At 49.4% G+C, this 57671-nt stretch carries 56 protein-coding genes and 1 riboswitch (2 of these 57 running past the window's edge); of the genes, 19 read left to right on the top strand and 37 right to left on the bottom strand.

Annotated elements, in window-relative coordinates; translation table 11 throughout:
- The 4 genes from pheA to trhO all read left to right on the top strand — a co-directional run.
- A protein-coding gene (gene pheA, locus CWE06_RS06480; protein ID WP_126792353.1) for a prephenate dehydratase crosses the window boundary here: on the top strand, window positions 1-762 show its 3' portion. Its footprint begins 408 nt before the window's first position; only the last 762 of its 1170 coding nucleotides appear in the window; its start codon lies beyond the left edge, outside the window; the stop codon is at window positions 760-762.
- Between the two features lie 110 nt (window positions 763-872).
- Complete coding sequence (locus tag CWE06_RS06475; protein ID WP_157981148.1) at window positions 873-2576, top strand: ExeM/NucH family extracellular endonuclease; 1704 nt, start codon at window positions 873-875, stop codon at window positions 2574-2576.
- 105 nt (window positions 2577-2681) lie between these two features.
- On the top strand, window positions 2682-3155 hold the full coding sequence (locus CWE06_RS06470) for a Dps family protein (RefSeq protein WP_126792349.1): 474 nt from the start codon (window positions 2682-2684) through the stop codon (window positions 3153-3155).
- Window positions 3156-3297: 142 nt separating this feature from the next.
- Entirely contained in the window at window positions 3298-4218 is a 921-nt protein-coding gene (gene trhO, locus CWE06_RS06465; protein WP_126792347.1) for an oxygen-dependent tRNA uridine(34) hydroxylase TrhO, read from the top strand.
- Here the strand turns inward: trhO and CWE06_RS06460 are convergent.
- From CWE06_RS06460 to trxA, 9 genes are all read right to left on the bottom strand, one after another.
- Window positions 4215-5561 carry an MFS transporter permease gene (locus tag CWE06_RS06460; protein ID WP_126792345.1) on the bottom strand — a complete coding sequence of 449 codons (1347 nt, stop codon included), beginning with the start codon at window positions 5559-5561 and terminating at the stop codon, window positions 4215-4217. The two genes, trhO and CWE06_RS06460, sit on opposite strands and share 4 nt — an antisense overlap.
- 35 nt (window positions 5562-5596) lie before the next feature.
- On the bottom strand, window positions 5597-6439 hold the full coding sequence (locus CWE06_RS06455) for a phosphotransferase (protein WP_126792343.1): 843 nt from the start codon (window positions 6437-6439) through the stop codon (window positions 5597-5599).
- A 57-nt stretch (window positions 6440-6496) separates the two neighbouring features.
- Entirely contained in the window at window positions 6497-7141 is a 645-nt protein-coding gene (gene pnuC, locus CWE06_RS06450; protein ID WP_126792341.1) for a nicotinamide riboside transporter PnuC, read from the bottom strand.
- Complete coding sequence (locus CWE06_RS06445) at window positions 7134-7388, bottom strand: hypothetical protein (protein ID WP_126792339.1); 255 nt, start codon at window positions 7386-7388, stop codon at window positions 7134-7136. Before CWE06_RS06445 ends, pnuC begins: the two co-directional genes overlap by 8 nt.
- Before the next feature lie 67 nt (window positions 7389-7455).
- Entirely contained in the window at window positions 7456-9567 is a 2112-nt protein-coding gene (locus CWE06_RS06440; protein ID WP_126792337.1) for a TonB-dependent receptor, read from the bottom strand.
- Window positions 9568-9664: 97 nt separating this feature from the next.
- A riboswitch (TPP riboswitch) is annotated at window positions 9665-9782 on the bottom strand.
- Between the two features lie 74 nt (window positions 9783-9856).
- On the bottom strand, window positions 9857-10558 hold the full coding sequence (fre, locus tag CWE06_RS06435; protein WP_126792335.1) for an NAD(P)H-flavin reductase: 702 nt from the start codon (window positions 10556-10558) through the stop codon (window positions 9857-9859).
- 3 nt (window positions 10559-10561) lie between these two features.
- Window positions 10562-12034 carry a 4-hydroxy-3-polyprenylbenzoate decarboxylase gene (ubiD, locus tag CWE06_RS06430; RefSeq protein ID WP_126792333.1) on the bottom strand — a complete coding sequence of 491 codons (1473 nt, stop codon included), beginning with the start codon at window positions 12032-12034 and terminating at the stop codon, window positions 10562-10564.
- A gap of 151 nt (window positions 12035-12185) precedes the next feature.
- A complete protein-coding gene (gene rho / locus CWE06_RS06425) occupies window positions 12186-13448 on the bottom strand; it encodes a transcription termination factor Rho (RefSeq protein ID WP_126792331.1) in 1263 nt (420 codons plus the stop codon).
- Window positions 13449-13899: 451 nt separating this feature from the next.
- Window positions 13900-14226 (bottom strand): thioredoxin TrxA, encoded by a 327-nt coding sequence (gene trxA / locus CWE06_RS06420; protein WP_126792329.1) that lies wholly within the window; start codon window positions 14224-14226, stop codon window positions 13900-13902.
- A 100-nt stretch (window positions 14227-14326) separates the two neighbouring features.
- Here trxA and rhlB point away from each other — a divergent pair, with 100 nt between their 5' ends.
- Together rhlB and CWE06_RS06410 are read left to right on the top strand one after the other, a co-directional pair.
- The gene (gene rhlB, locus CWE06_RS06415; protein ID WP_126792327.1) at window positions 14327-15595 is read left to right on the top strand and encodes an ATP-dependent RNA helicase RhlB; all 1269 of its coding nucleotides are present in this window, start codon (window positions 14327-14329) and stop codon (window positions 15593-15595) included.
- A gap of 25 nt (window positions 15596-15620) precedes the next feature.
- The gene (locus tag CWE06_RS06410) at window positions 15621-17126 is read left to right on the top strand and encodes a Ppx/GppA phosphatase family protein (protein ID WP_126792325.1); all 1506 of its coding nucleotides are present in this window, start codon (window positions 15621-15623) and stop codon (window positions 17124-17126) included.
- Between the two features lie 79 nt (window positions 17127-17205).
- Here the strand turns inward: CWE06_RS06410 and hemB are convergent, their stop codons facing one another.
- The 12 genes from hemB to CWE06_RS06350 all read right to left on the bottom strand — a co-directional run bounded on the left by hemB (window position 17206) and on the right by CWE06_RS06350 (window position 29727).
- Window positions 17206-18210, bottom strand: a complete 1005-nt coding sequence (hemB, locus tag CWE06_RS06405) for a porphobilinogen synthase (protein WP_198679058.1) — start codon at window positions 18208-18210, stop codon at window positions 17206-17208.
- A 13-nt stretch (window positions 18211-18223) separates the two neighbouring features.
- Window positions 18224-20059 (bottom strand): sensor domain-containing diguanylate cyclase, encoded by a 1836-nt coding sequence (locus tag CWE06_RS06400; protein WP_198679057.1) that lies wholly within the window; start codon window positions 20057-20059, stop codon window positions 18224-18226.
- On the bottom strand, window positions 20049-20861 hold the full coding sequence (locus CWE06_RS06395; protein ID WP_126792319.1) for a TatD family hydrolase: 813 nt from the start codon (window positions 20859-20861) through the stop codon (window positions 20049-20051). Before CWE06_RS06395 ends, CWE06_RS06400 begins: the two co-directional genes overlap by 11 nt.
- An 8-nt stretch (window positions 20862-20869) precedes the next feature.
- Window positions 20870-21598 carry a hypothetical protein gene (locus CWE06_RS06390; RefSeq protein WP_126792317.1) on the bottom strand — a complete coding sequence of 243 codons (729 nt, stop codon included), beginning with the start codon at window positions 21596-21598 and terminating at the stop codon, window positions 20870-20872.
- Window positions 21595-22332, bottom strand: coding sequence for a twin-arginine translocase subunit TatC (gene tatC / locus CWE06_RS06385; RefSeq protein WP_126792315.1), 738 nt, complete (start codon window positions 22330-22332; stop codon window positions 21595-21597). The genes CWE06_RS06390 and tatC overlap by 4 nt, the downstream gene beginning before the upstream one ends.
- Entirely contained in the window at window positions 22329-22676 is a 348-nt protein-coding gene (tatB, locus tag CWE06_RS06380; RefSeq protein ID WP_126792313.1) for a Sec-independent protein translocase protein TatB, read from the bottom strand. Before tatB ends, tatC begins: the two co-directional genes overlap by 4 nt.
- A gap of 8 nt (window positions 22677-22684) precedes the next feature.
- Window positions 22685-22912 carry a twin-arginine translocase TatA/TatE family subunit gene (tatA, locus tag CWE06_RS06375; RefSeq protein ID WP_126792311.1) on the bottom strand — a complete coding sequence of 76 codons (228 nt, stop codon included), beginning with the start codon at window positions 22910-22912 and terminating at the stop codon, window positions 22685-22687.
- Window positions 22913-22936: 24 nt separating this feature from the next.
- Complete coding sequence (gene ubiB / locus CWE06_RS06370) at window positions 22937-24568, bottom strand: ubiquinone biosynthesis regulatory protein kinase UbiB (protein ID WP_126792309.1); 1632 nt, start codon at window positions 24566-24568, stop codon at window positions 22937-22939.
- Between the two features lie 14 nt (window positions 24569-24582).
- On the bottom strand, window positions 24583-25185 hold the full coding sequence (locus tag CWE06_RS06365; RefSeq protein WP_126792307.1) for a ubiquinone biosynthesis accessory factor UbiJ: 603 nt from the start codon (window positions 25183-25185) through the stop codon (window positions 24583-24585).
- Window positions 25185-25940 (bottom strand): bifunctional demethylmenaquinone methyltransferase/2-methoxy-6-polyprenyl-1,4-benzoquinol methylase UbiE, encoded by a 756-nt coding sequence (gene ubiE, locus CWE06_RS06360; protein WP_126792305.1) that lies wholly within the window; start codon window positions 25938-25940, stop codon window positions 25185-25187. The genes CWE06_RS06365 and ubiE overlap by 1 nt, the downstream gene beginning before the upstream one ends.
- Before the next feature lie 145 nt (window positions 25941-26085).
- On the bottom strand, window positions 26086-28188 hold the full coding sequence (recG, locus tag CWE06_RS06355) for an ATP-dependent DNA helicase RecG (protein WP_126792303.1): 2103 nt from the start codon (window positions 28186-28188) through the stop codon (window positions 26086-26088).
- Window positions 28189-28197: 9 nt separating this feature from the next.
- Complete coding sequence (locus CWE06_RS06350; RefSeq protein WP_126792301.1) at window positions 28198-29727, bottom strand: carbon-nitrogen hydrolase family protein; 1530 nt, start codon at window positions 29725-29727, stop codon at window positions 28198-28200.
- A gap of 144 nt (window positions 29728-29871) precedes the next feature.
- Between CWE06_RS06350 and CWE06_RS06345 the strand changes: the two genes are divergently transcribed.
- Complete coding sequence (locus tag CWE06_RS06345) at window positions 29872-31218, top strand: Na+/H+ antiporter NhaC family protein (RefSeq protein ID WP_198679056.1); 1347 nt, start codon at window positions 29872-29874, stop codon at window positions 31216-31218.
- Between the two features lie 92 nt (window positions 31219-31310).
- Here CWE06_RS06345 and CWE06_RS06340 read toward each other — a convergent pair whose 3' ends face one another.
- The 4 genes from CWE06_RS06340 to gmk form a co-directional block, all read right to left on the bottom strand.
- Complete coding sequence (locus CWE06_RS06340; RefSeq protein WP_126792299.1) at window positions 31311-31703, bottom strand: RidA family protein; 393 nt, start codon at window positions 31701-31703, stop codon at window positions 31311-31313.
- 1 nt (window position 31704) lies between these two features.
- Window positions 31705-33819 (bottom strand): bifunctional GTP diphosphokinase/guanosine-3',5'-bis pyrophosphate 3'-pyrophosphohydrolase, encoded by a 2115-nt coding sequence (spoT, locus tag CWE06_RS06335; RefSeq protein WP_126792298.1) that lies wholly within the window; start codon window positions 33817-33819, stop codon window positions 31705-31707.
- 183 nt (window positions 33820-34002) lie between these two features.
- The gene (gene rpoZ, locus CWE06_RS06330; protein WP_126792296.1) at window positions 34003-34281 is read right to left on the bottom strand and encodes a DNA-directed RNA polymerase subunit omega; all 279 of its coding nucleotides are present in this window, start codon (window positions 34279-34281) and stop codon (window positions 34003-34005) included.
- A gap of 127 nt (window positions 34282-34408) precedes the next feature.
- The gene (gene gmk, locus CWE06_RS06325; RefSeq protein WP_126792294.1) at window positions 34409-35041 is read right to left on the bottom strand and encodes a guanylate kinase; all 633 of its coding nucleotides are present in this window, start codon (window positions 35039-35041) and stop codon (window positions 34409-34411) included.
- A 151-nt stretch (window positions 35042-35192) separates the two neighbouring features.
- Here gmk and CWE06_RS06320 point away from each other — a divergent pair, with 151 nt between their 5' ends.
- Window positions 35193-35789: a LemA family protein gene (locus CWE06_RS06320; protein ID WP_126792292.1), complete on the top strand. Its 597-nt coding sequence runs from the start codon at window positions 35193-35195 to the stop codon at window positions 35787-35789.
- Between the two features lie 10 nt (window positions 35790-35799).
- Complete coding sequence (locus CWE06_RS06315; RefSeq protein ID WP_126792290.1) at window positions 35800-37671, top strand: M48 family metallopeptidase; 1872 nt, start codon at window positions 35800-35802, stop codon at window positions 37669-37671.
- Here the strand turns inward: CWE06_RS06315 and CWE06_RS06310 are convergent.
- Window positions 37660-38559: an alpha/beta fold hydrolase gene (locus CWE06_RS06310; protein ID WP_157981147.1), complete on the bottom strand. Its 900-nt coding sequence runs from the start codon at window positions 38557-38559 to the stop codon at window positions 37660-37662. The two genes, CWE06_RS06315 and CWE06_RS06310, sit on opposite strands and share 12 nt — an antisense overlap.
- 91 nt (window positions 38560-38650) lie before the next feature.
- Between CWE06_RS06310 and CWE06_RS06305 the strand changes: the two genes are divergently transcribed.
- The gene (locus CWE06_RS06305) at window positions 38651-39394 is read left to right on the top strand and encodes a ferredoxin--NADP reductase (RefSeq protein ID WP_126792286.1); all 744 of its coding nucleotides are present in this window, start codon (window positions 38651-38653) and stop codon (window positions 39392-39394) included.
- A gap of 15 nt (window positions 39395-39409) precedes the next feature.
- Here the strand turns inward: CWE06_RS06305 and CWE06_RS06300 are convergent, their stop codons facing one another.
- Together CWE06_RS06300 and CWE06_RS06295 are read right to left on the bottom strand one after the other, a co-directional pair.
- Window positions 39410-40846 carry a PH domain-containing protein gene (locus CWE06_RS06300; protein WP_126792284.1) on the bottom strand — a complete coding sequence of 479 codons (1437 nt, stop codon included), beginning with the start codon at window positions 40844-40846 and terminating at the stop codon, window positions 39410-39412.
- Window positions 40839-41393: a PH domain-containing protein gene (locus CWE06_RS06295; protein ID WP_126792282.1), complete on the bottom strand. Its 555-nt coding sequence runs from the start codon at window positions 41391-41393 to the stop codon at window positions 40839-40841. Before CWE06_RS06295 ends, CWE06_RS06300 begins: the two co-directional genes overlap by 8 nt.
- 196 nt (window positions 41394-41589) lie before the next feature.
- Between CWE06_RS06295 and CWE06_RS06290 the strand changes: the two genes are divergently transcribed.
- Together CWE06_RS06290 and CWE06_RS06285 are read left to right on the top strand one after the other, a co-directional pair.
- A complete protein-coding gene (locus CWE06_RS06290) occupies window positions 41590-42507 on the top strand; it encodes an ABC transporter substrate-binding protein (protein WP_126792280.1) in 918 nt (305 codons plus the stop codon).
- Between the two features lie 68 nt (window positions 42508-42575).
- Window positions 42576-43052 (top strand): peroxiredoxin, encoded by a 477-nt coding sequence (locus tag CWE06_RS06285; protein WP_126792278.1) that lies wholly within the window; start codon window positions 42576-42578, stop codon window positions 43050-43052.
- Window positions 43053-43095: 43 nt separating this feature from the next.
- Here the strand turns inward: CWE06_RS06285 and CWE06_RS06280 are convergent, their stop codons facing one another.
- Window positions 43096-44028, bottom strand: a complete 933-nt coding sequence (locus tag CWE06_RS06280; RefSeq protein ID WP_126792276.1) for a LysR substrate-binding domain-containing protein — start codon at window positions 44026-44028, stop codon at window positions 43096-43098.
- 139 nt (window positions 44029-44167) lie between these two features.
- On the opposite strand from CWE06_RS06280, the gene CWE06_RS06275 reads away from it, so the two are divergent.
- From CWE06_RS06275 to CWE06_RS06265, 3 genes are all read left to right on the top strand, one after another.
- Window positions 44168-44776, top strand: a complete 609-nt coding sequence (locus CWE06_RS06275) for an FMN-dependent NADH-azoreductase (protein ID WP_126792274.1) — start codon at window positions 44168-44170, stop codon at window positions 44774-44776.
- Between the two features lie 155 nt (window positions 44777-44931).
- A complete protein-coding gene (locus CWE06_RS06270) occupies window positions 44932-46284 on the top strand; it encodes a sensor domain-containing diguanylate cyclase (protein WP_126792272.1) in 1353 nt (450 codons plus the stop codon).
- A gap of 84 nt (window positions 46285-46368) precedes the next feature.
- Complete coding sequence (locus CWE06_RS06265; RefSeq protein WP_126792270.1) at window positions 46369-46983, top strand: outer membrane beta-barrel protein; 615 nt, start codon at window positions 46369-46371, stop codon at window positions 46981-46983.
- A gap of 125 nt (window positions 46984-47108) precedes the next feature.
- Here the strand turns inward: CWE06_RS06265 and rimO are convergent, their stop codons facing one another.
- The gene (gene rimO / locus CWE06_RS06260; RefSeq protein ID WP_126792268.1) at window positions 47109-48530 is read right to left on the bottom strand and encodes a 30S ribosomal protein S12 methylthiotransferase RimO; all 1422 of its coding nucleotides are present in this window, start codon (window positions 48528-48530) and stop codon (window positions 47109-47111) included.
- A 143-nt stretch (window positions 48531-48673) separates the two neighbouring features.
- On the opposite strand from rimO, the gene CWE06_RS06255 reads away from it, so the two are divergent.
- The 3 genes from CWE06_RS06255 to deoD all read left to right on the top strand — a co-directional run bounded on the left by CWE06_RS06255 (window position 48674) and on the right by deoD (window position 51769).
- Window positions 48674-50245, top strand: coding sequence for a putative bifunctional diguanylate cyclase/phosphodiesterase (locus tag CWE06_RS06255; protein WP_126792266.1), 1572 nt, complete (start codon window positions 48674-48676; stop codon window positions 50243-50245).
- A gap of 20 nt (window positions 50246-50265) precedes the next feature.
- Window positions 50266-50922 (top strand): hypothetical protein, encoded by a 657-nt coding sequence (locus CWE06_RS06250; RefSeq protein WP_126792264.1) that lies wholly within the window; start codon window positions 50266-50268, stop codon window positions 50920-50922.
- 142 nt (window positions 50923-51064) lie between these two features.
- Window positions 51065-51769 (top strand): purine-nucleoside phosphorylase, encoded by a 705-nt coding sequence (deoD, locus tag CWE06_RS06245; protein WP_126792262.1) that lies wholly within the window; start codon window positions 51065-51067, stop codon window positions 51767-51769.
- A gap of 3 nt (window positions 51770-51772) precedes the next feature.
- Here the strand turns inward: deoD and CWE06_RS06240 are convergent, their stop codons facing one another.
- From CWE06_RS06240 to CWE06_RS06210, 7 genes are all read right to left on the bottom strand, one after another.
- Window positions 51773-52507, bottom strand: a complete 735-nt coding sequence (locus CWE06_RS06240; protein ID WP_126792260.1) for an META domain-containing protein — start codon at window positions 52505-52507, stop codon at window positions 51773-51775.
- A gap of 122 nt (window positions 52508-52629) precedes the next feature.
- Window positions 52630-53010 carry a DUF6746 family protein gene (locus CWE06_RS06235; RefSeq protein ID WP_126792258.1) on the bottom strand — a complete coding sequence of 127 codons (381 nt, stop codon included), beginning with the start codon at window positions 53008-53010 and terminating at the stop codon, window positions 52630-52632.
- 66 nt (window positions 53011-53076) lie between these two features.
- On the bottom strand, window positions 53077-53556 hold the full coding sequence (locus CWE06_RS06230) for a DUF4199 domain-containing protein (protein WP_126792256.1): 480 nt from the start codon (window positions 53554-53556) through the stop codon (window positions 53077-53079).
- A gap of 96 nt (window positions 53557-53652) precedes the next feature.
- Entirely contained in the window at window positions 53653-53985 is a 333-nt protein-coding gene (locus tag CWE06_RS06225) for a YbjQ family protein (protein ID WP_420808521.1), read from the bottom strand.
- Window positions 53982-54443: an anti-sigma factor family protein gene (locus tag CWE06_RS06220; RefSeq protein WP_126792254.1), complete on the bottom strand. Its 462-nt coding sequence runs from the start codon at window positions 54441-54443 to the stop codon at window positions 53982-53984. Before CWE06_RS06220 ends, CWE06_RS06225 begins: the two co-directional genes overlap by 4 nt.
- A gap of 13 nt (window positions 54444-54456) precedes the next feature.
- Window positions 54457-54975 (bottom strand): RNA polymerase sigma factor, encoded by a 519-nt coding sequence (locus CWE06_RS06215; RefSeq protein ID WP_126792252.1) that lies wholly within the window; start codon window positions 54973-54975, stop codon window positions 54457-54459.
- A gap of 56 nt (window positions 54976-55031) precedes the next feature.
- Window positions 55032-57074 carry a bifunctional metallophosphatase/5'-nucleotidase gene (locus CWE06_RS06210; RefSeq protein WP_126792251.1) on the bottom strand — a complete coding sequence of 681 codons (2043 nt, stop codon included), beginning with the start codon at window positions 57072-57074 and terminating at the stop codon, window positions 55032-55034.
- 163 nt (window positions 57075-57237) lie between these two features.
- Here CWE06_RS06210 and CWE06_RS06205 point away from each other — a divergent pair, with 163 nt between their 5' ends.
- A protein-coding gene (locus CWE06_RS06205; RefSeq protein WP_126792249.1) for an MFS transporter crosses the window boundary here: on the top strand, window positions 57238-57671 show its 5' portion. 913 nt of this gene lie beyond the right edge of the window; the window shows 434 of its 1347 coding nt (coding positions 1-434); its start codon is at window positions 57238-57240; its stop codon lies off the right edge, out of view.

The following is a 57671-nucleotide window of genomic DNA, read 5'->3' as shown; positions in this document are numbered from 1 at the left end:
ACCGCGGTCGAAGAAGGTCGTGCGCCATTAGGAATTCTGCCGATCGAAAACTCGACATCGGGCTCAATTAACGAAGTGTATGACTTATTACGCCACACACACCTACACATCGTTGCAGAAACCTACTTGGCGGTTGAACACCACATTTTGGTGCAACCTGAACATAAAGACGCTCCAGTACATACGATTTATGGTCATCCGCAAGCTATTGCCCAGTGCTCACAATATTTGAGTCAACTGCAAAACGTCACCGTTCTTGCCTGCCCTTCGTCTGCCCATGCCATGGAAATCGTCGCTCAGCAAACAACTCCAGGTACGGCCGCCCTTGGTTCGCAAGGCGGTGGTGCCTTATTTAGTTTAGTCGCCATAGCCGATAACTTGGCTGACCAACCGGGTAACCAAACTCGTTTTATAATGGTACAGCGAACGCCTGTGCACGTTCCTCAGCAACTACCGGCGCGCACGAGTCTCATCATGGCCACCCATAATCAACCCGGGGCATTGGCAGACGCTTTGATTGTTCTGCGCCAGCATCAGTTGAACCTCATTAAGCTTGAGTCGCGTCCGATGCCAGGCAACCCATGGGAAGAGCTGTTCTATGTGGACTTAGCCGTTCATGAGCAAAGTCCCCAATGGCAACAAGCGGCAAAAGAATTAAAAGCGATGACCCGCTTTATTAAAGTTTTAGGCTGCTACGCGGATGAGCGCGTGAAAGCAACCCATGTCAATATTCCCGAAACTGCGATAGGACCCACTGCATGATAAACGCTCGCAATTCTCAATATCCTTTTAAATCCAGTTTGGCAGCGATTGCCGTTGCACTGTTCGCGGTTGCTTGCAGCCCAGCTTCAAACAGCGACCAGCAAGGTAACATGACCGCCAATTTAGACATCTGCGAAAACACCAATGCTCGCTTTAGCACCTTAGCCAACTATGACCAGCAAGAGGTGGTTCTCAGCGGTGTTGTTCATGGTACGTTTCAGGGTACCGAGCAACTTGGTGGCTTTTTCATGAGTGCGACCGACGGTGCCGGTGCTGTTTTCGTTGCCGATCATGAATTGATTGGTAGCGTTAACGTTGGCGATAAACTGCAAGTCACAGGAACATTACAGGCCGGCCAAGGCCATTGGCAATTGCACAATACGACTGAAATTGAGCGCTGCGGCCAAGCCGAGTTTAAAACTCACGAACTGAATTTACCTCTGACCCAAGCAGATTCATTGGGCGAATATCTTTTCCAGCGAGTACGAATCAATCACGATATGGTGGTGATTGGCCATTACCAGCTTGCGCGGTTTGGCACCCTCGACCTTGCCAGCGAGCGCTTATGGACCGCAACGCAAGTCGTCGAGCCTGGTCCTTTAGCTGCGGCTCATAGCGCTAAAAATCAAGCTAAACGGCTAGTTCTCGATGACGGCTCCTACGACGAATATCCAACGCAGATTCCCTATCCAACCGGAGGCCTGCAGATCGATAATCCCGTTCGCAGCGGTGATACCGTGCGACAGCTTGAAGGTGTGATTGTCCGCGTCGGCCAGAACTATCATTTACATCCGGTATTAGAGCCGGAATTTATCGCCACCAATCCGCGTCCCGACGTCCCGCACTTTGCTGACGGCGACGTGCGCGTGGTCGCCTTTAATGTCCTCAATTACTTCAACGGTGATGGTCAAGGTGCCGGTTTTCCAACGCCTCGCGGGGCAGCAACAGCGGCTGAATTTGAACGTCAACGGGCGCGGACAATTGCGACTATGATTGCTCTTGACGCGGATATCTATGCCTTAATGGAAATGGAGAACGACGGTTTTGGTCAACATAGTGCTCTTGCAGATTTAACCCGCGGCCTGAATGAAGCTGCCGGTGAGCAAGTATTCGCTTACGTGGCTGCCGATGCGAGCCGAGTTGGTTCCGACGCAATTACGCAGGCGATTATTTATAAGCCGGCGACTGTTACACCCGTGGGTGAATTGCTGTGGACGACCGCGGGCGCATTTAGCTGGGGCAGTCGACCACCGCTGCTGCAGAACTTTGTCGTCAATGAAACTGGCAAGCAACTTGCTGTCATTGCCAACCATTTCAAATCTAAGGGCAGTTGTCCGCGTGATCGCAACGACGCCAACGCGAACCAAGGCGACGGCCAAAGCTGCTGGAATGCACTGCGAGTTGAAACGGCCTTAGAACTTGCCGCCTGGCTCGACACCAACCCAGGCGATATCGAACACAATAACTTTGTTTTACTTGGCGACTTTAATTCATACAAACAAGAAGATCCGCTCACTGCTTTAGCCGGCGTGGGCTATCGGAATTTAGCCCATGATTTTGACCCTGACGGCTATTCTTATGTGTTCCGTGGGGAAAAAGGTAGCCTTGACCACGTCCTCGTTCATGAAAGTATGCTGCCGGCAATCATTGGTATGGCCCATTGGTACATTAATTCCGACGAGCCGATTGCCTTTGAGTATCCGTTAGAGAATAAAACCGAGTGGCAACAAAGCAACTGGTACGCGCCAACGCCTTACCGGTCGTCAGATCATGACCCTATTTTGACAGTCATTGATTCAACACAACTAAACTAGCAAAAGCGAATGCTACAATCGAAAGATATGACTCGCTGTTCACTTTGGTTTTGTTAAACTAAGGTACAAGAGTCATCAACTCATAGATTCGCAAGGAGCCAAAGCATGCAACAGTTAAATGTTATTGGACTAGAAAAATCAAGCGCTAAACAACTCGCTGACAAACTCAATGAGCTATTAGCAAATTATCAAATTTTCTACATGAACGTGCGCGGATTCCATTGGAACGTGCGCGGTGAAAACTTCTTTGAACTGCACGCTAAGTTTGAGGAAACCTACAACGACTTGCTGTTGAAGGTTGACGAAATCGCTGAGCGTATTCTGACCTTGGGTCAGCGACCGCGCCATGCTTATTCAGCCTATTTAGAACAAAGCTCAATTAAAGAAGAGAAAGACTTACACGATGGTCGCGAGTGTGTAAAAAGCATTTTAAGTAGCTACAAAATCGTTATTGCGTTGCAGCGTGAAATTTTAAGTTTGGCCGGCGATGCAAACGACGAAGGCACAAATTCGCTGATGGCGGATTACATTAGTCAGCAAGAAAAAACCGCTTGGATGCTAACGGCCTACCTCGGCTAAACAAAATTAATTTAGATTACAAAAACGGCAACATTCGCACATGTTGCCGTTTTTTTGTATAATCCGCGCCCGCAAAACATCAATTGGTAAGCACCTGGCACTGAATTTACGTTTCAGCCAGCTAACGAAAGGTTTCTACCCTATGCAATACATCTGCGCTGCGCTCTACAAGTTTGTCGAGCTCAATGATTATGAGGCATTACGCCAGCCCTTGTTCGACGTCATGGCTAAGCACGAAGTCAAAGGCACTTTATTGCTAGCCCGTGAAGGCATTAACGGCACCATTTGTGGTACTCGAGAAGGCATTGATGCAACCCTCGCATGGTTGCGCAACGACCCGCGTCTAGCTGACATCGAACACAAAGAGTCCCTCAGTGAAACGCAAGCGTTTTACCGCACCAAAGTTAAACTGAAAAAAGAAATCGTCACCATGGGTATCGACTGGATCGATCCGAAGAACGTGGTGGGAACCTATGTGAAACCTCATGAGTGGAATCAGCTTATTAGTGATCCCGAGGTTCTGCTCATCGATACCCGTAATGACTACGAGTATGCGGTTGGCACCTTTAAAGGCGCAGTCAACCCGAAAACAGAAACATTTCGCGAGTTTCCTGAGTATGTGCAACAGCATTTAGACAAAGGCAAGCATAAAAAAGTCGCGATGTTCTGTACCGGTGGCATTCGCTGCGAAAAGTCGACGGCTTACCTAAAAGAACTTGGCTTCAATGAGGTCTACCACCTGCAAGGCGGTATTTTAAAGTACTTAGAAGAAGTTCCTGCCGAAGAAAGCATGTGGGACGGCGAGTGCTTTGTTTTCGACCAACGAGTGACTGTTAAACATGGTCTTGAACAGGGTTCTTACGATCAGTGCTACGCTTGTCGGATGCCAATTACGGCTGCAGAAATGGCCTCTGAGTTGTATCAGAAAGGCGTGAGCTGTCCGCACTGTTATGACAAAACAACGCCCGACCAAAAGCAACGTTTTGCCGAGCGGGAAAAGCAAATCCAGCTTGCGAAACAACGCGGTGAGAAGCACATTCGCGACGGTCGTCTCGAAGGTTAATCCGCAGTCACGTTTGGTAATGTTAAGGCACGGACGCCTGCAATGACACCCACCGCGATGAGTAGCACTAGGACCATTGCGGTGCCAAACAATTCATCCAGAATACCGAGCAACATACCCAGCAACAGCAAAGCTCCAATGACGGTGTTGCTGACAGCCGTATACTGCGCTCGGTTTTCTTGCGTGGCCATGTCCACTAAATAAGTTTTGCGACCCACTCGGGCGCCATGATGCGCCACTGCAGCAAGAAAAATAAGGCCGCCACCAACTAGGCTCAAGCCAAGCCATTCCGCATTCGCCCAATTAACCAATAACGTTAACGCCATCACAGCAGAGGCCATGAAAGCCGCGGCTGCCATGACTTGATGACTGGCACTATCGGACCATTTTCCCCAGAAACGTCCAGCCAGCATGCCGGCGAGACCACTAGCCAAAAGTAACCCACCCAAGCCAGTTAAGACACCGTCGGTTTGGCGTTGAATTAACACCACAATGTAGGGAATCGAGAACGCTGAGGACACTAACAGTGCTCGGGTAAGTACAAACTGACCAAACTGCTTGTCTTCCCAAAGTAGCCGCAGCGATTGCAGTGCTTCGGTTATCGCATTTCCGCCGCCACTAGTGGCACCTGGAACTTCGGGAATGCGCGCATAACTTATTGCAGCAAGCAGCCAGAGGACTGCTGCAGCGCTAAACAAACCAATAAATAGTATCAGGCTGCCTTCAACGTCAGGAGCGAAGAGTATCAGCGTAGCAGTCGCTAAGGTCATGAACCCAGCGGTCGTTGCTGCTAGCCCAGTTAAACGGCCTCGTCGTGTTTTCGAAATGGTTTTGCCAAGGACATCTTTACTGGCTACCGAGCAAATACCGCGAGCCAGACTGAAAACCACCAACCAAGCTATCGTCCACCAACCAAATGCGAGCGCTGAGAATGCACCGCTATTGAGCATGATTAAGCCGCAAACAATCAACACTAATGCCGCTGCTTGGCCGAGACTACCGACCACCCAAAACCATTTCCGCACTGGTTTTTCACGCATGCGCTGCGCAACAAACAATTGTGGTAATAGGGACAGCGATTCGCGCAATGGTACGAGCATACTGATGAAAAAGGCGGGAGCGCCGGCTACCGAAAGCATCCAAGGTAGGACTAAGCGAGCGCTGACGAGAGAGTCACCCAATTTCGTTAAGGTCAAGCTCCAAAGGTGCAGAATAAAGGCCGTCGGTTGCTCACTGCAGGCCTCGTCGGGAATATCTTTGCACACCCGCGCGTCTTCGTCTTCCGCTAAATAGCCGTAGACTCGCTCGGCGATATGATTGTCTTCACGCTGACGATTTGCCATACATGCTCCCCTGCTTAGTTAACAGTGAGGTGAAATTAGGCTGTTGTTGTTTGCTCACTGTCGGCTGCGGTTGCTTTCTGCTCACGTTTCTCTGCCTCTGCAGCCTCTAACGCTTCCTGAAGCTGGAACCATATCCGATTAATCAAGGCCACGAGTCGGATCCAGTCGCGCAATCCTTCGCGATCGATCATGTGTTTCGCTGACTGGTTATAGGTTTCGATAAATGTGTCGATTTCGTCATCGTACAAATCATTGATCACGATCGTGGAGGCAACATCGAACGCGGGATGACCATAACCTGCATATTCCCAGTCAATTATTTTTAGCTCAGGACGAAAAAAAACATGCTCAGCGCTTAAATCATGATGACAAAAAACTCGCGGCCCATGCTCCCAAGCTGAAAACAAGTTGGCATAACTTTCACAGTCACTGCGCGCTTCCCGCCCACGCCCAGGTTTCAGCTCCTCGAGTGCATTGCAATAAGCTTGCACACGCTCACTGAGCGACCAAGGCCGAACGTCAACACCAAGCTGATGCACCTGCAGTTGCGCTTCAGCCAATTGTTCTGCCCGCTGAATCGGGTCAAAGATACTGGCGACGACATCACCGGTGAGAAACTCTTGAACCGTCACACCAGTCATCTCATCTGCGTAAACCACCGCTGGAGCGATACCTTGTTCGGCAAGTAAGGCGTCAAGCTGAATGGTGTCGCCAGTTTGACGGCCAAAAGCAGCGTCATGAGAGTATTGCTTAACAATATATTGATGCTCGCCATTCTCAATCCGCCACGTACAGTTGGCGAGGTCATGGCCAATGGGGTGGGTTTTCCAAACACCATGCACCGGCAGGTGCGCTAAACAACTTGTTGGAAATGCCATAGTCTTGAGATCCCATCATCGATTACTACATAACGTTATAGTCTGCGGACAATCTCCTTATTCTGCAACTGTTTCCATGCTCACTGTGGTTTTATGTGTTGGCTGGCTTTGCAGCGCTTGACGCCACTTTAAGTAACCCACGATGGCCATGATTGTGTAAATCGCAAACAACACCGCCGTCGCGTGAAAGCCCTTAAACCAAAATAAACCCACGTATAGTAAATCAATTACTATCCAATAAAGCCAGTTTTCTAAAAGCTTTCTGGCCACGAGAAACGTCGCAAAGAAACTAAATACCGTGGTAATCGAATCGAGATAAGCAAAATCTGCATCGGTATAACGCTGTAATAACCAGGCAATCGCGAGGCTGAGTGGCAATAAAACTAAGCCCCATTGCAGATGCCATTGCCACGACTTACGTCCAATCGGTAATTGTTCCGTTTGCGCGCTTTGGGCAGCGCTGCTGTAACGCCAAGACCAGTAGCCATACACGGCCATCACCACGTAAAAGACCTGTAAGAGGGTTTCCATGTATAGACGGCCTTGAAAGAACAGCACGGTATAAATACTGGCACTGATAATTGCCGCTGGCCAACACCACAAACTTTGGCGGATGGCGAGCAACACATAAGCAATCGCCATCGCCACCGCAATCAGTTCAGCGGTGGACGACAATGCCAGTAATTCAACAAGTTTATCCATGCGGGTTTAAGTCACGGTTAATAAATTTACAAACCAGAACTTGCGACGGCACCTGCTGATAAACACGCTCAAGTTCGTCGGTTAAAATTGTCATCAAGGTGCGGTACTCACCAAAAATCTGGGTACTCATGGTATTGGTGTTCACCGTTAATTCATCATATTGTGCTAAACGTTCAACAAACTCACCAATGATGGCCCGATACTCAGCGGCCAGTGGGTACAAACTAATTTCTGCGGATAATTGCATCGTTTTTTCCTCTTAAAAGTGGGCAGAGTGCGAGCTCTCACTCTCGCACTCTACCCCTACTGCATGTTTAGAAACGATAACGAGCGGTCACCCCGACACGACGCGGTTCACCAAACTGAATGTAATTTTCCGCAACATAGTCCTTGCGTGGGTCGTTACCGAAGTAGAAGCCACGAGTGGTGTAGTCTTTGTCGAGAAGATTACGCGCCCAAATACTAAACTCCCAGTTTTGTACTGTTTTGCTTAAGCGTGCGTGCAACAGGCCATAAGCTGACGATTGTTGATCATGGCTATTCGAATAGTAGAACCGGTCACGGCCATCAAGTTCCAATCGCAACATCCAATTTTGCGGTAGTGAGTACTCACCGCCGACATGCAACTGCCAGTTTGGAGCATGGGCCTGATCGCGGCCACGGAGCTTCGTGCCATCACGCAAAACGAGGTCATTAAACTCAGTTTCTAACCAGCCTAGGTTGACGAAAACTCGCAGCGCTTCGGTGGGGAGCCAATCAAGTTGTGCTTCAACGCCATAGTTGTTGCCATCGGAAGCGTTATCGACATAGGTGACAAACACAGCGTTACGCTCAACGTAGGCATTCACTTGCATGTCGTCGCGCCAGCTATAGAAAGCATTGAGCTGAACTGACAAATTTTGCTCCGGTAAAAACGCTTTATAACCGAATTCAAGATTCGTTAAGTATTCAGAGTCAAAGGTTGCTCGTGACTGCAAAAACTCACGATGATCTTCCAGGTTACGGTCTTCGACGCGACCGAGTGCTTCCCCGTTTACACCACCACCTTTAAAGCCTCGGGTAAGTGACGTGTAGAATGACTGCATCGGTGCCAATTGATACTCGAGACTCGCCCGGCCACCCCAGGCGTCATCTTTCGGTGCTGCAGTAATCCCACGACTATCGCGGTAATCGTTGTCGTAACGCTCCCAGCGAACTCCGTAAGTTAGTCGCAAACGGTCACTCAGCTGTTGCTGAAGTTCACCATAGACCGCAGTGCGTTCGGTGTCGTATTGACTGCTAAATGGCGCACTTAAATAGGTGTAGTCCCGATCCAAATCTTGCGTGCGCTCTTGCCGGTACACACCAACCAACCAGTCAGTGGCGATCGAACCGAATTGGATGGGGGCAGCAGAAAGAATGCGAGCTTCCAGTTCCAATTGGTCACGCTGGCGATAATAAGCGTCCCATGAATTGTATTCCCAACCCGGACGAATGCCTTCAAATGCCCAGTCTTCGTCGAAGCTATATTCCGAGTCCGCGGTTAAATAACTGGTCATCAGCTGCAATTCAAAACCTGCATCACTGAGGTAGTTCAATGCGATGCGGCCAGCATGGCTGTCTAAGGTATCTTTGCCTGGCGTGTCGGACAAGGTTTGGCGATTGCGATCGAGACTCCAAGCATCGTAACCATTGTCGAGATTAAAATGATGGTAGGTGAAATCTGCGGTCCACTGCTCACTCAATAGCCAACGGGCATTGAGACGCAAGGTGATTTCATCGTGGTTTTGGGTATCTTTGCGGCCTAAGTGAATATTTTCGATAAAGCCGTCACTTTGGTAGCCAAACAGTGAGCCGCGCCACAAAAAGTCTTCACTTGCACTCGCACCATAGGCGAGCCCAAGTCTACGACTATTGTAATTAGCAAGCATCGCCTCAAATTGACCATTGGCATCCATTTCAAGCGCTTGGCTACTCATGTAAATCATACCAGCCATGGCGTCTGCACCAAATCGAGTGCTTTGCGGACCGCGAAATACCTCAACTTGGCCAATATCGAACAACAGACCTGCTGAGCCTAAGCCACTGTAATTAATACCGTCGAGCATCAGCCCAACTGAAGGATTAATTGGGTCAACAAATTGACTGCGTTCACCAATACCACGAATTTGGACAAAGCTCGCGCGCGATGCACCGGCCGCTAAATTAACATTGGGGGCCATGAGTAACGCTGCTTCTAAATGCTCCGCTTGGCGTTGTTGCATGTCTTCAGCGGATAAAACTGAAACACTTGCGGCAACATCTTCAATGCCGCGATTGCGGAACTCGCCTTGGACAGTAATACGTTCGATGTTCTGCTCGTCAGATTCTGCTGACGCAGTTGGAACAGCCGCTGCAGGAACAGCTAGGGCAGTAAAAAGTGCTAATGTGATGGGATTTAATTTCATGATGGATCTCTTCTTCCTAAACTCCAAAAAAGAATGAGATCCGGTTCTGCGTAAATTGGTGGGTATGTAATTGTTGCACTAGAGATCGACACAATTACAGATGTTCATTACCAATCCCTACGCCAGTATTAACCGGATCAGGTACAAAGGGTTCACATCTTGTATCTCAGCCGTTGCTTCACATATTTTGAAGCGAGGCACCCCTTTGGTAATTTGCTTGCAGTTACGGACTGCAGCGGCCGCAGTATAACGAAGTTAGCTTGCTTTGCAACAGAATCACATCGTTCCTTCAAATAAACGCCAAGGCGTCTCCATACAGCTGTTCCAACGGCAGCCCTGCGCCGACAAATGCGTCGCGCGCCACTCGCACCATTTCGAAACGTCCCGCGATATAAATATCATAGTCGGCTAAATTAGCAGTTTCCGCGAGAACCGCGGGAATGACAAGTCCGTTAAGTCCATGCCAAGCACCGTTCACATGAGACTCAACCACGGGTTGGTAGTGAAAACGTTGGTCTTTTGCTGCTAATGCTAGCAATTCATCGTGGAAATACAGGTCATGCGACTTTCTGCCACCCCAATACAAGGTAATTGGGCGTTGGCTGTTAGATGCTAAGTGCTGCTGTAAAATTGACCAGGTGTAGGAAAAGCCCGTGCCGCCGGCAACAAGAATCAAAGGCCGCTGACTATTCGCAACATAACCGGCTTCGCCGGCGGGAATGTTGATGGTCAATTCACCGTCTTGGCGAATCTTTTCAATCACTTCCCAAGCATAGGGATTCTCCGGTGCCGCACCAATGTGAAGTTGAACGGTTTGCTTTTGCGCTGGCGTTGAAGCAATTGAAAAAGGGCGCTCGTCACGTTCGCCCATGACGACCGTTAAATACTGACCAGCGATAAATTCAATCGGCTCGGGCAATTCGAGCTCGACGAAATAGACAAACTCGTTCAATGGCTCACAACGCCTGACTTTCGTTACTAATTGCTTCATTAATTAAGAATCCATAATACCAAGTTCATCCCACAGTTCATCGACACGTTGCTTGACCTTGTCGTCCATGACAATTGGCGTGCCCCACTCGCGGTCGGTTTCGCCTGGCCACTTATTGGTTGCATCAAGGCCCATTTTCGACCCCAGGCCGGACACCGGTGAAGCAAAATCAAGGTAATCAATAGGCGTATTTTCGATCATGACGGTATCCCGCGCTGGATCCATTCGTGTTGTAATCGCCCAAATCACATCTTTCCAATCGCGGGCGTTAACGTCGTCATCGCACACAATCACAAACTTGGTATACATAAATTGCCGTAAAAACGACCACACTCCGAGCATTACGCGTTTGGCGTGCCCAGGGTAAGACTTCTTCATGGTCACCACGGCCATCCGATAAGAACACCCTTCCGGAGGCAAATAGAAGTCGACGATTTCTGGAAACTGCTTTTGCAGAATCGGCACAAACACTTCATTTAACGCAACCCCAAGAATCGCTGGCTCATCTGGCGGCCGTCCGGTATAGGTGCTGTGATAAATCGGGTCACGGCGATGGGTAATATGGGTTACGGTGAACACTGGAAATTCGTCCACTTCATTGTAATAGCCGGTATGGTCACCATACGGACCTTCAGCAGCCATTTCGCTTGGCTCAATATAACCTTCTAAGACAAACTCGGCGCTTGCCGGCACTTGCAAGTCGTTACTTAGACACTTTACCACTTCCGTTTTACTATCCCTTAATAAACCGGCAAAGGCGTACTCTGACAAGGTATCCGGAACGGGGGTCACGGCACCTAAAATAGTCGCTGGGTCTGCGCCTAAGGCCACCGCAACCGGGAATCGTTGCCCTGGGTTCTGTTGACAGAACTCACGAAAATCGAGCGCACCACCGCGATGGCTCAACCAACGCATAATCAGCTTGTTCTTGCCAATCAATTGCTGGCGATAAATACCCAGATTTTGGCGCTTCTTCAACGGGCCTTTGGTAACTGTCAGGCCCCACGTAACCAACGGCGCGACATCGCCTGGCCAACAGTGTTGAATGGGAATTTGAGTTAGATCGACTTCATCACCACTCAGTACGACTTCTTGGCATGGCGCTTTCTTAACGACTTTCGGCGCCATCGACAGCACTTTCTTTAACAATGGCAGCTTACTCATCGCATCTTTAAAGCCCGCAGGCGGCTCTGGCTCTTTCAAGTAGGCTAATAACTTACCCACTTCACGCAAGGCAGCCACATCGGTTTGCCCCATACCCATAGCAACCCGCTCTGGCGTGCCAAATAAATTCGCCAGTACTGGAGTTTCATGGCCCTTTGGGTTCTCAAATAGGAGTGCCGGCCCGCCGGCCTTCAAGGTTCGGTCGGCAATTTCGGTCATCTCTAAATAAGGGTCGATTTCTTGCGAAATGCGCTTCAATTCACCGCGCGCCTCAAGCTGAGCGATGAAATCTCTTAAATCACGATATTTCATACTGGCTGCCATATTGCTGTAAGTGGGTGCAGTATATCAGTTTTAACATGCTAATCCTCTATCGCTTCCTTTTTCAACTGCATAAAAAAACTCCCGACACTGACTCGTGACCGGGAGTTTCAATTCATTTCTTTGCGTCTCGAAACTAAGCTTATTTAGAGCGCTTCATCGAGTCGAAGAACTCGTCATTGGTTTTGGTTGTCGCCAATTTATCAATGAGGAATTCCATCGCTTCAATTTCCCCCATCGGGTGCATGATTTTGCGCAGAATCCACATTTTCTGGAGCTCGTCAGGTGTGGTCAGTAACTCTTCACGACGGGTACCTGAACGGTTGTAATCGATAGCAGGGAAGACGCGCTTCTCGGCAATTTTCCGGTTCAAGTGGAGTTCCATGTTACCGGTTCCCTTAAACTCTTCGTAAATAACCTCGTCCATCTTTGAGCCCGTATCGATCAAAGCGGTTGCAATAATCGTTAAAGAACCACCCTCTTCAACATTCCGAGCTGCACCAAAGAAGCGCTTTGGCTTATGCAGTGCGTTAGCATCGACACCACCGGTCAATACCTTACCTGAGCTTGGAATGACGGTGTTGTAGGCGCGCGCTAAACGGGTAATCGAGTCGAGCAGAATGACAACGTCTTTCTTGTGCTCGACCAAACGTTTGGCCTTTTCGATTACCATCTCGGCAACTTGTACGTGACGGCTTGCTGGCTCGTCGAAGGTTGAGGCGACTACTTCACCTTTCACCAAACGGTGCATTTCGGTTACTTCTTCCGGACGCTCGTCAATCAGCAATACCATCAGTTCACAGTCTGGGTGATTCGCCGCAATTGACTGCGCGATATTTTGCAGCAATAAGGTTTTACCGGCTTTCGGTGGCGCAACAATCAAACCACGCTGACCTTTACCAATTGGCGAAGCTAGGTCGAGAATTCGAGCGGTAATGTCTTCGGTTGAACCGTTACCACGCTCCATGCGCAAACGTTCGTTGGCGTGCAGCGGCGTTAAGTTTTCAAACAAGATTTTGTTCCGTGAGTTCTCCGGCTTATCGAAGTTCACTTCACGGATTTTCAGCAGCGCAAAATAGCGTTCACCATCTTTTGGCGGGCGAATTTTACCAGCGACTGTGTCACCGGTGCGCAAGTTGAAACGGCGAATTTGACTTGGTGAAACATAGATGTCGTCAGGGCCAGCAAGATACGAAGAGTCTGCAGAACGCAAGAAACCGAATCCATCCTGAAGAATTTCGAGCACGCCGTCGCCAAAGATATCTTCACCGCTCTTAGAGTGAGCTTTCAAAATAGCAAAGATAATGTCCTGCTTGCGCAGCCGTGCCATGTTTTCCAAGCCCATTTCCGCGGCTAGGTTGACTAAATCATTTACGGGTTTATTTTTTAATTCGGTTAGATTCATAGTGGGTAGGTTATTCGTGGTTTTACCTGCGCGAACGCCTCAGAAAAGCGCCGCCATTGTTGAAAGACGAATTGACTCGATTCTTCGTTAAGACCTCGGACTCAATCTTTTAAAACGATCAATTTTAAATTTCGGATTTCGTTCCAGCGAGAGAGTGGTTCACTGAACGCAGCGCATGGGAATTGCGCCTATTCATTGCATGAAATACTGCTTAAAAACTTGGTAGAGCGTTAGATTGCAAGAAAGGCTTCAGAAGTGCTGCGAAAGTAAAAGTAACACTAAATTTGAAAATCGTCCAGTTTTTAAACGCCTCTGCGCTCGCTTTTTACGCAATATCTTCAACGATACTGGTGAAAGTTTCACCGCAGAGGCATCTGACAATTCTTAGTTGGTCACACTGATGGTGCGAAGTTGAGTTTGCAGCGCCCTCTTATCAGTGTCAGACCCACACTTAGACGTGTTCGTTAAGGAACTCTGCTAATTGTGTTTTTGACATTGCACCTACCTTGGTGCCAACCACTTCACCGTTTTTGAACAGTAGCAGGGTAGGAATACCGCGAATACCGTACTTCGGAGGTGTTTGGTTGTTGTGGTCGACATTTAATTTACCGATTTTTAATTTACCAGCAAATTCTTCTGCGACCTCGTCCAGGATTGGCGCGATCATTTTGCATGGACCACACCACTCGGCCCAGAAGTCAACCAATACAGGCTGGTCAGCCGTTAGTACGTCCGCTTCAAAGCTCTCGTCGCTTAGCTGAACAATCTTGTCACTCATGTTGCATCTCCAATCGGTTGCATGCGTATCTATATATTTTTAACGCGGCTCATTATATTCTGTTTTTTATTACAAGTCTAAACTGTTAAACTCGCAACCTATGAGTAAAAAACATCTAACAGAAACCCAATTCGCCGCATTGGGTTTGCATCCTAAAGTGCTGGATGCGTTAAATCAAATCGGCTTCGAGTACTGTACCCCAATCCAGGCCATGAGCCTGCCTATTGCGTTGCAGGGCAAAGACGTGGCTGGTCAAGCACAGACTGGCACCGGGAAAACTATCGCTTTTCTCGTCGCATTATTCAACCATTTAATGACGCATCCGAAACGAAAACCGGATGAAACCCAACCTCGGGCACTCGTTATGGCACCAACCCGCGAACTCGCGGTGCAGATTGCTAATGACGGTCAGGCAATTGCCAAAAGCTGTGGCTTAAAAATGGCCGTGGTGTATGGCGGTGAAGGGTATGAAGCGCAGCGCGCCGAGCTCCAAGAGGGAGTCGACGTACTCATCGGTACCTGCGGTCGACTGCTCGATTACTATAAACAAGGCGTTTATAAACTCGATAATATCGACGTTGTTGTTCTCGACGAAGCCGACCGTATGTACGACCTCGGCTTTATTGATGATGTCCGCTACATGTTGCGGAAAATGCCACCCGCTGAAGAGCGTTTGAACTTACTATTCTCAGCCACCCTGTCATTCCGTGTCCGTGAACTTGCTTATGAGCAAATGAATGACCCTGCCAGCGTTGAAATTGAACCCGAGCAAATGACTGGTGCCCGAATTGAAGAAGAGCTCTTCTATCCGTCCAAGCCGGATAAAATTAAGCTATTGCTGACGCTTATCGAAGAAGACTGGCCGGATAAAGCCATTGTGTTTAGTAACACTAAACACGGCTGTAGCTTAATCTATCATTGGCTGTTAGCGGACAAGCATCGCGTCGGCTTGCTCACCGGTGACGTGCCGCAGCGCAAACGGTTAAAGATTTTAGACGATTTTACGCAAGGTAAAATCGATATTCTCGTTGCCACCGATGTTGCTGCTCGCGGCCTACATATTCCGGCAGTGAGTCATGTGTATAACTTTGACTTGCCCGATGACTGCGAAGACTATGTCCACCGCATTGGCCGGACTGGCCGCGCCGGTGCATCTGGGAAGGCTGTCAGTTTTGCGTGTGAGGAATACGTTTACAACTTACCGGCGATCGAAAAATATATTCAACATGAAATCCCGGTCACCAAGTATAACCCAGATGCTTTACTGCAAGACTTAACTCGTCCGCATATTCCACAAAAGCGTCGGTTACAAAGTGGTCGCGAGCACAATCGCCGCCATTCTGGCCCGCGTCAACGGAAGCCTTCATAAGTTCCCAAGGAAAGGAGCCTAACCGATGCGTTCAAAAGATTATTATGCAGCCATCGATTTAGGCTCAAACAGCTTCCACATGCTGGTTGTGCGTGTGGTCGCTGGTTCCGTTCAAGTCGTTTCCAAAATCCGACGTAAAGTCCGTCTGGCCAGTGGCTTACAAGATGACGGCAGTTTGTCCGCCGAAGCACGCCAACGAGCGCTTGACTGCTTGGCGATTTTTGCTGATCGCGTTCGCGATATTGCACCCGAGAACATCACCGCAGTCGGTACGGCCACGTTGCGAAAACTACAAGCCAACGACCCATTTCTCGAGCAGGTTCGCAGCACACTCGGTCATCCGTTACGAATTATCTCTGGTGCCGAAGAAGCAGCAACCATCTATCAAGGTATCGCCCACACGACCGCACACCACGGCCGTTTGTTAGCCATTGATATTGGCGGAGCAAGCACAGAATTAGCACTAGGTCATGGCTTCACTGCCACTATCTTACGCAGTCTCGATATGGGTTGCGTGACCTGGGTCACACGTTATTTCGCCGACGGCAGTGTCACCAGTGAAAACTGTAACGCAGCTATTGCCGCCGTTGAAGACATTGTGAGCGAACATGCTGCCGCGTATCAGGAACATGGCTGGGACGTGGTTCTAGGTGCATCTGGTACGTTTAAAGCACTGCAAGAGATTGCAACGGTAAGACGGTTACCGGAACGTTTTACGCTGGTTTGGCTCGAGCAGTTGTTACAAGAAACTATTCAGCATGGGCACTTCGACAAACTCAATGTGCATGGCTTAAAAGACAGTCGCAAACCGACATTTGTCTCCGGTTTGTGTATTTTGATTGGCTTATTCCGCGCATTACATATCACCACGGTTGAAGCCACTGAAGGTGCTTTACGTGAAGGCTTGGTTTACAGCATGCTGGAAGAGCTGCAACACCCCGATGTGCAACTTCGTACACTCGAGAGCCTGGTTCAGTCCTATCATCTTGACCTGCAGCAAGCACAACGGGTAAAACGCGTCGCATTAGAGTATTACAGCAAAACCCCGAGCGGTTGGTGCGATATCTCTGGCGAAGACGTCGGTGCCCTATTGCGAGCAGCGAGTTATTTACACGAGATTGGCTTAGCCTTGAGCTACCAGCACGCCAGCAGCCACGGTCATTACTTGTTGGCCAATAGTAATTTGCCCGGTTTCACACAACGTCAGCGAGAGTATTTGTTAGCCTTGATTAGCTCAGTGTCAGGGATAATTGACGACGATGAACAGCCGGAAAGCTTACCTGACTATCAATCTCTTGCTCGCCTAAGCCGTTTGCTGCGCTTAGCTGTTTTAGCTTGTCAGCGCCGTAATGACGAGATGATTGCCGAAGCACACATTGAAATCGAAGGTGATGAAATTCGGCTGCAATTTGCCCCAGATTTTATGGCGACGAATCCCTACTTACAAAGTTTGTACGACAGTGAAGTGGCGTGGCAGGAGCAATTTGGTGGCCTAGCCTTGCTGACCGATTCTGTAAACAGGCAACGCTAGCTGGTCAGAATTGAAAGCGCCAAGTCGCTGTTAGCGGCCTGGCGACATTCGAATGAACTCTCTGATTAAAGTTGCCTGCTTAAGTTGCTTGCTTAAGCTGCTTAGCAATGCGCTTAGCAAAATAAGTCAAAATACCATCGGCTCCAGCGCGCTTGAACGCCAACAACGACTCCATAATCGTCGCTTCGCCAAGCCAACCTTTTTCAATGGCTGCCATGTGCATGGCATATTCGCCACTCACTTGATAGGCAAACGTCGGTACCTTAAAGGTGTCTTTCACCTGCCGCACCACGTCCAAATAAGGCATGCCGGGCTTCACCATAACCATGTCCGCTCCTTCTTCTAAGTCCAAAGCAACTTCGTGGAGCGCTTCGTTACTATTGGCAGGGTCCATTTGATAGGTCTTCTTATCCGCACCTTTCAAGTTGCCGGCAGAACCGACCGCATCACGAAACGGTCCATAATAATGCGACGCATACTTGGCCGAATATGCCATAATCTGCACATTGGGGTAGTCACCCATTTCCAGTGCCTCGCGAATCGCACCAATGCGACCGTCCATCATATCGGAGGGAGCGATAATATCAGCGCCAGCTTCCGCATGGGAAAGTGCCTGCAACTTCAAAATCTCTGTAGTGACGTCGTTTAACACATAACCTTCGTCATCCAAGATGCCGTCTTGACCGTGACTGGTGAACGGGTCAAGCGCGACATCGGTCATAATACCAATACCCGGAACAGCCGCTTTGACCGCACGTACGGCACGCTGAGCCAGACCGTCTGGATTATAGGCTTCCTCTGCCATGAGTGACTTAGCACTTGCCGGCGTCACTGGGAAAATCGCAATAACCGGAACCCCGAGTGCGTAGAGTTCTTCCGCCTCAGCCACTAACAAATCAATAGAAACCCGTTCAACGCCTGGCATTGACGGCACTGCTTCGCGCTGCCCTTCGCCCGGCAAAACAAACATCGGATAAATTAAGTCCGCTGCAGTTAGGGTGTTCTCGGCGACGAGGCGGCGACTATAGTCATGTCGGCGCAGACGGCGTAAACGACGAATTGGAAATCCACCGTATGGGTACATATGCATTACTCCACTATAAACTTGGGGCTAAAATAATCTTGTTGCGCCCGCTATGCTTGGCTTTGTATAAGGCTTGGTCTGCCGCAGTGACGAGTTCGCTGGCATTATTCATAGCTGGCTGAATGCTAGCAACACCAAAACTTGCAGTAATTGCCAGTTGACCAGCGTCAGAGGCAAACGCTTGCTCACCAATTGCTCGCCAGAAACGCTCAGCAACGAGGGTTGCATCGGCTAACGCGGTGTCAGGCAAAATAACCGCAAATTCCTCACCACCATAACGACAGACCAAATCTGCAGCGCGCGTCGCGACCTGTTGCAAACGCTCACCAAAACGAATTAATACTTCGTCACCGACTTGGTGACCATGTTCATCATTAAAACTTTTGAAATTATCGATATCGATTAATATCAGCGACAAGGGCAACTGTTGACGCCGAGCACGATTAAATTCTTGCTGCAGGCGCGTATCAAAATAACGTCGATTATAAAGTTTGGTTAAGCCATCTTCATTACTTTTGCGTTCGAGCTCGGCATTGGCTTTTTGCAAGGAGGCACTCGCAAGTTCCAACTCATGAGTGCGCAGCTGAACTCGTTCTTCAAGCTCTTCATTCAGGATACGCTGAGCTTCTTGTGCCGCGAGGGCATTTTTCAATGCTTCGTCCTGTAATTTAAGTTTCTCCGAGCGTTCCGAGGAATACATCAACGTCACCACCCAAGACAACAGCAACACCTCGATACCAGAACCAATCATGATGGCATAACGCTGGATAAATTGACCGTCGAGCAAACCCAAATAAGCCAGTGAGTTAAACATCACTGACACCATAAACAGGAACCAAGCGAGGGTGAAAATTTGTGCATGCTGCACGCCACGAACCCACATGGCCACCCCAATTGCAATGACGTAAGCGCAAGCACAAACCGCAAAAGGTAACAGCCAGCGAATGGTCACTGCATACGGTAATAAAGTACTGCCAATGGCGATGAATCCTGCGACAATACCAAGCGCCACTAATCCTCGATGCCAACCTAAACTATGTCGATGGAGTTGGAACAGCTGAGTAATGAAGAAACTCGCAAACACAAAAGCGAGACCGCCGAAGAAAACAATGGCGCGTTCTTGCAACCAAAGCCAATTCGGCCAAATAAACTGAAAACCAAAGCCACTGAGTGCGGCCATTAGCAGCCCGGTGAAAATCACATACATCGAGTAGGAAAAGAAGCTCGACTCACGGGTAACTACATAGCCAAACAGGTTATACACGATCATGCACAGCAACACGCCAAAATACAGGCCAATGGCGGCGTACCGTTCAACTTGCGCCTCAAAGAAAGAATTCGCGTCCCAAATAAGCACGGGGGCGCGCAGCGAACTACTCGTTTCAATCCGCATCCAGAGCGTCTGCGCTGATAATGAGTTTATCGGCACGGCAAAGCCATCACCGCTCATCGGGCGTTGATCATACGCTTGCCGATCGCCAATGCGCACATGGCTTTGTTCGCCATATTCATCAATGAGGTAAAGATCGACCTGATCCAATAATGGATATTCTAACTGCAACACTCGTGGCGCAGTGCTTGCCGGAATATCAATGCGAAACCAATAGGGCCGAGTATCATAACCAAACGAGATTGGGCCATCGCCAAGTGCTTGCCATTCGTGACTCGGTAGACGTCGAACCAAATTCAAGGTTAATCGGCTACTTTCATCCACCACATAACTGACTTGCGGCTGTTCCGGTAATTGTAGTTCACGTTCACTCGCAACGGTGCGATCGCTGGTTTCTGCATGCAAGATGAGTGGCATGAGTACGAGACAGGCAAGGAAAACGAATAATTTAGCTCGCATCCGCAGCCTCCCATGCACCGAATAGGCGCTGCGCATTAGCGGTGGTTTGCAAAGCAAGCTCCGCCACAGAGACCTGCCGCAGGGCGGCAACCTGCTCTGCTACCCACGGAATATTAGCTGGCGTGTTGTTGCGTGTTTTTGGTCGTGGACGAATATTACGCGGCATTAAATAGGGCGCATCGGTTTCTAATAACAGCTTATCCGGCGCTATGTTCGGCACTGCCGCTTGTAACTCGGCACCACGCCTTTCATCACAAACCCAGCCGGTCACCCCAATGTACAACCCACGCTCTTGATAGGCCGCAAGTTCATAGCTTGTGCCCGTAAAACAATGGGCGATCGCTGCCGGCAAACGGTCAAGATACCGATCTAAAATGGTAAGCTGGTCACCAATTGCCTCGCGCTCATGCAAGTACACCGGCAGTTGCAACTCGACGGCTAACTCGAGTTGTGCCGCAAAGACGTTGCGTTGAATGTCAGGCGGTGAGTAGTTGCGATTGTAGTCTAAGCCACACTCGCCAATAGCTCGCACTTGCGGCAATTGCGCGAGTGCATGAAGTTGACGAATAAAATCGGGATGTTGCTGGCTAACTTCAGCGGCATCGTGCGGGTGCACGCCAGCGGTACTAATGCAGCCAGCGAATGCGTTGGCTAGTTCGCTCGCTTGTACGCTGGTTTGAAGTGAGGTACCAATTAAAACGCAGCGACGGACATCTGCCGCACAAGCGGCAGCAAGAACGTCAGCGGCCTGCGGCAATAACGAGCTTGCGGTAAGGTTAACGCCGACGTCCGTCCAATTCACCGCAGGGCCTATCTTTGTAACTGCACACGCATACGGCGATTGCTGCCATCAGCGCCAATGAAGAAGCTATTGCCGACACGCCCAGGCTCGATAAAGTAGCGCTGTCCTTCACGAATTTGCACCCGATCAGCCGAGCTTAGTTGCATCCAGACTTGTCCGTTGTCCATGCGCATGCGTTGCAGGCCTGCCGGATTTTGCCAAACATCAACAACTTCATAATAGGTTTTTTCGCTCGGTGGTTCGCGACGTTGCCGCTCTTCGGCTTCCGCCCGACGTTGAGCCTCACGTGCTTCTGCAGCCCGTGCTCGCGCTTCTGCTTCAGCCGCTCGAGCTTCAGCTTGTCGCAGTGCTTCATCACGTTGTGCTGCACCTGTGGAGCCGCGCTCTTCTTCGCGTACTTCGCGCTCAGCGGCTCGTGCATCACGTTCCGCATGGGCTGCTTCACGTTGCTGAATGCCTTGCAGGCGAGCCTCAGCCGCTCGCGCTTGGCCACGGCTCGCTGCTGCTGCACCGCGAGTTTGGTCGTCACCCTCAAGGCGCGCTGCAAGACTATCGAAACATTGCAAACGCTCGGTACTGCCGGTTATCGCCGCACAGACACGCAGTTGGTTTGCGAGGCTCTGATTTTGGTTATCATTTGCCGCTGGTCGGCCTTGTGCCTGCGCTGCAGACGTCGACATCAGTGCAGTGAGGCCGAGAGCAGTTAGACTCAACGCTGTGTAATGGAAGAATTTCATGCTTCTGTTCCCTCTTCTGGTGGTTTGCGCACATAAAAACGCGAAAGCACAATACCTAACTCATACAGTAACCACATGGGTATCGCAAGTAAGGTTTGGGAAATAACATCAGGCGGCGTTAACAGCATGCCGACAATAAAAACCCCGACAATGACATAAGCTCGCTTGGCGCGTAATTGTTCTGGCGTTACCACCCCACTCCAACACAACAAAAGAATGGCGACGGGAATTTCAAAAGCGATACCAAACGCAAAGAAGATTTTCAACACAAAGTCTAGATAACTGGAAATGTCGGTCGCAATGGTAATGCCTTCTGGTGCCATGGTCGTGAAGAAACCAAACGCTAACGGCAATACGACATAGTAGGCAAAGGCGATACCGCCATAAAAAAGTAAGCTGCTACTAATGAGCAGCGGTGCGACGAGACGCTTCTCATGCTGATACAAACCCGGCGCAATAAAGCGCCAGATTTGATGCAATAGAAACGGGATGGCGACCAGAATCGCAACCACTAAAGTGAGCTTGAACGGTGCAAAAAAAGGCGCGCCGACATCCGTGGCAATCATACTGGCCCCTTCTGGCAAGTGCGCCATTAGGGGATCAGCCAACCAGCGGTAGAGGTCACGGGCAAAATAGATAAGGCTTAAGAAGATCACTAGGACGACACTGACACTACGCAGCAATGTCGCGCGTAAATCTGCGAGGTGGTCTAGTAAACCGGTTGGGCTACTCATTCGCCTTTATCCTTACTGCTCTTCTGCTCTTCGACTTGCTCTTGCTCTTTGGCGTAAGGGTGTTGCACAGACGCGGCAGCGTCTTGAAGTTCCTTCAACGAGCGCTTGAGTTCTGGGGAAAGCTTGTCGAGATCATCCGTCGCTTCAATTTGCTTGAGATGCTCATGTAGCTCCTTGACGCGCAGCTCATGATTAATCTCGGCTTCCATTTTGCTGCCGAACGCCCGCACTTTCGCAATCGTGCGCTGTACTGACCGAATTGCGCCCGGCAGTCGCTCTGGCCCCAACACAACGAGGCCAATGACAGCGATCATGAGAAGTTCCCAGAAGCCAATATCAAACATAGCGAAACTTACTGCTTATCTTTCTGTTTTTCAGTCGTTTTTTCGTCTTCTTTGGCTTCACGCTGATGCTCAATCACCTCGCCATTGGCCTTCTTATCGTCTTCATTCATTTCTTTCTTGAAGCCTTTAATCGCTGTGCCAAGGTCAGAACCAAGCGTACGTAATCGTTTACCGCCGAATAAAATGACGATAATTAACAGCACCATGAGAACTTGCCAAATGCCAATGCCACCCATGCTTAAACTCCTCAAATAAACCGATTAAGGTCGCGACCACCAGGCTTGTAGCCAACCCACCGCTGCTAATGTTGCGGTTGGAACGGTTAACCAAAGCTGCTGGTCCGTAATAATAAATGCCGCTGCCGATACCGAAAGGCTTGCGGCAAGCAAGCTCCACCAGCGACTGACTGCGGTTTTGCGTTGATGTTGCAAAAATTGCTGCGCCCACTCACGTTGTTTGCGGCCACCTTTTTGCATCTGTTGCAATGTATCGTACAACAAGCCAGGCATTTCCGGCAGCTTTTCCGCCCAATAAGGTGCCTGTTCTTTGACATTGCGCAATAAGGCTCGCCAACCGATTTGCTCCTGCATCCAACGTTCGAGGTACGGCTTCGCTGTTTTCCACAAGTCGAGTTGCGGGTAGAGTTGGCGACCAAGCCCTTCAACATATAACAGCGTTTTTTGTAACAGCACTAGTTGTGGCTGCACTTCCATATCAAAGCGGCGAGCAGTATTGAATAGGTTCAGCAGCACATGCGCAAACGAGATTTCCGCCAACGGCTTCTCGAAAATCGGCTCACAAACCGTGCGAATCGCTGATTCGAACTCTTCGACATTGACCGAGTCCGGCACCCAACCAGAATCGATATGTAATTCCGCTACTTTGCGATAATCACGATTGAAAAAGGCAATGAAGTTAGCTGCAAGGTAACGTTTGTCTTCACGATTTAAGGTTCCCACAATACCGAAGTCGACGGCTAAATAGCGGGGACTCGCCCCCGAGTCTGGGTCGACAAAGATATTTCCGGGGTGCATGTCGGCATGGAAGAAGCTGTCGCGAAATACTTGCGTAAAGAAGACTTCAACTCCGCGTTCAGCCAACACTTTCAAGTCGATGTTGTTGGCTTTCAGTCGCTCAACGTCATTGACTGGAATACCATAAATCCGTTCCATCACCATGACATTCGGGCGGGTGTAGCTGCTATACACTTCTGGAATATAAAGTAATTCTGAGTCGGTGAAATTGCGCCGTAACTGAATTGCGTTGGCCGCTTCACGGTCAAGACTCAGCTCGTTATAGAGAGTTTTGCGATACTCGTTAATGACTTCAACCGGCTTTAGGCGACGACCATCGGGTAAATAACGAGCGGCTAAACGCGCTACCGCCTCCATCAATTCTAGGTCGGCATCGATTGTTTTATTGATGCCTGGACGCAGAACTTTTACCACCACTTGTCGACCAGCAGGCTCTTTCAGAACGGCTGTATGCACTTGTGCGATAGAGGCTGAGGCCAGCGGCTGCACGTCAAACTCTTCGAATACGTCAGTAATACTCTGAATACCGAGCGCTTTTTCAATAATAGTTTGGGCGTGCTCACCCGAGAATGGTGGCACGCGGTCTTGCAACATCGACAGTTGCACGATCATGTCGGCATCGAGCAGGTCCTGTCGCGTCGACAGCATCTGCCCTAACTTGACGTAAACCGGACCAAGCTCTTCGAGGGCTAAACGCAAGCGTTCGCCGACCGACTTATCACGATGGCGATTACGCAACCAAAACGCTGAACGGCGGACCGCCCGCACATACCATGGCAACCAACGGCGTGGGATCATGTCGTCTAAGCCGTAGCGCATGAGTGTGCTGAGTATCTTGTAAAAGCGGAATCCACGCACCTTGCTGCCTGCTCCTATGCTTGTTCACGCGCTGCAATGCGCGCTTCAAGTTGTTTTATTTTGCGTTCTAAGTCACGCAGATCATCGGCCAGTATGGCTTTTTCTAAAGGGTGCACAGCAACCCGCAGCTCCTCTGTTAAGAAGGCTTGCACACGGTCCTGAAGCGCCCCTTTCGGCGGCCGCAGGGCTGCGATTTTGGTCATCGCCTGGCCGACCAAATAACCGGGCACATCGCCCAAATGATTGGCGACAAATTCTTCCCAGTCGACATTCAACTGCAAAAACACCTGCGCGGCTTGCTGGGCCAGCACTGGGTCTCCGACGATCTCGATTTGCCCAGTTTGCAGCATCTTGGTGACATTGCTGGTATCGCTTAACTTCGGCAGGTCACTCAAGGTCGTGGTGACTGCGCAGTCGACTACTTCATAGTCTGGGCCCATTAAATGCACCCGATCACTCAGAAAGAGAATCGTGACCGGTTCAGGTAAGCCCTTCGCTTGTAAACGAAAGCACTTACCACGCAACGGTTGCAGTCGCTGCACAGCTCCCGGGTCATTGGCTAACCCAAGGTTCAAAGTGCGCTCAGCACTTGCCCGAAGAACTTGCATCACGGTCATTAAAATTTGAACCCACGATGCAGGGCCACAATACCACCGGTTAAGTTGTGGTACTCAACGTTTTCAAAGCCAGCTTCGGTCATCATGCCTTTCAGAGTTTCTTGATCCGGATGCATGCGGATCGACTCAGCTAGATATTGATAACTGTCTTTGTCTTTGGCAATAAACTCACCCATACGCGGCATGATGTGGAATGAATAAAGGTCATATGCCTTTGAGAGCATCTCTGCTTCCGGCTTGGAGAACTCTAAAACCAGTAATCGGCCACCAGGCTTTAATACCCGCAACATAGAACGCAATGCAGCGTCCTTGTCGGTAACGTTACGTAAACCAAAAGCGATGGTAATGAGGTCAAACGTGTTGTCTTCAAACGGGAGTTTTTCCGCGTCTGCCTGAACATAGCTAACATTGCCGACAATTCCCATGTCGCGCAGCTTGTCGCGACCGACCCGCAGCATTGAATCGTTAATATCTGCTAAAACAACTTCACCTGTCGGCCCAACAATACGCGCAAACTTAGCAGCTAAGTCACCGGTACCCCCGGCTAAGTCTAAGACCTTTTGGCCAGGACGCACGCCGCTGCAGTCAATGGTATAGCGTTTCCACAAACGGTGAATGCCAAACGACATCACGTCGTTCATCAGGTCGTATTTGCCCGCGACTGAGTGAAACACACCGGCAACCATGTTTGCTTTTTGCTCTTTCGCAACGGTTTTGAAGCCAAAATGCGTGCTGTCGTCTTGCGCTTTGTTCATATCTTTTTCCATAGGGAATGCCTACTACGTCAAATTCATGCTTAGTGTAAACGATGGGAGCGAATTGCCCAATAGAATACCGTGTTCTGGCCTTAAAATCGGCACTTTTAGCCGACTTTTCTGGGGTAGACGAGTCAACCTCAAGTTACACTTGTGCGTAACGCTCGCGATCGGGCAACCACCGTTGCATTAATGCGTCGCTTTGTGCCGGGTAGTCAGTGAAAAGCCGCTGCGCGAGCTGGCGAATCTGCGGCAATAAATCGGCATCGCGGGTTAAGTCAGCCACTTTCATCTGCACTAAACCCGTCTGCCGCGCCCCAAGTAGCTCACCTGGCCCACGTAATTCGAGATCTCGCTCGGCAATTACAAAGCCATCATTGCTCTCACGCAGCACATTTAAACGCTCAGTTGCCTGTTGTGATAACGGCGATTTATATAACAACACACAATGACTCGCCACCGAGCCGCGACCAACGCGACCGCGGAGTTGGTGTAATTGAGCTAACCCCAAACGCTCGGGATTCTCAATAATCATTAAACTGGCATTTGGCACGTCGACACCAACTTCAATTACGGTTGTTGCCACCAACAAGTCCAATTCATGGGCCTTAAAGGCTTGCATGACTTGCTCTTTTTCCGCGGCTTTCATGCGCCCATGTACCAAACCGATGCGTACGTTCGGCAAGGTTTCCTGTAAGTACCGTGCCGTGTCTTCGGCAGCCTGACATTGCAATACATCAGACTCCTCAATAAGTGTACACACCCAATACACTTGCCGACCTTCATCGGCGACTGCGCCGCGCAAACGCTCGATCACTTGGTCGCGACGAGTGTCTGGTATCGCCACGGTTTGCACGGGTGTCCGTCCGGGTGGCAGTTCATCAATCACCGAGGTCGCTAAATCCGCATAAGCAGTCATGGCTAACGTCCTTGGTATCGGTGTAGCAGTCATGACGAGTTGGTGCGGATGCTGGCCAAGTTGCTCACCTTTTTGGCGCAGAGCAAGCCGTTGATGAACACCAAAACGATGTTGCTCGTCAATAATCACCAACGCAAGGTTTTTAAACTGCACCGCCTCTTGGAAAAGCGCATGGGTACCGACGACCAGTTGGATGTCACCCTGGGCTAACGCCTGTAATGTCGCTTCGCGCGCCTTCCCTTTGCTTTTCCCAGCCAGCCACCCCACCTGAATACCCATAGGTTCAAACCACATGGCAAAGCTTTGCGCGTGCTGTTCGGCAAGCAGTTCAGTCGGTGCCATCAAAGCCACTTGATACCCCGCTTCAATAGCTGCCAATGCAACTAGGGCAGCCACTAAGGTTTTCCCACTGCCAACGTCGCCCTGAACAAGCCGCAGCATTGGATATGGCTGCGCCAGATCCGCTTCCACTTCAGCGACCACGCGCGCTTGCGCCGAGGTGGGCGTAAACGGCAGCTGCGCTAGTAGCTCCTTTTTCAGGCGTTGCGCTGGCGCTAACGACACCGCACTAACCGCCTGAGCTTGTTGGCGAACTTGCAGCATGCTCAGTTGATGGGCGAGTAACTCTTCTAACGCTAAACGCCGTTGCGCGGGGTGTACGCCATTGAGCAACAAGGTTTGGTCGACATCCGTCGGCGGCTGATGCAGCACTCGTATCGCTTCGGCTAGCTGCGGCAATCCGTGTCGTAACGACTCAGGCAGTAACTCCGGAAGGCTTTCACTGTTTAAGTAACTCAGCGCCTGCTCGACCAAGTGCCGCAAGGTCAATTGATGGACGCCATCGGTGGTCGGGTAAACCGGTGTTAACGTCTCAGCTAACGATGGCGCTTTGCCATCGGCGAGAACTTTCCATTCCGGATGCACCATTTCAGGCCCAGTCGGACCCGGCCGCACCTCGCCATACAAGTGCACTCGTTCGCCCGCACTAAACTGATTTTGTTGCGCCGCAGTGAAACGGAAAAAACGCAAGGTCAATACGCCTGAGTGGTCACGCACACGAACTAAAAGCGCTCGACGTTTACCAAAATGCACACGGTTATCGACTACATCAGCAATGAGGGTGGCATATTCTTGCATTCGCAAAGCGGCTATCGGTGTGATTTTGGTGCGATCTTGATAGCGCGACGGCAGATGCAGGAGAACATCTTGCACACTGCGCAAACCCAAACGCTCAAGGCGCTCGGCCATTTTCGGACCGACACCCTTCAGGTTCGTTAGGGGAATGCGCGCCAAATGCGATGAAGTTGGCGCGGTTGTGGCTTTACTCATGGCCGACGCTTAACCGTTCCACTTCCGGACTACGCCATACAAGTCGGTGCGGCGGTCTTTCAAGTTAGTCACCGAGCCCTCATTGTGCAAATACCGCAGTTCATCCAAGTTTAAATCAGAGAACATTAACATCTCGGTATTTGGCGTGGTTTCTGACATCACCGCATCGTGCGGGAAAGCGAAGTCTGAAGGCGAAAACACACTCGACTGCGCATATTGCACGTCAAGACTTTCGACCTCTGGCAGGTTGCCGACACTACCACATATGACCACATAGCATTCGTTCTCTACGGCGCGTGCTTGGGCACAGTGGCGGACACGCAGGTAAGCATTGCGGGTGTCGGTCCAGAATGGTACGAAGAGAATTTCTAAACCCTCGTCCGCCATCAATCGACCGAGCTCCGGAAACTCAACGTCGTAACAGATCAGAATCCCAACGCGGCCGGCGTCGGTTTCAAATACACTGACTTTATCGCCACCTTCAATAACCCAGTCACGCTTTTCGTGTGGCGTAATATGAATTTTCCGTTGTTCTTCGACCGAACCGTCGCGGCGACACAAATAGGTGACGTTGTACAAGGAGTCACCTTCCAGTAACGGCATTGAACCGGTAATGATGTTAACGTTGTAGCTCACCGCCATATTCGACATTTCCTTGCGGAAACGCTCGGTATAACTAGCAAGGAAGCGGATCGCTTCCATCTGATGAGTTTGATCCGTTAAGCCCATTAATGGTGCATTGAAAAACTCAGGGAACAATGCAAAGTCACTTTTATAGCTCGATACTGCATCGACGAAGTATTCAACCTGCTGTAATAACTCTTCAACTGAATCGACTAAGCGCATTTGCCATTGAATCGCACCAACGCGAACGTTACGAGAACGCGCTTTAATGACGGTATCAGCCGGCTCGTAAAGGAAGTTACTCCACTCAAGTAAAGTTGCATAACCTTTCGAGCGTAAGTCTTCAGGCAAATACTTATACAGCAAGCGTTTGACGACAAAGTCGTTGGCAAGCTGAAAGCTTAGAATTGGGTCATAGACCTCGCGCCGACGAACCTTCTCGAGATACTGGCTAGCCGTAATGTCGTCGGCATACTTGTGATAGTTGACAATGCGACCACCGGCCAAAATAGCTTTCAGGTTTAACTGAATACACAGTTCTTTGCGCGCGTCGTATAGGCGTCGGCCTAAACGGTAGCCGCGGTAATCTGGGTGGATAAGGACGTCAAGACCATACAAAGCGTCACCTTTTGCGTCGTTCAAAATCGTATCTTTCTTACCGAGCAGGTCGTCATACTGGTGAGGGTTGCTGAATTTGTCATAGGTCACCCGCACGGTCAGTGCTACACCGACCATTTGGCCGTTGTCTTCAAGACAAATTTGCCCTTCTGGAAAATCACGAATGAGGCGTAAAATGGTGTGCTCTTCCCAAGCGCCACCAATGTCGTCATAAACCCTATCCATCAGCTCCTTCAGCTGGGGGTAATCATCGTCACGCAAGTTGCGTAGTTGCAAATGCAAATCTTCTGGGCTCATCCCGATACCTCTTGCTGATCTATTTGGCTTACAACGAGTGTACACCGAATCTAGGGTCATGGTGAATCGAAGCAAAAAAAACCTTGCCACCTTAAATTAAGATGTTTATGCTTCTGGACGTCTAAACGTAAATTTGGAAAGTATATGGCTATTACAAACAACCCCCCGAAAGCCAGTGCCATCGCATTGTTACCGTTGGCACTTTTTTTAGCCCTATTTTTGGGCACCGGCATTTATTTTCATTTATCTGGCGTGGAAATGGCGTTCTACCAACTCGCCAGCCCAGTTGCGATCCTACCGGCGATTATTTTAGCGGTTATTCTCAGTAAGGAAGCGTTGAATAGCCGCATTCAAACCTTTGTCGAAGGTGTTGGCCACAACAACATCATCACCATGTGTTTGATTTACTTGCTCGCGGGGGCGTTTTCTACCGTTGCTGCCGCCACCGGTGGCGTTGATGCCATGGTGGCACTCGGTTTAAGCATCATTCCTCCGGCATTTTTGCTGCCGGGAATCTTCCTAATTGCAGCGGTTGTGTCGACAGCCATGGGTACCTCAATGGGAACCCTTGCTGCCCTCGCACCAGTTGCTTTAGGTTTGAGCCAGGCAGCGGGGATTAACCCTGCATTAATGGCAGGTGTGTTGGTTAGTGGTGCGATGTTCGGCGACAACTTATCCTTCATTTCAGATACCACCATTGCCGCAACTCGAACCCAAGGTTGTGCGATGAAAGACAAGTTCCGCGCAAACTTACGTATTGCCGTTCCGGCGGCGGTCCTGACCGTCATTGCGCTGGCCTTTATCGACGTTGGAAGCGCCCCGATTGCAGTGCCAGAAGCAAACTATTGGCTCGCCTTACCTTACTTCTTCATTATTGCGCTCGCCGTCAGTGGCCTCAACGTCTTCGTCGTGCTGACACTGGGCATTATTCTCGCTGCGGTGTTTGGTTTTGTTGCCGTCGACTATGCTGTCGTCGCATTTAGTCAGGATATTTACGAAGGCTTCACCAGCATGCAGGAAATTTTCCTGCTGTCGTTACTCATTGGTGGCTTGTCGGCATTAATCCGCCAGCAAGGTGGCTTAGCCTTCCTGTCAAATACAGTGGAGCGTGTTGCCGCCAAACTGAGCAAACGTAAAGAACGTTCAGCGGCTTTCGGTATTTCTGGTTTGACAGCGCTGACCAACTTAGCGGTCGCCAACAATACCGTGACGATTTTGCTCTCGGGTGAAGTGAGTAAGCGATTGGCGAAAGAAGGTGGCGTTGCGCCGAAGCAAAGTGCCAGCTACCTCGACATTTTCGCCTGTGTGGTGCAAGGTGTGTTGCCATATGGCGCCCAAGCACTCCTCATGGGAGCAAGCTTCGGTATTTCGCCGTTAGCCGTGAGCGTCAATACCTTCTATTGCTTCATCTTGGCCGTGGTCGCGGTGGCAAGCATCTTCGTCCTTGGCCCAATTCGTGCCGATGATGTGGTCGAAGAAGCGCAGGTTTAAACGGCTCGGAATTAATCACCTCAGTTAAATACAACAAAGGCCAGAGCGTTATCGCACTGGCCTTTGCATTTGGGGTAATTCAAACGAAACGTTTAGTTGGTGGTGGGTAACTCCATCACCCCATCAATTTCGATTTGCGAGCCTTTCGGCAAACCTTTCACTTCAATAGCTGCACGCGCTGGGTAAGGTGTGCGGAAAAACTCGGCCATGACTTCATTCACCACCGCAAAGTGGCTTAAGTCGATTAGGTAAATCTGCACCTTCACCATGTCTTGCAATTCACCACCGGCGGCTTCACAAACCGCGCTGAGATTTTTGAAGACTTGCACAGCCTGCTCACGAAAGTCTTGTGACACCATTTCCATGGTGCTTGGCACTAATGGAATTTGGCCTGACAAATATACAGTGGTACCAACTTTAATCGCTTGTGAATAGGTACCAATTGCTGCCGGCGCTTGGTCGGTGGCAATAATGACTTTAGACATATTACTTCCTTAAACGAGAAACTCGCTGAACATGCGGCATTTTCCGAATTTGGCGCATCACGTCAGCTAAATGTTTGCGGTTATTAATGGTTAACACCACGTCAATATAATAGATTGTCGCATCAATTTCTTCCGTTTTCAGTCCCTGAATATTACAACCGGTGTGCGCAATTGCTGACGTCAAACGCGCCAAGGCGCCCTGGTGATTAACAATCTCGACGCGTATTTCCGAGGTAAATTGCGAGTCTGGCTTGTTGTCCCACTGCACAGGGAAATAACGACCAGGCTCGTCTTCATGGCCACGCACGTTTTTACATTCACGGCGGTGAATAACTAAGCCTTTGCCAGGACTTACATGGGCAATAATGTCGTCGCCGGGAATCGGCCGACAGCATTTCGCAAAGCTTAAGAGCAAGCCATCAGCGCCTTTAATCGCTAAACTGCGACCGCGCTCATCATCACCACTGGCTGCTTTTATGCGTTGCTCATCACCAACGAGTCGACGAGCAACTGCCACGCTCATCAAGTGGCCTAAGCCAATGTCGCGCAATAGATCTTGTTTGTCTTTACGTTTTAATTCAGCCGCTACGCGGGCAAAATCTTGTTCTTTCAAATCGTCTAGACTAAATGAACCAAGCGCAGCGCGCAGCAGACGTTCACCAAGTATCAGAGCTTCATCGTGTTCTTGGTTTTTCAAGTATTGGCGGATCTTCAAACGAGCTTTACCGGTGACCACAAAGTTGAGCCAAGCGATATTCGGCCGTGAGCCCGGTGCTGTGCGAATTTCAACGGTTTGCCCGGTTTCCAACGGTTTACTCAGTGAGTAGGCCTTGTGATTAACGCGCGCTCCAATACATGCGTTACCGATATCTGTATGGACTGCGTAGGCGAAGTCCACAGGTGTCGCTCCCTGTGGCAATTCAATGATGCGCCCGTCCGGTGTAAACACGTAAATCTCATCGGGGAACAAGTCAGATTTTACATTTTCAATAAACTCAAATGAGTTACCCGCACTTTGCTGCAGTTCAATCAGACTTTGCATCCATTTTTGTGCCCGCACTTGCGCCGTGGTGTTGCTGTCTTCAATGTCTTTATAGAGCCAATGAGCGGCGACACCACGATCCGCCATCAAATCCATTTCTTCGGTGCGAATTTGAATCTCGACCGGCACCCCGTGCGGGCCCTTCAATGAAGTATGTAGCGACTGATAACCGTTACTTTTCGGAATCGCAATGTAGTCTTTAAAACGGGTTTCGATTGGCTTGTATAAATTATGTACAGCACCAAGCACGCGATAGCAGGTGTCGACTGTGTCAACAACAACACGGAACGCATAGATGTCCATGACCTGGTCAAACTTTAGCTCTTTGTGGAGCATTTTTTTATAGATACTGTACAAGTGCTTTTCGCGGCCATAAACCCGGGCTTTAATGCCCTGTTCTTGCAGGCGTGCTATCAATTCGTTGTGGGTGCGTTCAAGTAAGGCCTTGCGATTACCGCGGGCTTTACGGACTTGGCTTTCAAGTAATCGAGCACGCCATGGATAATGGGCATGAAACCCTAGCGTTTCAAGCTCATTCTTAATGTTATGAATACCTAACCGGTGCGCTAAAGGTGCGTAAATTTCGAGGGTTTCGCGGGCAATACGACGGCGTTTGTCGGGTCGCAATGAGCCAATTGTGCGCATATTATGGGTGCGGTCAGCCAGCTTAATCAGAATGACTCGAATATCTTGCACCATCGCCATAATCATTTTGCGATAGTTTTCAATTTGCGCTTCTTCTTTACTGTCGAATTGCAGTTTGTCGAGTTTTGAAACGCCTTCGACTAGTTCGGCGACCGTAGGGCCAAATTGTTCAGCTAAATCTTCTTTGGTAACAGGTGTGTCTTCAATGACGTCGTGGAGCAATGCGGCCATAAGGGTTTCGTGATCCAGCCGCATTTCGGCGAGCATACAAGAGACCGCCACCGGATGAGTGATATAAGGTTCGCCACTTTGTCGCTTCTGTTCGCTGTGCGCGTCAAAGGCAACATGAAACGCCTGCTCAATACGATCGACTTGATCGGCAGGTAAATAGTTTTCCGTTAATGTGCGCAATCCTTCAAATAGATACACGACAGCACTCTCACTTCTGCTGGTGGACAAACATCACTAAGGTTCGATGCGCAATTTTGCTTCGTAAATGAAGCACACGTCCAGATAAAATTAAGGTTCTACTAGAGAGAATAAGGGGAAAATTGCTTTTTGCCAACGGGAGAAATGACGGCAGTGACCGATTGCCACTGCCGAAGAAAGCGATTAGTCTTCTAAATCACTCGATTTTAACGCTGCCATTGCTGCAACTTCTGCTTCATCTTGAGCATATTGGGCTGCTTGGTCGTCGTGATCTAAGCTGTTTGCAGTTACAAGGCCTGCTTCGATTTCACGTAGCGCAATGACGGTCGGCTTTTCATTTGTGGTGTTGACCAGCGCTTCTCTGCCGTTTGCAATTTGGCGTGCGCGGCGCGCTGCCACTAGTACTAAGTCGAACCGGTTGCCAATCCGATCTACTGCTTCTTCAACTGTAACCCGTGCCATGTCGTCACTCCGCTAAAATTCTGAACTGTTTTTCAAAGGGCATAAATTGTACTTTAACTAACCAGCATAGCCAAGTTTTATTCGCTGACGCATTGATTTGTAAGCACTTTTAACTCGATTGTAGGTGTTATTCTTCTTTTAGCAACGCTTGCAAAACTTCGCGATAACGAATTTGTTGTTTCGAACGACGCAGGCGCTGGCTCATGACGATGTGCTCTAGGTTCGCCACCGACTCCTCGAAATCTTCATTCACGATCAAGTAACTGAACTCTGCATAGTGGGACATTTCGCCCTGTGCTTTCGCCATGCGGCCAGCAATAACCTCGTCACTATCTTGACCGCGAACACGCAGTCTACGCTCGAGTTCTTCATTCGAGGGTGGCAAGATAAAAATCGTATGCACACCTGGATAGGCGGCTTTCACTTGTCGTGTTCCTTGCCAGTCGATATCTAAAAACACATCGACGCCGCTCGCAAGGGTGTCTTCAATGACGGTGCGCGACGTGCCGTAATAATTATTAAAGACCTTGGCCCACTCATAAAACTCATGATTGTCGACCTGTCGGAGAAACTCAGCCTCACTCACAAAGTGATAATGCACGCCATTTTCTTCACCGGGGCGAGGTGCGCGGGTTGTTGTACTGACCGAAACTTGCATTGAGCCGTCGTTGTGGCGTTCCAGCAAAGCTTTGATTAAACTAGACTTTCCAGCACCACTGGGGGCTGCAATAACAAATAAGTTTCCGCTGACATTCGACATAGTAAATTCTTGATGGCTAAAGAAGAATGCAACATAAAGTACACTGAAGTCATAAAAAACGCCACTTTTGCGAAATAACCTACGCTCTTTCTGCTCCCATTTCGCAAAGCATGCTATAACATAACTAGTTCTTTTTCTGAGGATAATAACAATGAGTATTTCATTTTGGATTTTCATCGTCGTTGCCGTACTAGTTGTTTTTTACGTCATCGGCATTTACAACAAGCTCGTTACGCTTAAAAACCGTTATCAAAATGCCTTCGCGCAAATTGATGTGCAGCTAAAACGCCGTTACGACTTAATTCCGAACCTAGTCGAAACTGCGAAAGCCTACTTAAAGCATGAGCGTGAAACCCTCGAAGCCGTGGTTGAAGCCCGTAATCAAGCAGCCGCCGCGTTAAAAAATGCGTCTGCCAACCCAGGTGATGCTCAGGCTATGGGCCAATTGGCTGGCGCCGAAGGTTCACTTGCTGGTGCACTCGGTCGCTTAAACGTGGTGATGGAAGCCTATCCGGATTTGAAAGCGAATCAGAATATGGCGCAGCTGTCGGAAGAGCTCACTTCGACCGAAAACAAAGTCGCGTTCTCACGGCAAGCATTTAATGACTCGGTGATGCAATACAACACCTATAAACAAGGTTTCCCACCGGTAGTTTTTGCTGGCATGTTTGGTCATGCAGCCGACGCAAGCCTGCTTGAGTTCGAGGATCGTGAAGCGATTCAACAAGCACCACAAGTGAAGTTCTAAGGGGTGCTGCATGGCAGCGATGGATTTTTTTGAACATCAGGCGGTTGCCAAACGAAACACCCGCCTGTTGGTTATTTTATTTGGCTTAGCCGTTATTTGCTTGCTCACGCTAACCGGCCTTTTGGTCGCAGCCTTTAGCGGTGGCCTTGGGCAAATCGAAAACGGTCAGCAAGCGCCTGAATTCTATTTACATTGGGACATCGTTCTGGCGGTAACGGGTATGGTGCTGTCGGCTATTAGTCTGGCCGTGCTGTACAAATGGGTGGTCCTCAAAGGTGGCGGTAAAGTGGTCGCAGAGAGCTTAGGCGGCCGTCGTTTAAGCCCAGACAGTAGCGACCCAGTCGAACGTAAAATTCTCAACGTCGTTGAAGAAATGGCCATTGCGGCGAATATGCCAGTGCCGCCGGTGTACCTACTCGACAACGAAGAAGGCATTAATGCATTCGCGGCCGGTTATTCGCCGCAAGACGCGGTAATCGGGATTACCCGTGGCAGTGTGGTGAATTTAACGCGAACGCAACTACAAGGCGTTGTGGCTCACGAAATTGCGCATATTCTCAACGGTGACATGCGCTTAAACATTCGTATTATCGCCATTCTGAATGGCATTTTGTTTATTTCGCATGCGGGCTATTTGCTCATGCGCACCGGCATGTATAGCCGCCGAAATGACAAGAACCCACTGCCATTACTGGGGATTGGTCTATTAATTATCGGCTCTATCGGCGTCCTGTTCGGTAATATCATCAAGGCCGCCGTTAGTCGGCAGCGTGAGTATCTTGCCGATGCTTCGGCAGTTCAATTTACCCGTGATCCCGATGGCATCGGTGGTGCATTAGAGCAAATTGGAGCCCTGAGTTCCGGCAGCCAAGTCGCTAGCAAGAATGCCGACGAAGCAGCGCATTTGTTCTTTGGCCAAGCGATTAGTAAAGCCATGTCAATTTTTGCCACCCACCCACCGTTAAAGGATCGGATTAAACGCATTCGCCCTAACTGGGACGGCAAGTTCCGCGCCAATCCACGGCCGCAGTTACAGGCTGAGCTAGAATCAGAAGGTGCGAATGCGGCAGGTTCTCAACAAGAGCGGTCGCGCCAGCGCATGGTCGAAACCATCACCACTGCTGCAACGATTGGCGCTGCCTTTGAGCAGCCAGCTAGCGCGAATGAGCAAGAACTTATCGGCGAAGCGCGCAATCAAGAAGGTGCTGAAGCATTGGTGTTGGCAATGGCTTTGAGCGACAACGATGAAATTCGCGCTGCGCAACTGCAAGAAATTAGTCGTCAACACACTGCACAAATTAGTGCCCGTGCAGCAGCTGATTTCGAAAAACTTAAACCGTTTGAGCTGGAAAAACGACTAGCCTTTGTTGAACGTGCAATTCCGGCATTAAAAACCTTGTCGCAGCATGAGGCCTATGCCCTGCTGAACACGCTGCACCAAGTGGTCGAAGCCGATCAGCAAACATCTCTCTACGAATGGTGTTTAACACAAATTGTGACCCGTTATGTGCGCGCGGAATTTGAACCAAATCGGCGGGTGAAGCGTGTGGATGTGCGCCGCCAAAGCGATACCGAGTTTACCCTCTCAGTTCTGGCTTGGTACGGTCATGACAACGATAACGACGCTTTGCAGGCCTTTAATTTGGGTGCGGCAGTCTTCGGTCAGCGTTTGCAGCCATTCCGTCAGCAACCATACAGCTTTGCCGAATTGGGTGACTGTTTAGAACGCATTAATACTTGGTCCGTCACCGACAAAGCTAAGCTTGTTCAAGCTTGGATTACCTGTGTTCGCAGTGACGGCGAAATTAATGTGGTAGAACAAAAGCTCTTACTTACGCTTTGTGCGTGTATCGGTGAACCGCTGCCGACTTTAGAGCTTTAGCTCCAACAACGAGCGGACTTGGTTGGCGACATCCGCCGGCCGCTCCTGCATAAAGCAATGCCCGCCCTGCGTTTGCGTAATTGGCAAATGCGGGGCGAATTGCTGCCACTGTTCCAGCGCTTGGTGAACAAACGGGTACGTGCTATCGCCAACTAGTATTTGCGTCGGAACTTCGAGTGCGGGGAGTTCCTGCCACAAATTAGTGGCATAACTACTAAAAATCTCAGCTTCGCGCTCCGGCGCACATTTCAGTTGCCATAGACCTTGCTGATTGGCGGTCATGGCATGCTCAACATAAGCGCGCAGAGCTTCGTCCGTCCAGCCCCGGAACATGCCGCGGTTTTGCAGGCTAGCAAAAGCCGCATCGGCATTGACCCATTCAGCTCGCCGCTTTTTTGCTTTGCGAGCATACGGGTTAAAACGATAAAGCCCGGTTAAGCGCAATGACGTTGCCCAACGCAATAAGTGACGGGGAAACAGAATCGGGTCAAGCAACAAAATTCGGTCAAATGCTTGTGAGTCGCGTGCGCCATATAAGCTTGTCAGAATACCGCCAAAACTATGCCCAACGCCTATTTTCAGAACTGATTCGTACTCTGGACGAAACTGACGCCAGACCGTTTCTGCCAATTCTGAGCTACGCTGCCAACCGACAAAGCGACCACCGTGCTCACTGTCGCCATGGCCTTGAGCATCATGTAGAAATATATCGTAATCGTTTGCGAGTTCTTGCCAAAGTGGCAAATAGGTCAGGCCTGAGTAACTATTGCCGTGAATAAAATGCAGCACAGGTAGACCGCGCGGAACCGTCCGGAGTCCAGTTAACAAGAATCCCTCTGGCGTGCGATATTGCCAGCGTAACCATTCGATACCACCAATCACTTCCACGCTTAAATCCCTACATTCTATCGGTTGAAAAATTTTCGAAACCACTCATTATACGCACATACCCTGAAATTGGCTGCCCGAGGAGAAACTCATGGCACAATGGCTTACCGGTACCGTGATTGAGAACAAACGCTGGAACGACCAACTTTTTAGTTTGCGTGTCGAGGCACCACCGTTTGACTTCGTCGCCGGCCAATTTGTCCGCCTCGGTTTGCCTGGTGCCGAAAAGCGACTGCAACGCGCCTATTCCTTGGTCAATAGCCCAAGTGACCCAGTGCTTGATTTTCTGATCACGAGCGTACCAACCGGTGCGCTTTCGCCGCGCCTCGACTTGCTCATACCGGGCGATACCGTTGAAGTCAGTCAGCCACCTTCCGGTTTCTTTATACTCAGCGAAATCCCTGAGGGCGAAACGCTCTGGTTAGTCAGCACAGGTACCGGAATCGGCCCTTATTTGTCGATGCTTGGCACCGAAATACCATGGCAACGATTCAAAACGATTTACCTTGTGCATGGTGTTCGTTATCGCCACGACCTATGCTACCAAGAACTCATTCAACAATGGCAACTCGAGCACCCGGGGCAACTGATTTATCAACCTGTAGTCACCCGCGAGACTTGCTCAGGAGCACTGCAGCAACGTATTCCACAATTAATTCGCAGCGGCGAGCTCGAGGCGAAAGTGGGCGGTACCTTGGACTCTAACGCTCAAGTCATGCTCTGCGGTAACCCAGAAATGATCCTCGATGCCAAAGCTGCCTTGTTAGAAAAAGGTCTCGACAAAAACCTGCGGCGTAAGCCTGGCAATGTCACCGTTGAGCAATACTGGAAATAGCGCGCTGAACGTGACTTACATCCAGCGCTTATGGTTGCTAGCTGTGAGCTCTAACAATTGTGCTTTCAGTGCTTCTGCCGCATCACGCTGCAACCAAGGAATAGTCAAGCTGCCACCGGCGGTATCAGCACGCAGCTGACAACAACCAAACAATCGTTGCCAAGGCGACTGCTGAATACTGACGCGCTGCATTTTCGCGGCCGGCACCCACCGTTGACGTTGTCCGATCCAAGCGGTGCGCACAACCAGCCACTGATCATCGACATGCCAGCCAAATCGACGCCACCACACCCAACGCCAAACTAACACCACGACCGCACTGATAGCACCGGCCAACGGCTCAAAAATCAAGCCCATGGCTACACCGATAATTAACCAGTAACGAACGACAAAAGCGCCATGCACCCGCCGCCAAGCTGCAGTGGTGAACTGCAAGTCAGTGGTCAGTGCCTGTAACCGTGACGACGTTAGAATCGGCACTGTAAAGCGCCCTTCGGCTTTTTCATGGTTTGCTCCTGCCTGCAGAATCCGCACGCTCCAGCGTTGCAATAAGCGACCGACTAAGCCTTGACGCATTTCCACCAATTGTAATTTCGGCATCCGGAAGCTGCGGGAGAGTTTACTCAGCAAACCAGCTTGATAATGCACGCGGTCACCTTGGCGGACGAGATGGTAGCCATAGAACAAATTGAAGTAATACAGTGTGGTCAGTATCAGAATAGTGGCGAAAAATGCCAACGCCAACGCTGTCCCGACAAGGAGTGCTTGAAACTGTGATTCAAACCCGGCCAACCAAAGCTCAAATTGCTCAGTGATGTAGTTGGTCATGGTTTGATTGGCGAAAATGAATGCCACTAAGGCACTGATCATAATGAATATATTCTGCATGGAACCAATGCGCCAAACTTCGCTTGTGGGCAATTGCAGCTCAAAGTCATGCGTCACATCGCTGACTTCTGCGCTCGACTGGTCGGCCACACTGGCCTCTTGAGATTTGGCCAACACGCGCTGTTGCAAGTCAGTCGATAAGGCCGCTGACAGGGCTGGGATTTCAACTTCTTTGCCTTTACTTCCGGCGCTTTGTAAGCTTAGAACCGTTAAGTTAAAAGGCTTAAGCCAAAACGGTTGGCGAATATCTGCCTGTTGAATGCGCTCATACCCAAGGTTCAGCTCAGTGACTTTAAATACCCCTTGCTTGACACGAATCCGCTGGTCATCGAATTGCCACAGAAAACGCCGATAACGCAAAAACGTGGCGATTAACAAAATGGTCAATAAACCAGCTATGACATAGGGCACAAACTGGAGATGATTACGCAGGGCAAAATAAACCCCGACTAATGCTGGCACCGCTTGGTACAAAAAGCGCACAAAAATGCGAATGCTACTGATTAAAAACGCCAATAAAGCAATTAATGGCAAGCGGTTCCAACCTTGTGCTGGGTTAGTCATGCCGACGTTCCTCAGCTTCGGCTTGCGGTTCTGCAGAACTGGTCAGGGCGGCACTGGTAATAGCCTCATCGCTAATTTCTTCTTGCGCAATGTCTTGCAGTAATTGATTGCGAATCGCTTCGCTGTCGTCCATGGGTAATCCGGGGATCACTAAATCGGCGCCTGTGCCGCCTGCGGTATAGAGAATCAGTCGTGAGATTCCGAGCAAACGCTCGATCGGGCCTTGTTGAATTTCGATGTGCTGCAAACGATTATGGGTCACCGAGGTTTCCCGCCACCACCACGCACCTAATTGAAAGTGAACACGGTCATCGGCAAGCAAGTAACGGGTCACGCGATAACGAATCGGCGCCCAAAGAAACACTAAGATTACCCATAAAACCAGGAGCACAGCCGCGCTCACATAACTCACCCACTGCGGGATAGCGTCGATAAACCATGCAATAACCACGAAAACAAACAACAAAGCGATTAAAACTGTTTTATCGAAGCGCAAATACCAAATGTAATTTCTCGCAACGTTTTGCCAAGACTGAGTGTCTGTCATAATGACCCTTTTATTTTTATAGTGTTTCCTTGTCAAACAAGAGTACCCCAAATTGCAACAATGAGCACCTGCCTCACCATGGTTGATGATCAAAAATAGTTTAAATTTCAGCCTTCGTGATTGTTAATCATCGTTGTTCTCATCCATAATGAGATATACCTCATAAAGAAGTACATCTTCACTCCTTTTGAGGCCAATGCAAGATGGAATTTTGCAGCTGGAAGTTTGTTGCTCAACCACAGGTAGGCTGATTGTGCTCTCACTCGTATTTTCTGCACTGACAATTGCAGTGCTCCATAGCCAAGTTGACGACGGTACTGACCGAGCGTTGCCGTGGGTGATCAACACAGCGCCTCCGTTTCATATCGTTTCTGGGCAGTTTCGCAACGAAGGTATTTGTGATGTCCTTATGGACGTCGTTGACGAGCACCTTCCTGACTACACTAAAACTCGAACCGTTTATCCGCAGACTCGCATCACTCAACAATTCGACGAGCGTAATCAATGTTTTCCATGCATGATTTATCGGCCTGAGTCAGGCAACGCGGTTTTCTCTGAGCCGACCCATTTCTATTATCCACACGGCGTGATTACCACGAAAGCCAATGCCGCGCTTATGAAAGCTCGCTATGGTAATCCAATTGCGCTGACCCAATTAGTTGCTGACGATTCATGGCGCTTTGGTTACCCGGCTGGCCGCCGTTATCCAGCGCTGCAAACGATTCTCGAGTCGCAGTCTGCGGTGGGCGGCTATCGGCTGGTGCACACCGGTGAAAACGCGACCCTCGCGATTTTAGAGATGATCAAAAGCAACCGTATTGACTACACTATTGACTATCAAATTCTGCACCAAGTCGATCTCGAGCTTGGCGGCACACAGCTAGAATTTATTGAAATTAAAGAGACCGCCGGCACGCATGTACTCGGTGCAATCGGCTGCACCAACAATGCTTGGGGCCAACAAATAACGGCAGCGATTAACCAACATATTGATCAAATTCGTCGTGACCCACGTTTCTTAGCCAACCTCGACCGTTGGTTTCAGAACCACCCGGGCGATAAAGAATATCTCGAGCAATTAGCCGAACTCGTGTGGCAGAAAGATTCAAATTAACTCGCGAACCGGCTCGATTTGCTACACTTTGCTACACTTACTAGAACAACTCACCAAAGGATTCGATTATGATTAAAGCACAACAAGCAGTTCCGGCGGGTAACCTCACCACAAAAGGTCAAATCGGCATGGACCAAGTCAATCCAGCTGAGCAGTTTAAGCAAGGCTTACATGTTCTATTTGCGGTACCTGGCGCTTTTACCCCAACCTGTTCTGAGCAGCATTTACCTGGCTATATTGAGCACGCCGACAAATTCAAAGAAAAGGGTGTTAGCGGTATCTATTGTCTTGCTGTCAACGATGCATTCGTCATGGCCGCTTGGGGCAAAGAGCAAGGCGCAACTGGCAAAGTGACGATGTTGTCAGACGGCGACGGCGCGTGGGTCAAAGAGCTTGGATTAAGCATGGATACCGGTGCATTCGGTGGTGTACGTAGCCAGCGTTTTGCCATGATCATTCGTGACGGCAAAGTTGAACACGTCTTCGTTGAAGCTGAGAAGCAATTTGACGTCAGTAGTGCTGAGCACGTACTCAAGCACCTATAAGAACCTGCTTTTCGGAAAGGTGTGAGTGGTCATTTTGCGCCGCTCACAACCTTTCAATTTCCCGACCAATCCCTGCAATACCCGCTGCCCGCGGCATTTCTGCCAACAGAAAGTCGATTAATACCCGTACCGCCGGAAGCAAGCCACGACGATACGGATACACCATATGAAGTTTACCGACAGGTAGTTTCCACGCTGGCAACACACGCTGAATGTAACCAAGCTCTTCGTACTCATGGCATAAGTACGTGGGCAATGAAACCACGCCCTGCCCCGCACGAGCAGCTTCGCGCAGCATGGCCATGTCGTCGGTAATCAAACGAGGCTGATAGCTCAGCGAGAGGCTTTCATTGGTCGCACTCGTAAATTGCCATAAATAGCGGCCTGACGAATAGTGCAGCGATAACGCTGGCCAGTTCATTAAATCAGTCGGGTGTTCTGGGGCACCAAGCCGTTCGACCAACTCTGGGCTTGCAAATAAGGCATTGGCAGATGGCAGTAACTCCCGCGCAATCAACGACGACTCTTCAATTTCTGCGCGCACGCGCAAGGCAATATCAACCTGCTCCTCAATCAAGTTAACCGGTTTGTTGGTCATGACTAGATCAAGTGAAACGTCTGGGTAACGCGCCATAAACTCGGGCAATATCTGCGCCAACAGCGATTGGCTAATGGCATATGGACTGCTGATACGCACCTTGCCACGCGGCTTTTCCTGCACAAACTGGGTCACTTGCTCCGCAGCAGACGCAGCGGCCACTACGGTTTGACAATGCACCAAAAACTCGCGACCCACATCAGTTAGGTATAGTTTGCGCGTCGTTCGGTTAATCAGTCGAACACCCAGCTCTTCTTCGAGGTCCGAAATACGACGACTAAGAGTCGACTTCGGCATTTGCAATTGTCGCGCGGCTTCGCTAAAACTGCCTGCTTCAATTACGTGGGCAAAAAGCGCCAAATTAGTAATGTCTTTCATAACACCTCGCTCTTGGGAGAGACTGACTATTGTTCCATTTTTGGAACAGCAGTTTTCATTTTAGCTATCTAGTCATGATTATGGAACAGATTTAAAATTGCACCATCAAAATTTAATCACTACCCCCCTGAGGTGCAGTATGAACATTTTACATTTACAAACTGGTTTATTTGGTGAGCAGTCAGTGAGCCGTCAACTTGGCGACAAAATCGTTGCCCGCTTACAGCAAGAGAACTCAGATGCAACCGTGATCAATCGTGACCTCATCACGACTCCAATTCAGCACTTAGACGCTGAGATTTTGTTAGCTGGCGGAACTGAGGCCGATGCGCAAACAGAAAAGCAACAAGTTGAGCTTGCGCTGACTGAAACCTTACTCGAAGAGTTATTTGCCGCTGACGTCGTAGTCATTGGTGCGCCAATGTATAACTTCTCGATTCCAAGTCAGCTGAAGGCTTGGTTAGACCGCGTAGCGCAAGCTGGCCGAACTTTCCGTTATACGGAAGCTGGACCTGAAGGTTTAGTCAAAGGCAAGAAAGTGTATCTTGCGTCAGCACGTGGCGGTATCTATTCAGAAGGCGCAGCGGCGGCAATGGAATATCAAGAAAGCTATTTAAAGACTGTTCTTGGTTTCCTTGGCATGACTGACGTGACCATTATTCGTGCAGAAGGCGTTAACCTAAGCCCTGAAGCCCGCAATAACGCTATCGAAGCGGCTAGCTCAGAAATCTCAGCACTGAGCGCCTAACGAACTGAACCATTTAGGTTATTAAATACGTACTTAAGTCATTAGTACATCCCCCCAAGCACTGCTAATAAGGAACGCCAAACACTGGCGTTCCTTTTTTTATGGATTATGCTACAAAAGATGAGGACATATTTTTTCGCTAGGAAACGTTGAGCGTGGCGGGTGCATTTTTAGACGACATGAAATCAGCTAAACCGCAATCCTTTGACTTTGGACTGCTCCAAGCTATTGGCCATCACTTACCCTGCTTCGTATATCAGTTGCGGCAGAGCGCTGAAGGCGACTATCAATTTTTATATATTTCCGACAACTGTTTAGATATTGTAGGTCTCAATGCTGCAGACGTGATGGCCGACAGCGACACACTTATCAGTCGTATTCACCCCGATGATCGTGCGCATGTATTCTCCGGCACCACTGTCGCAGTCAAAGAAAACCTTGGCTGGCAAGCCGAGTTTCGGGTCATCAAACCAAATCAAGAAATCGTCTGGGTCGAAGCTTTCGATGTTTTCGAGCGTAATCCCGACGGCAGCGTCGTGTTCTATGGTTATGCCATGGACATCACTAAACGAAAAAATAATGAAATTAAATTAGCTGCGAGTGAAGCCGATTTTAGAGCGCTCGTGGAAAGTGCCAACGACATTATCTATACCATTGCTCCAGACACCACAATCACTTATGTATCTCCCACATGGCAGGATATTCTCGGGCACCATCTCAACGACGTGGTCGGTAAAACCTTCGACAACTTCATTTTTGCCGACGACTTACAGCGTTGTTACGACTTCATGGAAAAACTAATTTCCACGCGGCAAAAACAAAGTGGCTTGGAATATCGCATTCGCGACATCCACGGTAACTTGCAATGGCACACCACAAATGCATCGCCCATTTTTAATGACGACGGTACCATTAAGAAATTCATGGGGATTGCCCGCGAAATTACTGACCAAAAGACTCAGCAACAGCATATCCAACAGTTAGCGCATTATGACGTTCTGACACAGTTACCCAACCGCTCGTTATTTTTTGATTTACTGGATCATCAACTCAAAGTAAGCCAACGCGAGGGCTATAACTTAGCACTACTATTTATTGACTTAGATTTCTTTAAACCCGTAAATGACCAACATGGGCATGCGGTTGGGGATGAGGTTTTAGCCAAAGTTGCAAAACGTATTGGTCGTGTTTTGCGCCAATCTGACCTAATTGGACGCATTGGTGGTGACGAGTTTCTAGTGGCTTTGCCAGGCTTTTATGACCGCGCAGCTCTCGAACCTGCCGCCCTTCGCGCTGCGGAGAAAGTTCGCAACGCGATTTGTGAGACCATCTACGTGCAAGACCTGCGAATTGAGTTAGCCGCCAGTATCGGTATCGCGTTTTACCCGTTGCACTCAGAGTCGATTAGTGAACTCACGCGTTTAGCTGATCGCGCCATGTATGATGCAAAACGCCAAGGCAAAAATAAGGTTGCTGTTTTTAACCCAATTGATCATCAATCTCGTTAACTAGCCGATATATTTTTCGAATCGCACTGACAGCAAGTCACTGTTACAATATTCGTTGATTTTAACTACGAGACGTCTTCCGCCATGATGTTTTTTCGCACTTTTTTACTCAGCTTGGTCGCTTTTGTATACGTGGTTCCTGCTGCAACTGCAGCCGAAACTGACTCTGACCTAGAACTCGGGCCGAATTGGCGCGTGATCGATGTTTATTATCATCACGAATGGAACCGCAATGACAACCGTGAGGCAGACTTCATTGGCCTGCGAGCGAGTGCGAATATTCGCAACAATGGCTTATTTCGGATCGAGACCAACGGCGGCAAAATCAGTGACCGTATTAATAATGTCGAGCGTGAGTACAATGGCTATCAACAGACATTCATGGGCGGGGTGCGCTATGCTGCTAGCGAACAAGCGGACATTTTTTGGTTAGTAGGTGCAACTCGCGTCGAATTCGAAACAAACTACTACAATTTGAATCGCCACGGTTTAATTAGTCAGTTCGGTATGCGCGGCATGTTAACGCCGGCATGGGATTTAACGAGTTATTTTCAAATTCAAAAGACTGGCGGCATGACTACCACTAGCCTCCACGCCGATATTCGTTACCGCGCTTGGCGACGAGTCGACGTCTATGCTGGAGCTGGCTTATTTGCCAACGACCGCAGTGGTCGCATAGGCCTGAGCTTTCATTTCTAGGCGCTGACGCTAGGTGCTGACGTAAGCTCCTACTGCTCGGCCGAAAGTCTTCCCAGCACTTTATCTGATCATAAAAAAACGCAAGGCTCTCGCCTTGCGTTTTTGTCTCATGCTCAAGCTTTCATTTACACGTCGTCTTCGACCCGCACACCCCATAGGTCGTATTCGTCAGTGTGAATAATCTCAACCCAAACTTTGTCGCCAGGCTGCACGTCAGTTTCATCGGTTAGATAAACGAGACCATCAATCTCTGGCGCGTCCGCATAACTGCGGCCGACGGCACCTTCAGGGGTCACTTCATCAATGAGCACCAACATTTCTTGGCCAACTCGAGCACGTAGCTTCGCGGCGCTAATTTCTTGGGCGACGGCCATAAATCGCTCGTAACGCTCTTGTTTCACTTCTTCTGGCACTGGGTCTGGCAACTCATTGGCCTTGGCCCCTTCGACCGGTGAGTATGTGAAACAGCCAACTCGATCCAGCTGAGCTTCACGAAGAAAATCGAGCAACTCGTTAAAATCTTCTTCGGTTTCCCCAGGAAAACCAACAATGAAAGTGCTGCGAATGACCAAGTCTGGGCACATTTCCCGCCATTTTTGCACGCGTTCTAAAACCCGCTCAGAAGAGCCAGGGCGTTTCATTAATTTGAGGATTTTCTTACTTGCGTGCTGAAATGGAATATCCAAATACGGCAAAATCTTCCCTTCCGCCATCATTGGAATGACATCGTCCACTGACGGATACGGATAAACATAATGCAAGCGAACCCACACGCCAAGATCTGCCAGTGCTTCACACAGCTCCAACATACGAGTTTTTACTGGCCGGCCATCCCAAAAACCAAGCTTGTGCTTCACATCAACACCGTAGGCGCTGGTGTCTTGTGAGATAACCAAGAGCTCTTTCACACCCGCATTGGCGAGACGCTTTGCTTCGTCAAGTACGCTTCCCACTGGGCGACTGACAAGGTCACCGCGCATTGAAGGAATAATGCAGAACGTACAGCGATGGTTACAGCCTTCTGAGATCTTTAAATAGGCAAAATGACGCGGCGTTAGTTTCACCCCAGTGTCTGGAACAAGCTGCTCAAATGGAATTAATTCCGGCTTTGGTAAGTGCTCATGAACTTGGCTCATCACTTCTTCATAAGCATGTGGCCCGGTAATGGCCAACACATTAGGGTGCACTTCGCGAATTTCATCGTCACGTGCACCGAGACAACCCGTCACGAGTACTTTACCGTTTTCTTTTAATGCTTCGCCAATGGCGTCAAGCGACTCCTGCACCGCCGAGTCGATAAACCCGCAGGTATTCACGATCACCATGTCAGCATTGTCGTAACTTGGCACGATCTCGTAACCTTCGGTGCGTAACTGAGTCAGAATCCGCTCGGAGTCAACTAAGTTTTTCGGACAACCTAAGCTGACAAAGCCAATCAGTGGCGACGTTGAGGTCGACTTACTACTTGCCGTAGGTTGAGCAGCCGGCTTGGAGCTGGCGGCATTGCTAGAAACGCTTTCTGGACGAAAGTGCTGTACATCTGACATAGTGACTTACCTCGCTTTGGGGGCGCATATTCTACCCTAGCTTGCTACTGAAAGAATAGCTGATCAACAGCACCAAGATATTTTCCTTTCTGTAAAGCTACTGCTATCTTTACAGAGAGTTCTTAACTTGAGGTATAACCGCCGTGCAATCCCCCTGGCATAGTGCGTTGCTACGAACATTAATCTATGTCGTTTTCGGCGTGGTTTGGATTGTATATTCCGATCGCTTCCTCGAGAATCTCGTTGATGATGTGCAAACCTTAACACAGCTACAAACATACAAGGGTTGGAGCTACGTCGGCATTACCGCTGTACTCTTGTTTTTTCTGTTGTATCAAGGGCTCAGAAAAGAGCGTGCATTATCTGCGCGTGATGAGCTTACTCAACTCCTGAATCGACATATGTTCAGGCAAGAACTTGAAAGTGAAATCGACTTTGCTCGCGAACATCATCAATCGATTGCTCTAGTCACCTTCAACATTGACGAGTTTCGACGCATTAATCATGCTTGCGGACATCAAGCTGCAGACCGCCTATTACTGAAAACCGCCGACGCCTTGCGCGACCACTTCGCGACCGAGCCCACGATTGTCGCTCGGCTTGGGCCCGACGAGTTCGCAGTCGCCCTTTTGAATATTCGTAATGCGGAAATTGCCGTCACGAAAGCACGTGAATTTCAGCACATATTTCAAAACCTTGAGCTCGAAAATTACCAATTCGAACTGAGTATCGCTGTCGGAATAGCAATGTTCCCGACCGATGCTGAGGAAGTAAAAGATCTTGTTGCCTGTTCAACCCTCGCCCAAGAAGAAGCAAAGAACTTAGGCCATGGCCAATTGCGTTTATACGATCACTTTTTCGGTGAAAGTATTCACTCACGTTTGCGATTAACCACTGACCTTCGCCATGCCATCGAGCGCGATGAGCTCTCGGTGGTTTACCAACCCCAGTTCTCTGCTCATAACCTGAAGCTTACTGGCGTTGAGGCTCTGTTGCGTTGGCAACACCCACAACATGGATTTATTCGCCCAGACACATTTATTAGCCTCGCTGAGCAGCAAGGGTTTATCAGAGAAGTCACAGATTATGTGTTTGCAAAATCGATTCGCGAACTCACCGAATTAGAACTACTGGGAACCAGTATCCCACGACTTTCAATTAATGTTTCGGCGCTTGATTTTGCCGATGACGACTGTATCGAGCTTTTTTATCGACGGCTCGAGAATCTCCATGACTGGTCTTTATTGCAGCTCGAGCTCACCGAAACTGCCGTCATCAATAACTTTGAAGATACCTTGCGCACATTGAAAATGTTACGTGAAGCCAATGTGAATTTATCAATTGACGATTTTGGCACAGGCTATTCGTCATTGAGTATTCTCCGTCGCTTGCCGATTCATGAAGTCAAAATCGATCGCTCATTTATTCGTGACTTACAAGTTGACGATGACGATCGTACAATTGTGCGGACAATTTTAGCCATGGCGCATTCATTAAACTTGCGCGTTGTTGGCGAGGGCGTTGAACAAATTGAGCAATTATTGTTCTTACAGGAACATGGCTGTCATGATGCGCAAGGCTATCTGCTTGCAAAACCCATGTCAGCTCAAGAGCTTGCTAAGTTTTTGCAGCAAGAGCCGGCGGCTCTCGATGAAATCCGTTCGCAGTTGCGTGCGAAGTCATCACCAAAAATAGTCGCCGTAAAAAATACATAATCGTTAGGAATCAGGGTTACATGTCGAATATTGCTAGTTCAAAGCCAAGTGGTAACTTGGCTGCAGTCGGAAGTTTGTTGCTAAGCATTTTAGTTTTAGGAGGATGCGCCAGCACCAATGAAACAAGTCAGCCGCAAGCGAGTCAAATCGATTCCGCAGCGACAAATGAAACTGTCAAACAACCGCTGACACTTGAGCAAGCATGCGAACAGGGTGCCGATTGTCGAACCAATGCCTCTGTTTATCTTGCTTCTGTGCAAGGTGAAGTGAAACTCAACTATGACCAATATTGGCCAGTGGTCTACGAGGGTGAAATCCGACTTCTTCCGGGCGAACGAGTACTGGTTGAAATTGAATTCGATGAAAGCCGCCAAGCCAATGTCATTCGGCAAGTGCAAGAGCAACGCAACCCAGAACAAACCTTTGAATTGTTTTTTGCGCAGGTTCGCGGCAATTACGGCATGCTCATGTCATTTCGTAATCCGATGACGCAGCCGGTGCAGTTTGATGTCGAGATTACCGGCGTAAGTGGACAACAGTATCGACTGAACACCTGCCCGATTCGCGGCGGCATGTCGTTCCATGAGCGCTGGCCAGAACCAGCAAAAGAATTAATTCTCAAGCAGCCACGGATCGTTAATGAACCAAGTAACGGCGTGATGATCTGCTCGAGTTAGTTCACGTTAAGCGATGACTGCGCTGTTAGGCGATGACCTAGCCGTTAGGCGATGACCTAGCCGTTAGGCGATGACGTAGATCAATGCAACCTCCAAGCAAGCGCGTTACACTGTCACTAAATTAATCAACTAACAATTTACTATGACACCACATATTCATGCCAACCTCGGCGACTTCGCCAAAACCGTTTTAATGCCGGGTGACCCGCTGCGCGCTAAATTTATTGCTGAGAACTTTCTGAGCGATGTGCACGAAGTGAGTCATGTTCGCAATATGCTCGCTTACACCGGAAACTTTCAAGGCAAGCCGGTTTCAGTCATGGGTAGCGGAATGGGCATGGCGAGCATTGGCATATACTCGTGGGAGCTGTTCACCCATTTTGATGTCGACGCAATCATTCGGGTGGGCTCGTGTGGCGCATATACAGAAGAATTAAAATTATTCGACGTTCTCTTAGCCGAATCTGCTTGGAGTGAATCGAGCTTCGCAAACACTCAGAATGGCCATAAAGATCCGATCACTTTACCAAGTGCAGCATTAAATCAACGTTTGTTAACCACCGCGAACGAGATTAACGTGCCGTTGTATCAAGGAAAAATCCACTCCAGCGATGTTTTCTATCGCCAAGAGGAAAATGCCCACGAACGCTTATATCGTGAGCACCAAGTGATCGCTGTGGAAATGGAATCCTTTGCGCTCTTTCACAATGCGCAAGTGTTAGGCAAGCAAGCAGCTTGCCTATTAACCGTGTCTGACCACTTGGTGACTCAGCAAGCGGCAAGTAGCGAAGATCGCGAGCGCGCATTCACGCAGATGATGCAAGTGGCCTTGCATAGTCTGCGCTAACGATTACTTCTCGAGGCGATGCGGCTGTGCCCGCATCGTTTGTCCATCCTGCGTATGCAGTACCAAATGCCCTTCTGATGTAATATCAAAACGATTCACTTGATTAAGTAGCTGAACAAACGCCTGCTCTGCTTCGTTACGAGGTCCGTCGCACGCCATTTTAGTCATGCCGGTTTCGGCAAATGTCAGCTGCTCACCAGTGAGGTTGTAACTGCCAAAGTAACGGTTACAGCCTGTGCTACCGGTCACCCGCTCGTCTTCGAAAAACATGGTTACGACCACTAAGTCAGCAACCTGATGGTCGCCAAGTTGGTCGAACTGCCACGGATTCGCTTGCAATAAATCTAGCGGGTCGCCAGCACAACCTTGCAGGCTCTCACCCGGAACTTGCACTTGTGCCGAATAAGGGTAAGGCATGCCCGTCATGCTGTCATGGCACAACTCATTGCGCACCACGACGCTGCCAGAAAACGCATTGTTACTGAACCGAATCCGCTGTGTCTCTTCAGTTTGCGTTTTACTCGTAATGGCAAAGTAAGCGGTGTCCTCACCAAGGCGCTGCAAGTGCGCTTGCTCGGCATAGACTTGCAACGACCAGAATGGTTCATTGCCAACAGCTCGCAACTCTAACTCGCCCGGATCGGTCGGTAGGCTTGCAACTTCCTCAGTCATTGACGAGCACGCCAACAAGCTTAAACTCATAAAACCAAAAACTGGCACCGCGATGACTTTATTCATAGCGTTTCTCCTCAGCGAAAAAAGCAAATACAAGGTTTGTGCAGGCTATTGTCGATGAAGACACGGCAAAGACAAAGTCTGATTACCTTAACTTTACCGTGTTTCTGAGTTTCGCTTTTGTTTTAGAGATCTTTGCGCAGCACTTTTGCATGCTTGAGGTAGCGAGCGCCAGAGGTTTTGACCGTCTCGAAATCCATGGTCTCGGAAGCCACATGGACTTCCTCGAGAGTTTCGGCAATTACCTCTAATTCAGCTTGAATACGCTCGAGTGCATTTTCTAGTGTATAGGTAAGTTCATGCACTAAAACCATATCTTCGGTGGTCAACTCCTCTTTGGCTAAGACAGCTTGGAGACGTTGGTTATACTCAACGTAGTTTTTCATCGCGACTTCTAAAGTCGGCGAGGGCTCACCTTTGTAATGATCCACACGATCTTGCGCAATGGCTGTTGGCAAAACAAAAAACAAACTGACAATTGAAGCCAATGTGACTGTTCTCAACATGGTCGATTCCTCATTAATTTATTGTCGGCAGATGTTTCGGTTCCGGCATTTAACCTTCGAGCCGCTTTATTTACGACGTACGAACGTAGCAACCACGGCACTGGTGACAATTCCGAGCAGAATCGCACCTAAAAACGCTTGCACCACGTACGATCGGAAATTGAAATAGGCTGCAGCATCTTCAACAGACATATGTCCCGCATCAACTGCATGAGTCGCTGCGTTGGTAAAGAAATGCGGTGTAATCGCAAAATGAATTAAGACCTGTGCAAATGGACTTAAAATGGCGATCACCATGGTTACATAAATACCGGTGATAAAGCCTTGCGCCCAATTCATCTTGCCGTCGAAATCCCGTTCGCGCTTATCTCGCAACGCCAAGACATAGATGGTAATGGCAATTATGGCGAACAGGTTCGTCAACATCGGATGGTAAGCAATATGAGTTGAATGCAGCCCGGACACTCGCTCAATCAGCATCCACAACAACATAGCGAGGGTAAAAATCAGCCCCCACTTCACTTCAATTCGGTTTTTTTCCAACATAGCGCTGGTCCTTAAAAAAAGAGGTGTTAGCAGGTTAATTCAACCTAACACCTCTTTTTCGCACTTTGTGATTGTTAGCGCAAGCGTTTACTTGCATTAACCTTTTGGTGCAAGCTTCACTGCGGTGCCAAAGACGAGAATTTCAGCGGCACTTTGAGCAACCACGGAGGTTGAAAACCGCACACCGACAATCGCATCAGCCCCGAGTGAGCGAGCTTCATCAATCATCCGATCAATTGATTGCTCACGCGACTCACCCATGAGCTTCGTATAGTCGTGTAGTTCACCACCGACGATATTGCGCAAACCAGCAAGAATATCGCGGCCAACATGGCGAGCCCGAATCGTATTACCACGGACTAACCCTAAGCTAGCGACAATTTCTTCGCCTGCAATCGTTTCTGTCGTTACAACCGGCATAGGTTTCATAATTGCACCTTCTTATATTTATCAGTTTTGCGCGCAATCAAGCGTTGGCGCAGTACGCTTAGAAACAGTAAAAACAAACCTACATAAAACGCAATCACACCAATACCAAGCCAACGGCCAATACCTGTGTCATTGAGAACTTCTCGAATAAACTGCCAACTGACAATGCCGCCAATTAACAGAACGGCCGCTATCAGCAGTGCCCAGCCAATGAAAGCAAAGCGACGGGCGGGCTGGTCATGAAGTATTTTCGGTAAATCTCTTTCGTCGACCGAACACAGTACCGCAGATTTTAAATTACTGCGCATTGCTGTGAGGTCGTCAGCTAATGCGCGACATTGTGGGCAAGCTTGCACATGTAAGTAAATGCGCTGCTGCTCTTGTTGAGTTAACTCGTCGTCTAAGTAGGCCGATAGCTTCTCTTGGACGTTGGCACATACTTGTTGGTCGCTGTTCATGATTACCTCCGGATTAACTCGAAACCTCGTCAGCCGCTAATGCTAAAAGCTGTTCGCGCAGTGCAAGCCGAGCACGGTGCAGTCGAGACATCACCGTGCCGCTATTTAATTGCAGAACTTGGGCAATTTCGGCATAACTCAGTTCATTGACATCACGCAGGACAATAATTTCACGTTGTTCGGAGTTTAGCCGCATTAGTGCTTGCCGAACCCACACCTGTTGCTGCGACAACTCAACGGGATCGCTGAAGCTTTCACTGCTGCTAAACAATTCGATTTCAGAGTCAGCAACAAAGCGTTGCGAGTACCTCAGCACATCTAAACAACCATTGCGAATAACCTTATAAAACCACACGCGTTGCGCCGGCTCATCCTCGGGTAGACGCTTTGCCACTAGGGCTTTGTCAAAAGCCGATTGCAAAACGTCTTGGGCCGCTTGATTACAGCGCAGCATGGAGCGTGCAAGCGCTAAGCCGCCTTCATACCATTGTAAATAAGGATGAACTACGTGTTTTACACCGGTCGTTTGCACTTAGGTTCCCTTACGTGATTGTCCTCATGTGTTGTTAAAACGCAGAAGGTTTTAATTTATTCCATTAATTTTAATGTCACCATTGGATATTTTACCGGCATCACTGCACCGAGTGCTGGCACATACACGTCTCGAATAAATTCAATCACCGCTAGTGCGTCAGTGTTACAACTAACAAACTCCGCTGAGCAACTCAGTTCTTCGTCTGCATACTGCACTTGTAAACGACCGTCTGTGCGGGTAATTCGTTGCACTGGGAACACTTTTAGCTCGCCATTAACGTAAGCTAAGTCGATACGACCGCTACTCTCGGCTTGTGCTCGGTATAACGTCGTCCAGCCATCGTTGCCGGTGGCGTTGTAACTATTCATCACCACTTGGTAAGTTGCTGTCGGGTCCAGCGGCTGCCAGTCTGGCGTTAACCAGGTGCCACGGTTAACCTCTGCTTGGGTCACTTCGCCAGCGTGACCAGCTTCTGTTTCAACAAAGGTATAGCGGAAATTACCACCGTAAGGGAATTTACCTGCATGAGCGCCTTCGGGCAGTGTTGCAACGACGGTTTCATGCAGTAATTCCAAAACCTGCGCTCCCGTAAGCGGCACCACGGCGAGGAAGTTTGCGAATGGCAAAAGCTCAAGGCTAATGTCACCTTCACGCAGCTCACCTTCATCTAAACTTTGGCGAATACCACCGGCGCCAACGAGCGCAAAGTCAGGACGCACGCCGGTAATTTCCTGCACCCAAGCTTGGTTAACCCACTCATACTGAGCCAAAGCAACGAGAGGCGCTACTTGTGAACCATGCTGGTTGCTATCACCGTCGCCAGGTCGACGCACGTGTTGTAACGGTGCTGGCAGCATGCCAATCACTTGCCCATAGGCTTGCTCTACGTGAGGCTTATAAACCGTATCGATATGCGCCCGCAACTGCGCATGTTCGGTGGCGACGGTAATTTTGGGGTGGCGATGAATGAAGTCGAGCACTTGGCTGTGTTGCTGACCGCTTAAGCGAACGTCGGGGCTGCGTGCAGAGCTCTGATAAAACTCATCGTTGCTTAGCAGCGTATTGTGGCCATTACAGTATTGTAATTGGCCTAAGGCATCGAATTTTAACCGCACTTTGCCAATCGCTTGCGCGTATTCACCGGCTTGTACGATACAGGTCGCATCGAGCTGATTTGGGTTGACGACCCACTGTGCATAGTCACCGGCATACCCTAACCCAAGCTCGGTAAAGTCTCCGAGTAGGGAATGTGAGTGACCGCCGACGATGGCATCGATACCGTTGACGTTTTCAGCGACATGCACGTCGACCGCGTGACCGAGATGGGTGACAGCAATCACGTTAAAAACGCCGTGTTCAGCAAATTCATCGACCATCGCCTGCGCCGATTCAACGACACTAAAAAACTGCACTTGCCCGGTGTCGGGGGAAATATTGGGCATGTCTTCAAGAGCGAGGCCAAAAACACCAACGACGTGGTAGCGCTGGTCGAGATCTTGGAGTTCAGCGAAGTCATGCAATTGGATTTTCTCGTAACCGTCAAAGGCAAACAGCACATAAGGACGCAAGTTGCTTTGATCTTTAAGATCTGGGTCTGCACTGGCATCAATATTCGCTGCCAAGACAGGGAAATTGATGGTGTCGAGGAATTCATTCAGCAGCGCATTGGTTAAGTCGAATTCATGATTGCCAAGTGCCATTGCGTCGATGTTCATGCGACTGAGGATGTCGGCATTCATGCGCCCTTCGTTGATTTTGAAGTAAGCCGAACCCTGCCAGGCGTCGCCACCATGCAAAAACAGCATCGCTGTGTTGTCGGCCTGCGCTTGCGCGCGATAAGCATTTGCTTGCTCAAGAATACGCGGATGACCACCAAACTCGTTGAACACCGTCAGCTCTTCGGCGCGAAAACTTGCTGGGACGGGGTCAAACGCTGAGTGGGTATCATTAATATGCGCAACAATAAGCTCGAATACCACGTTCTCCGCGGACGCCGTTGACGTCTCGTTGGGTACTTCGGGCGCTCGACCACAACCGCTTAAACTCAAAATTGCAATGAGCGTCACTAACGTAACTGGCAACCAAATTTTCTTCATCATCGTCTCCTCAGCACAAACGATAGTCTACCCCAAAGCACGCATGCTCGGAACCCATTCGGGACCGTAGCTGGAATGCCATTCGGAGCCGTAGCTGGAATTCCATCTTATTGTTTGCTCAGGCATAATGAATTGCATAATAACAACGAATGAGAATGCGCTCATGCAGCAAACCAACTTCCAAGAGCATTTACCAGAACCGACGCCATTTTATCGTTGGCTCGTCTTACTGTTCGTAAGCTTGGCCATGTTCGGCAATTACTATGTGTACGACTCCATGTGGCCGGTCATCGACCTCATGCGTACACAGCTCGATTTTAGCTACCAGCAAATTGGCCTCCTTTCGACTGCTTATAACGTCGCCGCCCTGTGTGTACTCTTAATTGGTGGTTACATTATTGACCGATTCGGTACCAAGAAAGCCATTACCGTATTCGCTCTTATTTGTTTGTTTGCTGCTTTTTTGACTGCCGCCACACCGCACTATGAAGTGATTTTTGCTGGCCGCTTTTTGCTCGGCATTGGTGCTGAGCCGCTCATCGTTGCCGCCACAACCGTGTTGGCGAAATGGTTCAAAGGTAAAGAGCTGAGCTTCGC

This window comes from Aliidiomarina haloalkalitolerans (assembly GCF_003987315.1).
In the GTDB taxonomy this organism is placed as follows: domain Bacteria; phylum Pseudomonadota; class Gammaproteobacteria; order Enterobacterales; family Alteromonadaceae; genus Aliidiomarina; species Aliidiomarina haloalkalitolerans.
This window is presented reverse-complemented; position numbering and strand designations above follow the sequence as displayed.

What these genes read in the sequence shown, in the direction of transcription:
- CWE06_RS06475 (WP_157981148.1), top strand. Translation starts at nt 873, where the DNA reads ATGACCGCCAATTTAGACATCTGCGAAAACACCAATGCTCGCTTTAGC.
- CWE06_RS06470 (WP_126792349.1), top strand. Translation starts at nt 2,682, where the DNA reads ATGCAACAGTTAAATGTTATTGGACTAGAAAAATCAAGCGCTAAACAA.
- trhO (WP_126792347.1), top strand. Translation starts at nt 3,298, where the DNA reads ATGCAATACATCTGCGCTGCGCTCTACAAGTTTGTCGAGCTCAATGAT.
- CWE06_RS06460 (WP_126792345.1), bottom strand. Translation starts at nt 5,561, where the DNA reads ATGGCAAATCGTCAGCGTGAAGACAATCATATCGCCGAGCGAGTCTAC.
- CWE06_RS06455 (WP_126792343.1), bottom strand. Translation starts at nt 6,439, where the DNA reads ATGGCATTTCCAACAAGTTGTTTAGCGCACCTGCCGGTGCATGGTGTT.
- pnuC (WP_126792341.1), bottom strand. Translation starts at nt 7,141, where the DNA reads ATGGATAAACTTGTTGAATTACTGGCATTGTCGTCCACCGCTGAACTG.
- CWE06_RS06445 (WP_126792339.1), bottom strand. Translation starts at nt 7,388, where the DNA reads ATGCAATTATCCGCAGAAATTAGTTTGTACCCACTGGCCGCTGAGTAT.
- CWE06_RS06440 (WP_126792337.1), bottom strand. Translation starts at nt 9,567, where the DNA reads ATGAAATTAAATCCCATCACATTAGCACTTTTTACTGCCCTAGCTGTT.
- fre (WP_126792335.1), bottom strand. Translation starts at nt 10,558, where the DNA reads ATGAAGCAATTAGTAACGAAAGTCAGGCGTTGTGAGCCATTGAACGAG.
- ubiD (WP_126792333.1), bottom strand. Translation starts at nt 12,034, where the DNA reads ATGAAATATCGTGATTTAAGAGATTTCATCGCTCAGCTTGAGGCGCGC.
- rho (WP_126792331.1), bottom strand. Translation starts at nt 13,448, where the DNA reads ATGAATCTAACCGAATTAAAAAATAAACCCGTAAATGATTTAGTCAAC.
- trxA (WP_126792329.1), bottom strand. Translation starts at nt 14,226, where the DNA reads ATGAGTGACAAGATTGTTCAGCTAAGCGACGAGAGCTTTGAAGCGGAC.
- rhlB (WP_126792327.1), top strand. Translation starts at nt 14,327, where the DNA reads ATGAGTAAAAAACATCTAACAGAAACCCAATTCGCCGCATTGGGTTTG.
- CWE06_RS06410 (WP_126792325.1), top strand. Translation starts at nt 15,621, where the DNA reads ATGCGTTCAAAAGATTATTATGCAGCCATCGATTTAGGCTCAAACAGC.
- hemB (WP_198679058.1), bottom strand. Translation starts at nt 18,210, where the DNA reads ATGTACCCATACGGTGGATTTCCAATTCGTCGTTTACGCCGTCTGCGC.
- CWE06_RS06400 (WP_198679057.1), bottom strand. Translation starts at nt 20,059, where the DNA reads ATGCGAGCTAAATTATTCGTTTTCCTTGCCTGTCTCGTACTCATGCCA.
- CWE06_RS06390 (WP_126792317.1), bottom strand. Translation starts at nt 21,598, where the DNA reads ATGAAATTCTTCCATTACACAGCGTTGAGTCTAACTGCTCTCGGCCTC.
- tatC (WP_126792315.1), bottom strand. Translation starts at nt 22,332, where the DNA reads ATGAGTAGCCCAACCGGTTTACTAGACCACCTCGCAGATTTACGCGCG.
- tatB (WP_126792313.1), bottom strand. Translation starts at nt 22,676, where the DNA reads ATGTTTGATATTGGCTTCTGGGAACTTCTCATGATCGCTGTCATTGGC.
- tatA (WP_126792311.1), bottom strand. Translation starts at nt 22,912, where the DNA reads ATGGGTGGCATTGGCATTTGGCAAGTTCTCATGGTGCTGTTAATTATC.
- CWE06_RS06365 (WP_126792307.1), bottom strand. Translation starts at nt 25,185, where the DNA reads ATGACCGTGATGCAAGTTCTTCGGGCAAGTGCTGAGCGCACTTTGAAC.
- ubiE (WP_126792305.1), bottom strand. Translation starts at nt 25,940, where the DNA reads ATGAACAAAGCGCAAGACGACAGCACGCATTTTGGCTTCAAAACCGTT.
- recG (WP_126792303.1), bottom strand. Translation starts at nt 28,188, where the DNA reads ATGAGTAAAGCCACAACCGCGCCAACTTCATCGCATTTGGCGCGCATT.
- CWE06_RS06350 (WP_126792301.1), bottom strand. Translation starts at nt 29,727, where the DNA reads ATGAGCCCAGAAGATTTGCATTTGCAACTACGCAACTTGCGTGACGAT.
- CWE06_RS06345 (WP_198679056.1), top strand. Translation starts at nt 29,872, where the DNA reads ATGGCTATTACAAACAACCCCCCGAAAGCCAGTGCCATCGCATTGTTA.
- CWE06_RS06340 (WP_126792299.1), bottom strand. Translation starts at nt 31,703, where the DNA reads ATGTCTAAAGTCATTATTGCCACCGACCAAGCGCCGGCAGCAATTGGT.
- rpoZ (WP_126792296.1), bottom strand. Translation starts at nt 34,281, where the DNA reads ATGGCACGGGTTACAGTTGAAGAAGCAGTAGATCGGATTGGCAACCGG.
- gmk (WP_126792294.1), bottom strand. Translation starts at nt 35,041, where the DNA reads ATGTCGAATGTCAGCGGAAACTTATTTGTTATTGCAGCCCCCAGTGGT.
- CWE06_RS06320 (WP_126792292.1), top strand. Translation starts at nt 35,193, where the DNA reads ATGAGTATTTCATTTTGGATTTTCATCGTCGTTGCCGTACTAGTTGTT.
- CWE06_RS06315 (WP_126792290.1), top strand. Translation starts at nt 35,800, where the DNA reads ATGGCAGCGATGGATTTTTTTGAACATCAGGCGGTTGCCAAACGAAAC.
- CWE06_RS06305 (WP_126792286.1), top strand. Translation starts at nt 38,651, where the DNA reads ATGGCACAATGGCTTACCGGTACCGTGATTGAGAACAAACGCTGGAAC.
- CWE06_RS06300 (WP_126792284.1), bottom strand. Translation starts at nt 40,846, where the DNA reads ATGACTAACCCAGCACAAGGTTGGAACCGCTTGCCATTAATTGCTTTA.
- CWE06_RS06295 (WP_126792282.1), bottom strand. Translation starts at nt 41,393, where the DNA reads ATGACAGACACTCAGTCTTGGCAAAACGTTGCGAGAAATTACATTTGG.
- CWE06_RS06290 (WP_126792280.1), top strand. Translation starts at nt 41,590, where the DNA reads ATGCAAGATGGAATTTTGCAGCTGGAAGTTTGTTGCTCAACCACAGGT.
- CWE06_RS06285 (WP_126792278.1), top strand. Translation starts at nt 42,576, where the DNA reads ATGATTAAAGCACAACAAGCAGTTCCGGCGGGTAACCTCACCACAAAA.
- CWE06_RS06280 (WP_126792276.1), bottom strand. Translation starts at nt 44,028, where the DNA reads ATGAAAGACATTACTAATTTGGCGCTTTTTGCCCACGTAATTGAAGCA.
- CWE06_RS06275 (WP_126792274.1), top strand. Translation starts at nt 44,168, where the DNA reads ATGAACATTTTACATTTACAAACTGGTTTATTTGGTGAGCAGTCAGTG.
- CWE06_RS06265 (WP_126792270.1), top strand. Translation starts at nt 46,369, where the DNA reads ATGATGTTTTTTCGCACTTTTTTACTCAGCTTGGTCGCTTTTGTATAC.
- rimO (WP_126792268.1), bottom strand. Translation starts at nt 48,530, where the DNA reads ATGTCAGATGTACAGCACTTTCGTCCAGAAAGCGTTTCTAGCAATGCC.
- CWE06_RS06250 (WP_126792264.1), top strand. Translation starts at nt 50,266, where the DNA reads ATGTCGAATATTGCTAGTTCAAAGCCAAGTGGTAACTTGGCTGCAGTC.
- deoD (WP_126792262.1), top strand. Translation starts at nt 51,065, where the DNA reads ATGACACCACATATTCATGCCAACCTCGGCGACTTCGCCAAAACCGTT.
- CWE06_RS06240 (WP_126792260.1), bottom strand. Translation starts at nt 52,507, where the DNA reads ATGAATAAAGTCATCGCGGTGCCAGTTTTTGGTTTTATGAGTTTAAGC.
- CWE06_RS06235 (WP_126792258.1), bottom strand. Translation starts at nt 53,010, where the DNA reads ATGTTGAGAACAGTCACATTGGCTTCAATTGTCAGTTTGTTTTTTGTT.
- CWE06_RS06230 (WP_126792256.1), bottom strand. Translation starts at nt 53,556, where the DNA reads ATGTTGGAAAAAAACCGAATTGAAGTGAAGTGGGGGCTGATTTTTACC.
- CWE06_RS06225 (WP_420808521.1), bottom strand. Translation starts at nt 53,985, where the DNA reads ATGAAACCTATGCCGGTTGTAACGACAGAAACGATTGCAGGCGAAGAA.
- CWE06_RS06220 (WP_126792254.1), bottom strand. Translation starts at nt 54,443, where the DNA reads ATGAACAGCGACCAACAAGTATGTGCCAACGTCCAAGAGAAGCTATCG.
- CWE06_RS06210 (WP_126792251.1), bottom strand. Translation starts at nt 57,074, where the DNA reads ATGAAGAAAATTTGGTTGCCAGTTACGTTAGTGACGCTCATTGCAATT.